This is a genomic window from Bacteroidales bacterium (genome assembly GCA_014860575.1).
Classification (GTDB): domain Bacteria; phylum Bacteroidota; class Bacteroidia; order Bacteroidales; family JAAYJT01; genus JAAYJT01.
In genome coordinates, this window is sequence record JACZJK010000011.1 from 1 (window position 1) to 57,671 (window position 57,671).

At 42.4% G+C, this 57,671-nt stretch carries 46 protein-coding genes (1 of these 46 running past the window's edge); 23 read left to right on the plus strand and 23 right to left on the minus strand.

The features are described 5' to 3' along the window. Window positions 1-62: 62 nt before the first annotated feature. Window positions 63-1,358, minus strand: coding sequence for a T9SS type A sorting domain-containing protein (locus IH597_01935; protein ID MBE0661201.1), 1,296 nt, complete (start codon window positions 1,356-1,358; stop codon window positions 63-65). Between the two features lie 224 nt (window positions 1,359-1,582). Between IH597_01935 and IH597_01940 the strand changes: the two genes are divergently transcribed. The 4 genes from IH597_01940 to IH597_01955 all read left to right on the plus strand — a co-directional run bounded on the left by IH597_01940 (window position 1,583) and on the right by IH597_01955 (window position 8,084). Further along, the gene (locus IH597_01940) at window positions 1,583-2,554 is read left to right on the plus strand and encodes an aspartyl protease family protein (protein ID MBE0661202.1); all 972 of its coding nucleotides are present in this window, start codon (window positions 1,583-1,585) and stop codon (window positions 2,552-2,554) included. Next, a complete protein-coding gene (locus IH597_01945) occupies window positions 2,547-3,986 on the plus strand; it encodes a glycogen-binding domain-containing protein (GenBank protein MBE0661203.1) in 1,440 nt (479 codons plus the stop codon). Before IH597_01940 ends, IH597_01945 begins: the two co-directional genes overlap by 8 nt. 373 nt (window positions 3,987-4,359) lie before the next feature. Further along, window positions 4,360-7,227, plus strand: a complete 2,868-nt coding sequence (gene uvrA / locus IH597_01950) for an excinuclease ABC subunit UvrA (protein MBE0661204.1) — start codon at window positions 4,360-4,362, stop codon at window positions 7,225-7,227. 137 nt (window positions 7,228-7,364) lie between these two features. After that, window positions 7,365-8,084 (plus strand): TIGR00730 family Rossman fold protein, encoded by a 720-nt coding sequence (locus IH597_01955; GenBank protein MBE0661205.1) that lies wholly within the window; start codon window positions 7,365-7,367, stop codon window positions 8,082-8,084. A gap of 3 nt (window positions 8,085-8,087) precedes the next feature. On the opposite strand, the gene IH597_01960 is transcribed toward IH597_01955, so the two are convergent. After that, a complete protein-coding gene (locus IH597_01960) occupies window positions 8,088-10,361 on the minus strand; it encodes a T9SS type A sorting domain-containing protein (protein MBE0661206.1) in 2,274 nt (757 codons plus the stop codon). Window positions 10,362-10,568: 207 nt separating this feature from the next. Between IH597_01960 and secDF the strand changes: the two genes are divergently transcribed. From secDF to IH597_01980, 4 genes are all read left to right on the plus strand, one after another. After that, on the plus strand, window positions 10,569-13,691 hold the full coding sequence (secDF, locus tag IH597_01965; protein MBE0661207.1) for a protein translocase subunit SecDF: 3,123 nt from the start codon (window positions 10,569-10,571) through the stop codon (window positions 13,689-13,691). Window positions 13,692-13,803: 112 nt separating this feature from the next. Continuing rightward, window positions 13,804-14,205, plus strand: coding sequence for a twin-arginine translocase TatA/TatE family subunit (locus IH597_01970; protein MBE0661208.1), 402 nt, complete (start codon window positions 13,804-13,806; stop codon window positions 14,203-14,205). A gap of 57 nt (window positions 14,206-14,262) precedes the next feature. Beyond that, window positions 14,263-16,731 carry an OmpA family protein gene (locus IH597_01975; GenBank protein MBE0661209.1) on the plus strand — a complete coding sequence of 823 codons (2,469 nt, stop codon included), beginning with the start codon at window positions 14,263-14,265 and terminating at the stop codon, window positions 16,729-16,731. 1 nt (window position 16,732) lies between these two features. After that, on the plus strand, window positions 16,733-17,902 hold the full coding sequence (locus tag IH597_01980; GenBank protein MBE0661210.1) for a phosphoribosylformylglycinamidine cyclo-ligase: 1,170 nt from the start codon (window positions 16,733-16,735) through the stop codon (window positions 17,900-17,902). A 60-nt stretch (window positions 17,903-17,962) separates the two neighbouring features. Here IH597_01980 and IH597_01985 read toward each other — a convergent pair whose 3' ends face one another. The 11 genes from IH597_01985 to IH597_02035 all read right to left on the minus strand — a co-directional run bounded on the left by IH597_01985 (window position 17,963) and on the right by IH597_02035 (window position 29,854). Then, complete coding sequence (locus IH597_01985) at window positions 17,963-18,889, minus strand: rhomboid family intramembrane serine protease (GenBank protein ID MBE0661211.1); 927 nt, start codon at window positions 18,887-18,889, stop codon at window positions 17,963-17,965. Window positions 18,890-18,892: 3 nt separating this feature from the next. After that, complete coding sequence (locus IH597_01990; GenBank protein MBE0661212.1) at window positions 18,893-19,729, minus strand: rhomboid family intramembrane serine protease; 837 nt, start codon at window positions 19,727-19,729, stop codon at window positions 18,893-18,895. 108 nt (window positions 19,730-19,837) lie between these two features. Further along, entirely contained in the window at window positions 19,838-21,667 is a 1,830-nt protein-coding gene (gene mutL / locus IH597_01995) for a DNA mismatch repair endonuclease MutL (GenBank protein ID MBE0661213.1), read from the minus strand. A 231-nt stretch (window positions 21,668-21,898) separates the two neighbouring features. After that, on the minus strand, window positions 21,899-22,180 hold the full coding sequence (locus IH597_02000) for a hypothetical protein (protein ID MBE0661214.1): 282 nt from the start codon (window positions 22,178-22,180) through the stop codon (window positions 21,899-21,901). 312 nt (window positions 22,181-22,492) lie between these two features. Then, window positions 22,493-22,942: a hypothetical protein gene (locus IH597_02005; protein MBE0661215.1), complete on the minus strand. Its 450-nt coding sequence runs from the start codon at window positions 22,940-22,942 to the stop codon at window positions 22,493-22,495. Window positions 22,943-23,310: 368 nt separating this feature from the next. Next, the gene (locus IH597_02010) at window positions 23,311-24,294 is read right to left on the minus strand and encodes a hypothetical protein (GenBank protein ID MBE0661216.1); all 984 of its coding nucleotides are present in this window, start codon (window positions 24,292-24,294) and stop codon (window positions 23,311-23,313) included. Between the two features lie 259 nt (window positions 24,295-24,553). Continuing rightward, window positions 24,554-24,772, minus strand: a complete 219-nt coding sequence (locus IH597_02015; GenBank protein ID MBE0661217.1) for a helix-turn-helix transcriptional regulator — start codon at window positions 24,770-24,772, stop codon at window positions 24,554-24,556. Between the two features lie 342 nt (window positions 24,773-25,114). Next, window positions 25,115-26,116: a WG repeat-containing protein gene (locus IH597_02020; GenBank protein MBE0661218.1), complete on the minus strand. Its 1,002-nt coding sequence runs from the start codon at window positions 26,114-26,116 to the stop codon at window positions 25,115-25,117. A gap of 155 nt (window positions 26,117-26,271) precedes the next feature. After that, window positions 26,272-26,895, minus strand: coding sequence for a hypothetical protein (locus tag IH597_02025; GenBank protein MBE0661219.1), 624 nt, complete (start codon window positions 26,893-26,895; stop codon window positions 26,272-26,274). Window positions 26,896-27,338: 443 nt separating this feature from the next. Then, window positions 27,339-28,946, minus strand: a complete 1,608-nt coding sequence (locus IH597_02030) for a T9SS type A sorting domain-containing protein (GenBank protein MBE0661220.1) — start codon at window positions 28,944-28,946, stop codon at window positions 27,339-27,341. 440 nt (window positions 28,947-29,386) lie between these two features. Continuing rightward, on the minus strand, window positions 29,387-29,854 hold the full coding sequence (locus IH597_02035; GenBank protein MBE0661221.1) for a hypothetical protein: 468 nt from the start codon (window positions 29,852-29,854) through the stop codon (window positions 29,387-29,389). Between the two features lie 314 nt (window positions 29,855-30,168). Here IH597_02035 and IH597_02040 point away from each other — a divergent pair, with 314 nt between their 5' ends. The 7 genes from IH597_02040 to msrA all read left to right on the plus strand — a co-directional run bounded on the left by IH597_02040 (window position 30,169) and on the right by msrA (window position 36,403). Continuing rightward, complete coding sequence (locus tag IH597_02040) at window positions 30,169-30,552, plus strand: co-chaperone GroES (GenBank protein ID MBE0661222.1); 384 nt, start codon at window positions 30,169-30,171, stop codon at window positions 30,550-30,552. Window positions 30,553-30,685: 133 nt separating this feature from the next. Further along, window positions 30,686-31,813, plus strand: coding sequence for a DNA replication/repair protein RecF (locus tag IH597_02045; protein MBE0661223.1), 1,128 nt, complete (start codon window positions 30,686-30,688; stop codon window positions 31,811-31,813). After that, window positions 31,806-32,099, plus strand: a complete 294-nt coding sequence (locus IH597_02050) for a DUF721 domain-containing protein (protein ID MBE0661224.1) — start codon at window positions 31,806-31,808, stop codon at window positions 32,097-32,099. Before IH597_02045 ends, IH597_02050 begins: the two co-directional genes overlap by 8 nt. A 195-nt stretch (window positions 32,100-32,294) precedes the next feature. Continuing rightward, entirely contained in the window at window positions 32,295-34,193 is a 1,899-nt protein-coding gene (gene pepF / locus IH597_02055) for an oligoendopeptidase F (GenBank protein MBE0661225.1), read from the plus strand. Between the two features lie 356 nt (window positions 34,194-34,549). Further along, window positions 34,550-35,140, plus strand: a complete 591-nt coding sequence (locus IH597_02060; GenBank protein MBE0661226.1) for a hypothetical protein — start codon at window positions 34,550-34,552, stop codon at window positions 35,138-35,140. Between the two features lie 98 nt (window positions 35,141-35,238). Then, window positions 35,239-35,745: a glutathione peroxidase gene (locus IH597_02065; GenBank protein MBE0661227.1), complete on the plus strand. Its 507-nt coding sequence runs from the start codon at window positions 35,239-35,241 to the stop codon at window positions 35,743-35,745. 106 nt (window positions 35,746-35,851) lie between these two features. After that, window positions 35,852-36,403, plus strand: coding sequence for a peptide-methionine (S)-S-oxide reductase MsrA (gene msrA, locus IH597_02070; protein ID MBE0661228.1), 552 nt, complete (start codon window positions 35,852-35,854; stop codon window positions 36,401-36,403). 37 nt (window positions 36,404-36,440) lie between these two features. Here msrA and IH597_02075 read toward each other — a convergent pair whose 3' ends face one another. After that, window positions 36,441-36,914 carry a nuclear transport factor 2 family protein gene (locus IH597_02075; GenBank protein ID MBE0661229.1) on the minus strand — a complete coding sequence of 158 codons (474 nt, stop codon included), beginning with the start codon at window positions 36,912-36,914 and terminating at the stop codon, window positions 36,441-36,443. A gap of 294 nt (window positions 36,915-37,208) precedes the next feature. After that, window positions 37,209-38,210 (minus strand): YhdH/YhfP family quinone oxidoreductase, encoded by a 1,002-nt coding sequence (locus tag IH597_02080; protein MBE0661230.1) that lies wholly within the window; start codon window positions 38,208-38,210, stop codon window positions 37,209-37,211. Between the two features lie 273 nt (window positions 38,211-38,483). Between IH597_02080 and dnaE the strand changes: the two genes are divergently transcribed. The 6 genes from dnaE (at window position 38,484) to IH597_02110 (ending at window position 47,755) form a co-directional block, all read left to right on the plus strand. After that, complete coding sequence (gene dnaE / locus IH597_02085) at window positions 38,484-41,945, plus strand: DNA polymerase III subunit alpha (GenBank protein MBE0661231.1); 3,462 nt, start codon at window positions 38,484-38,486, stop codon at window positions 41,943-41,945. A gap of 85 nt (window positions 41,946-42,030) precedes the next feature. After that, a complete protein-coding gene (gene trxA / locus IH597_02090) occupies window positions 42,031-42,348 on the plus strand; it encodes a thioredoxin (protein ID MBE0661232.1) in 318 nt (105 codons plus the stop codon). Window positions 42,349-42,425: 77 nt separating this feature from the next. Beyond that, complete coding sequence (locus tag IH597_02095; GenBank protein MBE0661233.1) at window positions 42,426-43,361, plus strand: DUF58 domain-containing protein; 936 nt, start codon at window positions 42,426-42,428, stop codon at window positions 43,359-43,361. Between the two features lie 343 nt (window positions 43,362-43,704). Continuing rightward, window positions 43,705-44,832, plus strand: a complete 1,128-nt coding sequence (locus IH597_02100) for an endonuclease/exonuclease/phosphatase family protein (GenBank protein MBE0661234.1) — start codon at window positions 43,705-43,707, stop codon at window positions 44,830-44,832. Between the two features lie 346 nt (window positions 44,833-45,178). Then, complete coding sequence (uvrB, locus tag IH597_02105; protein ID MBE0661235.1) at window positions 45,179-47,209, plus strand: excinuclease ABC subunit UvrB; 2,031 nt, start codon at window positions 45,179-45,181, stop codon at window positions 47,207-47,209. A 171-nt stretch (window positions 47,210-47,380) separates the two neighbouring features. After that, window positions 47,381-47,755 carry a response regulator gene (locus IH597_02110; GenBank protein ID MBE0661236.1) on the plus strand — a complete coding sequence of 125 codons (375 nt, stop codon included), beginning with the start codon at window positions 47,381-47,383 and terminating at the stop codon, window positions 47,753-47,755. A gap of 67 nt (window positions 47,756-47,822) precedes the next feature. On the opposite strand, the gene IH597_02115 is transcribed toward IH597_02110, so the two are convergent. The 3 genes from IH597_02115 to IH597_02125 are packed head-to-tail and all read right to left on the minus strand — an operon-like array spanning window position 47,823 to window position 50,760. Continuing rightward, entirely contained in the window at window positions 47,823-49,151 is a 1,329-nt protein-coding gene (locus tag IH597_02115) for an FKBP-type peptidyl-prolyl cis-trans isomerase (protein ID MBE0661237.1), read from the minus strand. Between the two features lie 11 nt (window positions 49,152-49,162). Beyond that, window positions 49,163-49,696, minus strand: coding sequence for an FKBP-type peptidyl-prolyl cis-trans isomerase (locus IH597_02120; GenBank protein MBE0661238.1), 534 nt, complete (start codon window positions 49,694-49,696; stop codon window positions 49,163-49,165). 11 nt (window positions 49,697-49,707) lie between these two features. Continuing rightward, window positions 49,708-50,760: a bifunctional oligoribonuclease/PAP phosphatase NrnA gene (locus tag IH597_02125; GenBank protein ID MBE0661239.1), complete on the minus strand. Its 1,053-nt coding sequence runs from the start codon at window positions 50,758-50,760 to the stop codon at window positions 49,708-49,710. A gap of 146 nt (window positions 50,761-50,906) precedes the next feature. Between IH597_02125 and ndk the strand changes: the two genes are divergently transcribed. After that, a complete protein-coding gene (gene ndk / locus IH597_02130) occupies window positions 50,907-51,326 on the plus strand; it encodes a nucleoside-diphosphate kinase (GenBank protein MBE0661240.1) in 420 nt (139 codons plus the stop codon). A gap of 234 nt (window positions 51,327-51,560) precedes the next feature. Here the strand turns inward: ndk and IH597_02135 are convergent, their stop codons facing one another. From IH597_02135 to IH597_02155, 5 genes are all read right to left on the minus strand, one after another. Continuing rightward, window positions 51,561-52,076: a helix-turn-helix transcriptional regulator gene (locus tag IH597_02135; GenBank protein MBE0661241.1), complete on the minus strand. Its 516-nt coding sequence runs from the start codon at window positions 52,074-52,076 to the stop codon at window positions 51,561-51,563. A gap of 583 nt (window positions 52,077-52,659) precedes the next feature. Continuing rightward, a complete protein-coding gene (locus IH597_02140; protein MBE0661242.1) occupies window positions 52,660-53,238 on the minus strand; it encodes an NAD(P)H-dependent oxidoreductase in 579 nt (192 codons plus the stop codon). Window positions 53,239-53,275: 37 nt separating this feature from the next. After that, complete coding sequence (gene lon, locus IH597_02145; protein MBE0661243.1) at window positions 53,276-55,738, minus strand: endopeptidase La; 2,463 nt, start codon at window positions 55,736-55,738, stop codon at window positions 53,276-53,278. Window positions 55,739-55,862: 124 nt separating this feature from the next. Next, window positions 55,863-57,050 carry a GlmU family protein gene (locus tag IH597_02150; protein MBE0661244.1) on the minus strand — a complete coding sequence of 396 codons (1,188 nt, stop codon included), beginning with the start codon at window positions 57,048-57,050 and terminating at the stop codon, window positions 55,863-55,865. A 101-nt stretch (window positions 57,051-57,151) separates the two neighbouring features. Continuing rightward, window positions 57,152-57,427 (minus strand): type B 50S ribosomal protein L31, encoded by a 276-nt coding sequence (locus tag IH597_02155; GenBank protein ID MBE0661245.1) that lies wholly within the window; start codon window positions 57,425-57,427, stop codon window positions 57,152-57,154. 207 nt (window positions 57,428-57,634) lie between these two features. On the opposite strand from IH597_02155, the gene IH597_02160 reads away from it, so the two are divergent. Beyond that, on the plus strand, window positions 57,635-57,671 hold the 5' end (the start) of the coding sequence (locus IH597_02160; protein ID MBE0661246.1) for a DUF4440 domain-containing protein. 464 nt of this gene lie beyond the right edge of the window; the window shows 37 of its 501 coding nt (coding positions 1-37); the start codon lies at window positions 57,635-57,637; its stop codon lies off the right edge, out of view.

Here is a 57,671-nt window from a genome sequence, read left to right on the forward strand (position 1 = left end):
CCTCACCACCGCGGCCAGACACCGGCAACTTATAAGTTACTGTTTAATGGGTTATTGCTCGATTAATCCTTAATACACCTGATAGCCAAACCATGGCTTTTGTTCACGGTGCCTCGTCCCATATTGGCGGCGTTGTGAAACATGTTGCGTAACCAGGCGAAATTGCCGACCTGTTCAGTTTGCGTCCAAAACCAGCAATAAGTGCCCATATCCTGGAAATTGGCATTCCAGCCACGCCAGCCACCTGGCAAAGCTGTAAACCCTTTTTCATTGGTGGCTCCTGTATTCGGGCTATTCCAGTGTGTGAACCCTGTTTCCTTTAATTTACCACCGGCAGTTGTGGTTGAGCCAAGAAAGCTTGTCAGTGCTGTAAAATCTGCGTCGCTTGCAACCCGCCATCCTTCCGGACATAATTCTTTGTTACCGTTGGTAGCGGGATTGGTAGCATACCAATTATACAATCCACCGTAAACTTGTTTGTTGGAAATATTGTTGCCATACCACACATATGCGCCGGTAGTCAGGTTACTCCATGTTGAACCCACCGTGATGTTGGGTATATCGCTTCCATCAGAGTATTTGGTAGTTGCCAGGTTGCGTGCCATCCAAATCTGCGAACCAATAAAAACCACAGGATAGTGATTTCCATCGCCATCTGTGCATGGAACAAACTGGGCAGTGATGGTTTCACTTTTGATTGCCACAAGCGGGATCACAACGGCATAAATATCCGCATAGCAGGTTATCAGCAGCAGATCATCAGTATTGTATTGCATTTCAACCACTCCCCTGCCTGACTTAAATATTGCTTCATGATGCACCGGGTTGTCAGCTATTTTTCTGATCGTCGGATCGTCGTTGGCCGATTCTGTCATTATCAGTTTGCTGCCAAGTTTCATGTTTCCGCTAACAACCTGTAAGTGGTAAAACCCCGTTCTCAATCCTGAAATCTCAAATTCATGAAATCCTTTACCCAACATCACCTTCGAACTGGCAATTGGTTCTCCACTTAGGTTATATACGCTGATTACATGATCTCCAGGTTCAGATACAGGAAATTTGAAATAGGATATATTCCCTGCTGGATTCGGAAAAAGCACAAGTTCGCTTTCCATTGAAGTAACAGGCTCTGTGTTTCCAACAGTTCCAAAAAGGAATAATGTATCCGATCCATTCATCACCAGCGAGGTTTCCTGGGTAATGTTGTGAACCTTCACACTATCTACAAAAAGCGCTGCCCCGTTTCCCTCAAAGTTGATGTAATAAAACTGGGCTGAAGCCCCGGGCATGAACACTAAAACCAGCATAAAAACCAGCAAATGCTTTCTCGGAAAAAAGCTCATCTTCATTGTTTTCATATCAATATGAGTTTGGGTGGTCGTTCCAATTACTTTAAATTGATTGACTTTGAACACTTTTCAAACTTAATGCTAACAAAATTACAAAAAATCTGCTGTGTGCAATAGCGTTGCTGCAGAATAGCGTACTTCAATCAATTCCGCTACCTTTGCTTTCTTGTTTAATCTTCTATTCTAAGGGAATGCTGAAACTTACTTTGCTCTGTTTTTGCTTTTTGCCTGTCATGTCAATCCAATATTTTCCTGAAGTGTTGGCTTTACCGGTCAATAAATCCTGCCAGGAATTCAGGGTTGATTCCTGGCCGGATCATACTATATCAATAATAACCAGCAGCATTACCGATGATTTTGAATCCATCACCATACCACTAAAAAGGGCAGGTAACCTTATACTTCTCGAGGCAATCATTGACAGTGTACCTGGCAATCTGATACTTGATACTGGTTCATCCAGGCTTGTGCTGAACAGTATTTACTTCAGGCACAACCGAAAAACGGGGAGCCTGATGGCTGGCGGAATTACCGGATCAACTGGCACTTTAGCTAGTTCGCGGATTAAAAACCTGCAGATATCGGAAATTAATTTTCAGAACCTTGAAGCAGATATAACAGATCTCGGGCATATTGAAACAGCCAGGAACGTGAAAGTGCTGGGATTTTTTGGCCTTAATCTGATCTCAGATTTTGAAGTTGTAATTGATCTTTATCGCAGTGTTCTGGAATTGCACCGGCTCGATTTTGGCGGTAAAAGGCTTGCAACATCAGGAGGTTTGCTATCAACTGATATCAATCTGCCCATACAGGTTTTTGTGGATGTTATTTTTGTTGATGGCTATATTGCTGACAGAAAGCTCATTTTCTGCATTGATACTGGCGCAGAGAGCAATGTTCTTGGTAGTCACCTGCCAAACAAGGTTCTCAGTACTGTGAGCGTTTCTGGAAGATCGAAGCTTCGCGGTGCGAGAGCCCAGAGCGTTGAAGTACTGTATGGATCAATGAATGATTTCTCTCTGGGTAAATCCCACTTTTCGGAAATGAACACTATTATTACCAATCTGAACTCCATGAGCAATACCTATGGTGTTCGCATTGATGGAATGCTGGGTTGCGATTTCCTTGAAAAAGGAGTGTTTATTATAAACTTCCGGCAAAAAAAACTTGGTATTGTATTTAATAAGAACGATAAAAATGAATAAACTCCTGAAATATTTTGTGTTAATAATTGCCCTTTGCTACACAAACTTGATTTGGGGGCAAACAGAGCCGGAAAAAGCCGGAAAAATGATTGATGGAAGATTTGTCCTTAACATCAATCTTAACTGGAACAATGAGGAAAGAGCACGGTTTGCTGAGTTGTATGATCTCGACAGCCTGATAGTCAGTGCTATTTTTAACGAGCAAATGGATTTTATTAACGACAGTACCGAATGGATCGTCAGGACTGTCAGAAAAGGTCAGTTGGAATTATCAAAAGACTTCGGCAAAGACTCAGACGCACATCTTGAATACATTTTATTCTCAGGGCAACGGGATCATGCTAAGCCTCCGCCACCGGTCAGCATACCAGCGAATTATGGCCGAAACAGTTTTACTTCTGCTGAAGTTTTTAACTATCATGATGGTCTGGCCTGTTTCTTACTTCCTGACCAAAATAAAGCCAGATCAGTTTTTTTATCGGGCTCCTTTAATCAATGGAGCACCATGCAACTTCCTATGCAAAAAACTGAAAAGGGATGGGAAGTCTGCCTGCAGCTTCCGGCTGGCAAGCATTACTATAAATTTATTGTTGACGGAAACTGGATGTACGACCCAAACAACAAGCTGAAAGAAAAAGACGGACACCGCAGCTATAACTCTGTGGTATATTGCTACAACCATGTTTTCACGTTGGCCAATGAAAGCAATGCCCGGAGGGTAACGGTGGCAGGTAGCTTCAATTCCTGGAATCAAAGAGAGCTTGATATGAAAAGGACCCCGGCAGGATGGGAGCTTCCATTATATCTGCGGGAAGGAACACATGCCTATAAATTCATTGTTGATGGCCGGTGGATCAATGATCCCGCTAACCCTTATGTACGGCCTGATGGCTCGGGCAATTACAATTCATTTTTAGGAATAGGCGACACACTTGTTTTTAAACTTAAAAATTATCCTGAGGCCGGGTCAGTTATACTTACCGGCAGTTTTAACGCCTGGAACACAGGCGAATTATTAATGGAAAAGAAAGCTGGTATTTGGCAATTGCCCTACGTGCTTGCAGCGGGCAATTACGAATACAAGCTTATTGTGGATGGCCGTTGGATCGCTGATCCGCTTAATCCTTTTACAACAGGCGAAGGCGACTATGTTAATTCTTTTGTGGCATTCAAGCCAAACCATGTTTTTAAGTTACAGGGTTTCACCGATGCGAACCATGTTATTGTTGCAGGAAGTTTCAATGGCTGGCATACAAAGCAATACCGTATGGTATTCAGGGATGGGGAATGGGTTTTTCCTGTTAATCTGGCTTATGGCAGACACAGCTACAAATTCATCGTGGACGGTGAATGGATACTCGACCCAGCCAACCCACTGTGGGAAGAAAACGAATTTGGTGGCGGCAATTCGGTTCTCTGGATAGAACAATGAACTAGCAACGTTAGCAAGAAGCTAATCCGGCTCATACCTTTCAATGTATTAGAACAATGATTTGCTTGTAGTGGAGAACCATTTCTGCCTATATAAAATCATTACACTATCCTCGCATCCATACAGGTGCAGAGCTCCGTACTATTTGTAGAAATAGCAATTAAAATCTTAATTGAAGGTGCAGCGCACCGAAATATATCTTCGACCAGAGATTAATGTTGCGGTGCGCTGCACCTTTAAAGCCTTACAAACTTCTTCCTCTACAAATATTTCGGTGCGCTGCACCTATAGTTGTCATTCCCGGATACATCCAGCCAAACCAAGCTGCCATTATTTTCAGTAATTTTGCAGACTTTTTAGAGGCGCCATATCCATGAGGGAAGAAATTGTAAAATCTGTAAAGTCAGAAGAAATAAACAAAAGTGAAGAACTCATTGAGGTGCTGGGAGCGCGTGTGCACAATCTCAAAAACATTGATGTTTCTATTCCCCGAAACAAACTGGTTGTGATCACAGGTTTGAGCGGCAGCGGTAAATCTTCTCTTGCATTTGATACCATTTATGCCGAAGGCCAGCGCCGCTATATGGAAACATTTTCCGCTTACGCCAGGCAATTCATCGGTAATCTTGAAAGACCCGATGTGGATAAGATCAGCGGTTTGAGCCCTGTGGTTGCTATTGAGCAAAAATCATCCGGTCGCAATCCACGTTCTACCGTTGGAACTATCACCGAGATTTATGATTTTTTTCGCTTGTTATTTGCCCGTGTTGCCGATGCCTATTCGCATGTTACCGGTGAACCAATGGTTCGCTACACCGAAGAACAGATTATTGGTCTGATCCAAAAAAAGTTTAGTGAGCAAAATATTATGGTGCTGGCGCCACTTGTAAAAGGCCGCAAAGGACATTACCGAGAAATGCTTGACAATATGCGCCGCCAGGGCTTTCTGAAGGTTCGAATTGATGGTGAAGTGAAAGAACTCAGCTTTGGCATGCAACTCGACCGCTACAAAATCCACGATATCGAGTTAATGATTGATCGCCTGAAGATTAATGAGGCTTCCGGCAGGCGGCTCGCACAATCGGTTCAGACAGCCATGAAACATGGCCGAGGCTCGCTCCTGGTGATGAGTGAGACAAATAACGAGGTTCAGTATTTCAGTCGTTCCTTGATGGATCCCACCACAGGAATTAGCTATGATGAACCTGAACCCAATTCATTTTCCTTCAATTCGCCGTATGGGGCCTGTCCTAAATGCAACGGGCTTGGTGTGATCTCGCAGGCCGATATGAGCCGCATCATGCCCGAGCCCAAACGCAGTATCCGCAAAGGCGGACTTGCACCCTTGGGTGAATTCAAACCTACATGGATTTTCAAACAGGTGGAAGGAATTTTGCTGAAACATGGCTATACCATGGACACGCCAGTGGGTGAACTTAGCCAGCAAACCCTGGATACGCTTTTTTACGGTTCGCACGAATTGATTAAAGTAAAAAACGAATACCTCGGAGTTACAAGCACTTACAACCTTAACTTCGATGGCATCATTAACTTTATCATGAGCCAGGATGCCCTGTCAAACTCGGCGGGAATCAGAAAATGGGCTTCCGGATTCATGAACAAAGTAGAATGTCCTGAATGCAATGGCAGCAGGCTCAAAAAGGAATCGCTGCATTTCAGGGTGGCAGGCACATCCATTGGTGAGTTGATTGACCTTGATTTTATTCACCTTGCAGCATGGGTAAATGAAGTGCTTGAAAAAATTGACGAGCGCCGGCAGGTTGTTGCACGCGAAATCCTCCGGGAAATCAATAACCGCATTGAGTTTTTATTGCAAGTCGGATTGGGTTATCTTACCCTGAACCGGCCTGCAGCCAGCCTCAGTGGCGGCGAATCGCAACGGATTCGGCTGGCCACACAGATCGGGTCGCAACTGGTGGGCGTTTTATATATTCTGGACGAACCCAGTATCGGCCTTCACCAACGTGATAATCAACGGCTCATCAAAGCTTTGCAGAATTTAAGGGATATTGGAAATTCAGTGTTAGTGGTTGAGCACGACAAGGATATGATCCTGGCTGCCGATCATGTGGTTGACATCGGCCCTGGCGCCGGGAGGCTTGGCGGCAGGATTGTCGCACAAGGTTCGCCAAAAGAAATGCACGACTGCAATACTATTACCTGCCAGTATCTTAGCGGGAAGAAATCCATAGCAGTACCGGCACATCGCCGGGCGCCCAATGGCCATCATCTTAAACTCAACGGCGCTACCGGGCATAACCTTAAAAATGTGAATCTGAAAATCCCGCTTGGATTGTTTGTTTGCATTACCGGTGTATCGGGCAGCGGCAAGTCATCGCTTATCAACGAAACTTTATTTCCTATTCTCAACCGCCATTTTTACCGCGCCGAGCAAGAGCCCCTGCCGTATAAGAAAATTGAAGGCATAGACAATATTGACAAAGTGATTGAAATTGACCAATCGCCAATTGGAAAATCACCGCGTTCGAACCCAGCCACATATACCGGTGTATTTGATGAAATACGAAAGTTGTACACACAATTGCCTGAAGCTAAGATCCGCGGTTATAAACCCGGCCGTTTCTCATTTAACGTTAAAGGCGGGCGATGCGAAACCTGCAAAGGCGCCGGAGTAAAAGTTATTGAAATGAATTTCCTGCCCGATGTACATGTGCTTTGCGATACCTGCTATGGCAAGCGCTACAACCGCGAAACACTGGAAGTCCGCTACAAAGGCAAATCCATCAGCGATGTGCTGGACATGAGCATTAACCAGGCGGTTGAGTTTTTTGAAAACATCCCTCCTATCGTACACAAGATCAGAACCATCCAGGAAGTTGGCCTGGGATATATAACCCTCGGACAACAAAGCACAACGCTCTCAGGCGGTGAAGCACAACGGGTAAAACTCTCCACCGAACTTTCGCGTAAAGATACAGGCAAAACCCTGTACATCCTCGACGAACCCACTACCGGCCTGCATTTTGAAGATGTAAAAGTATTGCTGGATGTGCTGAACCGCCTCATGGAAAAAGGGAATACGATCATCATGATTGAGCACAACATGGAGGTGATCAAAACCGCTGATTACATCATTGACATGGGACCCGATGGCGGCGATGCCGGCGGAACCATCGTAACGCAAGGCACCCCGGAAGAAATCATCAGGCAAAACAAAGGATATACGGCGGAGTTTTTGAAGGAAGAGCTTAAAGTCTGATTAGATTTCATAGTCTCAAAAAGTATGATACAGACTTATAGATAAATCGCTTTATATCATAAGGTTATTCCATTTGTAAACGATTCGATACAAATTGATTATTTTTGCCAATTAAATAACGCCGAACACTGAACCCCATGAACCACAACGAATTTAATTCCGAAGATCGTATCAGGGCTGCATTTACGCAAAAAGACTGGAACGAGATTAAATCCCACGATTCATGGTCGGTTTTTAAGATCATGGCCGAATTTGTTGATGGCTATGAAACAATGGGTCGCATCGGGCCTTGTGTGTCAATTTTCGGATCGGCCCGAACCAAACCAAGCCATGCATATTACAAACTGGCTGAGCAGATTGCCTACCTGCTTACCAAGAAAGGTTTTGGCATCATCACCGGTGGTGGCCCCGGAATCATGGAAGCTGCGAATAAGGGCGCTCATTATGGCGGAGGCAAATCGGTGGGACTGAACATCGTGCTCCCGCATGAGCAGTATTCTAATCCTTTTATTGATCCAGATAAACTCATCAATTTTGATTATTTCTTTGTCCGCAAAGTCATGTTCATGCGTTACGCCCAAGGCTATATTGTGCTTCCCGGTGGCTTCGGTACACTTGATGAATTGTTTGAAGCAATAACTTTAATACAAACGCATAAACTGGTCAGTTTCCCAATAGTTCTCGTAGTAAAATCCTATTGGGAAGGTTTACTTGCCTGGATCGAGGAACGCTTGCTCGAAGAACAGAAGATCAGCCCGCAGGATATGAACCTGTTTTCGCTGGTTGATACGGCGGAAGAAGCGGTTCAGAAAATTGAAGAGTTCTACGAAAAATACGCGCTGAAGCCGAATTTCTAAGACTTAATCCGAAATCATCACTTTTTTTCTATTAACCCACTCATCTCCTTGCAGGTTTTTGAATTTCACACTGAATAGGTATAACCCACGATTCCAATTTCTTACTTGAATATTTAAAGGGTTTTGCAAGGCCTTTTCTTCAAAAATTAACCTTCCGGTAAGATCAAAAACCTGCAGCTCAGTCGTATAATTCCTACTGTTTTTATGAGTCAATGTAAGGCTTGTTGAAGCCGGATTCGGAAAAACATCAAAGCTAGTTTGTCCTGGAATAACTGGCTTTTTGATACCAAACGGCTTAGGCGTGATTCCACGGTAATAAGAAAGCCCGCCCCGGTAGTTACCGATAATCAAATCAGGAAAATCATTGCCACTCATCCATCCCAGAGCTGGCGCGGTGCGAATGCCTTCATTGATGAGTAGCAATCTTTCTTCAGCAAGTGTGAACCCACTATCAAGATTGTTATCAATATCCTTAAAGTAAAGGATACGTCCCGATTCTGAACCAACGAAAAGCTTTAATTTATTTTCAACATCGCGAAAGAAATGTGGAATGCTGTGGCCTGTATAAGATAACATTGGGTCTGTTACATTTACGCCTCCCAATTCATCGGTGACTTTTATAAATGAGGGATTTGAAAGCGTGCCACTATTTTGGTAGTAGCTTAGCTTTCCGTTTGCCCGACCCAATACCAGGTCTATCAAACCATCATTGTTTAAATCAATTAATTGGGGCGCACTAAAGCCGCAAACAGAAATTTGTTGATAATTATCATCAATCAACTCAAATACTGGTAAGCCATTTTGCCTGGATTGTTCGGTAAACAAAAGCAAGTTGCCAGCCTCATTACCGATGAGCATTTCTAACTTTCCGTTATTGTCAATGTCGGCCAGACTTGGATATATTGCTTTCAGGCCTAATTCAGAAAGGTTCGCAAAATCAGCATTAATTAATGTAAATGCCGGACTGCCCTGAATTCCGGTATTTTTATAGAACGCGATTTGCGAAACATATTTGCATTGCAAATTAAAGAACTGATCGAAAAAACACGTGTCATTATAGCCATAGTTTGAAACCAGCAAATCAAGCAAGCCATCTCCGTCAAGGTCGAACAAAAGAGGTATAGCGCCCGCTCCAACATCTATCATACGGTGTTGTAATAAATCATCGCGTTCGAACTCAAAAACCGGCATTTCGTTGGTGCCGGTATTATTGTAAAGCCAAACAGTATGGTGATGGTTTGATCGCCTTAAGCTTGGATCGAACGTTGAAACAACAAGATCTTTGAGGCCATTGTTATTCATATCCAGATAATTGGCTACGGGAAAAGAAAACAGCGATACCGGCCTTGTATTCGCCGGAAACACGGTATCGTATCCAGCCATATAAGCCGAAACAATTGTTCCTTCGTTCTCTAATAGAAACAGGCCTGGGTAGTCAATATCACCAAGAATAAGATCCTGCAAACCATTGCCGGTCATGTCGAGGGTTAATAATGTTGATCCTGTGTGCCGTTCTTTAGTGTTTGCCATTTGGTTCAAAAAGCCGTTGTTTTTGAAAATGAGACAGGTGTCGAGTGTGATGTCATTTGATTCGTCACTTTCGGCAAACCAACCCCAGCAATAATCAGTTTTGGCATAAACCAGCGAATCGCTGTGTCCGTATAGTTCAAAGGATTGATTGGTATGCATTTCAAGAAAGGTTCCCAGGCCCCAGAAGGTAAGTATGTCAAGATCGCCATCACTATCGAGGTCAACAATTGCAGGATAATCAACATTGGTCACAAGCAGGTTGGTTTGAATGTTTCCATACAATGAGCGCAGGTAAGGAAACGTAACTTGCTCAAATTCGATGTTTGCTTCTGAGATATTCCTGTACACTTTGATCCCGCCTATTGTATAGGTGAAAATGTCCTTTTTGCCATCATTGTTATAATCAATAAACTGAACCCAATGCTCCATTGCCGGGAAGTTATCAATGTATTCGGGTGCAAAACTGAAAGCATATTCGCTGCCGCTGCCATTGTTTATAAAAGTCAGCAAGCGGTTCCCATGTCTATCGAAAACTATCAAATCGTCAATGCCATCGAAATTGAGATCGAAAGAATGGAACTGACAGGCATTCAAGCCTCCGGTCCAGGCAAGGTCAAGATGTTCGCTTTCCGAACCAAAAACCTGAATGTTTATGCTGCGTTCGAAGCCAAAGTCGTGATATTCCTGCGCCATCACACTGGTGCTCAGTATGACGAGAATAAAAAACATGTTCACTGATATTCGCATAAAGCAGTAGGTTGTTAATCATGAAAACCTCTGAAAGTCAGATGTAAAAGTGTGTGAAAATGACATTTTCAATCAATATGCAAGTGATCGGAAAGCCATTTTTTTTTCAGCTTTGAATAAATTGTTAATTTACAGCTATAATTCTATCTTTGCACCCTCAAAAAAAACAAAGGTAGTTATTTCAGATATTCTTAAACCCATTAACAAATGCAAAGTAAAGGAGCCATTAAGTTTTTCGCCATCGCTTTCGCCTTGGTATGTCTTTACCAGTTGTCGTTCACCTTTATATCTACGCGAGTTGAGAGTAAAGCACGAACCTACGCCCATCATGAAGATAACCGCCAGCTTGCTGCAAAGCTCGCCGACAATGACAAGGTACTGGAAGCATATTACTATGATTCGATAGCGAAATCGCGCGAAAGGTATTACCTTGATTCAATGAGCAATCAGGTTGTATATAATATTGGAATAAGGAAATACACTTTCCAGGAAACAAAGGAACGTGAACTCAATCTCGGCCTTGACCTTAAGGGAGGGATGAACGTAACACTCGAAATTTCAGTTGTTGATATTATCAGGTCACTCTCCGGAAACAGCAACAATCCTGTCTTCGTACAGGCAATCGAAATGGCTGTTGAAGAGGAAAAAACTAGTCAGAAAGAACTCATTACCCTTTTTGCTGAATCATTTACGACGATTGATCCCAACGCCAGTCTTGCAGCTATCTTCATCAATGCTCCTGAGTTTAAGGATCGCATCCGTTTCAATTCTACCAATGCTGAGGTTATTTCACTCATAAGCGATGAAATTGACGATGCTATTGACCGTTCTTTCAATATTCTCCGTACACGTATTGACCGTTTTGGAGTCGCACAGCCCAATATTCAATTGTTGCCGGCTTCCGGAAGAATTTTGGTAGAACTCCCTGGTATAAAGGAACCGGAACGTGTGAGGAAACTTTTGCAGGGAACTGCTCAGCTCGAATTCTGGGAAACCTACCAGTTTAATGAAATTGCCAATTATTTTACCGAAGCCAATACCCGTCTGCTTGCAATTCAGGAACGTGAATCTATTCAAAGCGACGACCTTACACAGCCGGAAGAACCCGTTACTCCTGATCAGCCTGTTGTGGAAGAAACTGAAACCACAGAACCAACTGCCGAAGGCGATCAATCACTTGATGATTTGCTGGCAACCGATACAACCTTAACTGATTCGGCAGCGGATCGCAGCCGCGAAGAATGGGCCAGGGAAAATCCATTGTTTAACTACCTTCAGCCTAATTTTTTCCAGGGTAACGACGGCATGGTTTACCCCAGCGAAGGTTCCTCAATCGGATTTGCCGCTATCAAAGATACTGCAAGGGTAAACCGTATGCTCAGGAGCGTGAATGAGGTTTTCCCACGCAACCTGAAAATGGCCTGGAATGTAAAGCCAGCTAAACATACACCCGATGTACTTGAGCTTGTTGCTCTGAAGGTAACATCGCGTGATGGCCTTGCCCCGCTCACCGGAGAAGTAATCATTGACGCCCGCCAGGAATACGGCCAGTTAGGACAGGTTGAAGTAAGCATGACCATGAATGCCGAAGGCGCTCGCACATGGAGAAGATTGACAGGTGATAATATTGGCCGGCAGATTGCTATTGTGCTCGATGGTTATGTTTACTCTGCTCCCCGTGTCAACGATGAAATCCCAACCGGCCGTTCATCAATCTCCGGCGAGTTCGACATCCAGGAAGGCCAGGACCTTGCAAACATTCTTAAATCTGGTAAGATGCCTGCACCGGCACGTATCGTTCAGGAAGAAATTGTTGGTCCATCGCTGGGCCGCGAAGCAATTTCTGCCAGTTTGCTTTCATTCCTCATTGCTTTTATCCTTGTGCTTGCTTATATGATCTTCTATTATAACAAGGCAGGATTAGTTGCCGACCTTGCGCTGCTTGCAAATATATTCTTCATTCTGGGAGTTCTTGCCTCGCTGGGGGCCGTTTTAACACTTCCCGGCATCGCAGGTATTGTGCTCACTATCGGTATGGCTGTTGATGCCAACGTAATTATCTTTGAAAGGGTACGCGAAGAACTAAGAGCCGGTAAAGGCCTAAAGCTTGCCATTACCGACGGGTACAAAAATGCTTATTCCGCCATTATTGACGGTAACGTAACTACCTTGCTAACAGGTATTGTGTTATATATTTTCGGAAGCGGCCCCGTACAAGGTTTTGCAACAACCCTTATTATTGGTATCTGTTCCTCTTTGTTCACTTCAATCTTTCTAACGCGTTTGATATTCAATTGGCAACTTGAAAAAAACCGGAAGATTACTTTTGATAACAATTTTACCCGGGAACTTTTTACCAACACCAAATTCGACTTCTTGCACTTCCGCAAATATTCCTATATTATTTCGGCGAGTGTCATCGTGATCGGACTTGCCTCCCTGACTTTCAAAGGCCTGAATTATGGTGTCGATTTCACTGGCGGGCGTACATACGTTGTTCGTTTCGATCAAAATGTAAGTACCGTTGATGTACGTGCAGCTTTGGCTGGCGAACTTGGCACAGCGCCTGAAGTAAAAACATTCGGCCCTTCAAATCAGGTGAAAATTACAACAAAATACATGATTGACATTGACACACCGGAAGCAGACTCCATTGTTGAGTCTGGTATTTACAAAGGTGTTGCCGGGTTCTACCAGGATCCATTATCTTTTGACGATTTTACTTCCGATGATGATGAGAAAATCCTTGGCCGTTTGAGTTCGCAAAAAATTGGTCCCACCGTAGCCCGTGATATCAAACAAGCAGCTATTATTGCGGTATCTTTTGCCCTGTTAATCATCTTCGCATACATTGCCTTCAGGTTTAAACGCTGGCAATATGGTGTTGGCGCTGTTGCCGGATTGTTCCATGACTCCCTGATCGTGATATCGCTCTACTCTATTTTCTATGGGATATTGCCTTTCAGCCTTGAGGTTGACCAGGCATTTATTGCTGCAATTCTCACCATCATAGGGTACTCGGTGAATAACACCGTTGTTATCTTTGACCGTATTCGTGAAAACGTCTCCCTGCACTTAAAACGTCCATTGCATCAAAACATCAATGATGCAATCAATAGTACCCTCGGAAGAACGGTGAATACCGCAGGAACAACCATTGTTGTACTTATAACGATCTTCATTTTTGGTGGAGAAGTCATCCGTGGCTTCGCATTTGCACTGCTGGCAGGTATAATGGTAGGAACCTATTCTTCATGGTTTACTGCAACGCCAATTGCTTATGATTTGATCACGCGCCGCAAACCAGAGCAAACCATTGCAAAAAAATAATGCCCTGATTTACTTGTTATTGATTGATATGCAAAAAACGCCCTTTAATGGGCGTTTTTGCTAAGTGCCAATAAGCAAATAGTTTTACTTTTGTAAAAATAATAATTCTCAGATGGACTTTGGGTTCGTAACACTATTCTTTAACATAAGCGGTGGCGAAATATTCGTAATCCTGCTGATAGTTTTCATAGTGTTCGGGCCAAGCAAAATACCAGAAGTTGCACGCTCACTGGGTCGTATGATGAATGAAGTGAAAAAGGCTTCAAGCGACATTTCAAGAGAGTTCAGGAATGAAACTTCAGTGATTGAAAGGGATCTGAAAAAAACAACCGATAGTTTAAAAAAGGACTTGGATCCCATTCATGACGATCCTTTAGAACCCCGTCATAGGAAAAATGTGGAAGCTGCATCAACTGAGATTCCGGATGTCTATCTTAAGAATGATACACCTGATGCAGGAGTGATTGAAAAAGGCAATGAGAATGAGGAAAAAACAGAAAAACCCATACAATAATTAATACAGCCACCGTTCTATACATTGAATAAACCAAACGGTTAAAACCCATATTAAATGAAGCTAATCAAAGGTCTGATCTTCCTCCTGATCCTGATTTTTTCCGTTCCTGAACAAGGCATTGCCCAAAGGCGCTATAACCGACGTATGGCAGCTGCTGAAAAAGCATTTGATAACTATCAATTCAACAATGCTCTTAACCGCTACAAAAAGGCTTACTCGCGCACCCGTGATAAGGACAACAGAAACTACATCATCTTCAAGATGGGTGAGGCTTATCGCTTCATGAATGAAACACGGCGTGCTGAAGTCAATTACCGCAGATTGGTCCGCGTCAATTATGAAAAGCGCGAACCCATTGTACTCCTGCGCTATGGCGATGTGTTGCGGATCAACGAAAAATATGACCTTGCCGAAGAAGCCTACCTGGCATATATTGAACTCGAACCAGAAGATCCACGCGGAACGGTAGGTCTTGAATCTGTTCAGCTTGCACGCGACTGGCTCGATAACCCGACCAAGTACGAAATTACCAACGAGCGCCGCATCAACACGAGGGAAGATGATTTTGCCCCCGATTATGCCGACCGTAATTTTAATTCAATCATTTTTGCCTCGAACCGCGACGGTGTTGCCGGCAAAGGCAAGGATGACTGGACTGACATGAATTATTCCGATATGTTCTATGCACGGCGCGATCCCAAAGGTGATTGGGGTACTCCGGTGCTTGTTGATAATAACGAAATGGTTAATACCGGTTCGCACGAAGGCGTTGCTACCTTTACACAACGCTTTACAAACCTATATTTTACACGTTGTTACAGCCAGAAGAGTGAAGAAGAGCGTGGCGCCGGGTGCCAGATATACAGAGCGGCACGCGAAGGAAATTCATTTAGCGAACCCGTAAAACTTGAGCTTGGCGGCGACAGCACCCATGTTGTAGGCCATCCAACCTTTAGTTCCGATGAACTTACCATCATTTTCAGCGCCGACTTTGAAGGAGGCGTTGGCGGCAAGGACCTATGGTTTGCAAAACGTGCTTCAGCAACCGATGAATTTGCTCCTGCGCAAAATCTCGGCGAACTCATCAATACCCTTGGTGACGAAATGTTTCCATTTCTTCGCGATGATACTATCTTGTATTTCAGTTCCACTGGACATCCGGGAATAGGCGGACTCGATATTTTTAAATCTTCGATGGTTGACGGCCAATGGCAGAAACCTGTGAACATGCAGTTTCCTGTCAATTCGCCGGGCGATGATTTTGGAATTACTTTCAAACCCGGCGAAGAAGTTGGATTTTTCAGCTCTAATCGTCGTGGTGGCCGTGGCGGCGACGATATTTATTCATTTATTAAACCGCCGCTCGTATTCACTTTGCAGGGTGTTGTAAAGAATGAAGCAAACCTGCAGTTTGTGCCCGGTGCAACCATCAGTATGGTTGGAACCAATGTAACATCTGTTGAGGGCCGTACCGATGCAAAAGGTTTCTATAGCTTCGCGCCATCGCAGATAAAGCCAAATACAACCTACGAACTCACAGTAGACCATGAAGGCTTCTTTATTAAAAAAGGAGCTTATACTACAGTTGATGTTTTTGCGAACCGTGATTTCGTAGTTGATTTTATGCTCGAACCAATTCCCGATAAAGCCATTCCTTTGCCCGAAATCCGTTATGAACTGGCCAAATGGGACCTACTGCCACAATACCAGGATTCGCTGCAGGGCCTGATCCAGATCCTGGATCAGAACCCAACCATCGTAGTTGAACTTGCCGCGCACACCGATTCGCGCAACACCTTCGAGTACAACGATATTCTTTCACAACGACGTGCAGAATCCGTTGTGAATTATCTTATTGAACGAGGTATTGCCGCCGACAGGATGATGGCCCGTGGTTATGGCAAACGCGTTCCAAGAAACCTTGAAAATGATATAACCCTTGATGGCTTCACCTTCACGGCAGGAACCTTGCTCGATGATCCTTACATTGAATCTCTGCCTACCACTGCTCACCGCGAAGCGGCACACCAGTTGAACCGGAGAACTGAGTTTCGCGTGCTGAGTCGCGATTATGTGCCCAGAACCACACCTAGAAAACCCGGAGAAGTCATCCAGGTAGTTGTGAACCCTGATGAAAACGTGGTGCAATACCGAAGCGGTGAAAATGAAGAGATTTATGTGCCTTGCATCCTCAATGGCTATAACCTAATTTTCACACTTGATACTTATGAACGTAACATGCTGCAGGTATCGCTGGAGCAAGCATTGAAACTGCTTACCGATGGCGCCATCAACCGCAATGATTTTGAAGGTGATGCCCAAAAAATCCTTGGCGCAGGAACCATTGCCAACCAGGCTGTATTTAACATTCGTGAATTGCGTGTGGGTGATAAGATTGTTAACGATTTAAAGGCTACCGTTAGCCACCGCCAAATCGAACCCCTGGCCATAGGCGAAAACGTGCTCAATCAGTTTGGTACATACAGCATCAATAAAGAAAAAAATCAGATTATCTTTAAATAAAATGAGTGGTCAATCGCGTTACCAGCAACGGGGTGTTTCGGCTTCGAAAGAAGATGTGCACAAGGCCATTCAACTTACAGACCGCGGTTTATTTCCAAAGGCATTCTGCAAGATAATCCCTGATTATCTGGGCGGCGATTCTGATTATTGTAATATCATGCATGCCGATGGAGCCGGCACAAAATCCTCGCTTGCCTATCTTTACTGGAAAGAAACCGGGGATCTCAGTGTCTGGAAAGGGATCGCACAGGATGCCATAGTCATGAACCTTGACGATCTGCTTTGCGTGGGAGTTTGTGACAATATGCTGATTTCATCCACTATTGGAAGAAACAAGCACCTGATTCCCGGCGAAGTGATCACTGCCCTCATACAAGGTACGGAAGATTTTCTTGCGCAAATGAGGGAACTGGGCATTGGCATCTGGTCAACAGGTGGAGAAACTGCCGATGTTGGCGACCTGGTTCGCACCATCATTGTTGACTCTACCATCACCGCGCGGGTACGCCGCAGCGAAATTATCTCCAACGACTCTATCCAACCCGGCGATGTAATCATTGGCCTGGCATCTTTTGGCAAGGCCAGTTACGAAACAGAATACAATGGCGGGATTGGCAGCAACGGGCTTACTTCTGCCCGCCATGATCTTCTCAATAACATCTACGCCAGTCTTTATCCTGAGTCATTTGATCCGCAGGTTCCTGCCCAATTGGTTTATTCCGGCAAACTGAAACTTGAAAGCGAAACCGGGATTCCAGACATCAATGCCGGAAAATTGCTACTCTCCCCTACCCGCACCTATGCGCCGGTAATCCGTGAGGTGTTGAAGCAGTTCAGGGCTCAAATCCATGGTATGGTGCATTGCAGTGGCGGAGCACAAACCAAGGTGCTTCATTTTATTGAGAAGCTGCATGTGATCAAAGACAATCTTTTTCCTGTTCCTCCCCTTTTCAGTATGATCCAGGAACAATCGGGCACAAGCTGGCAGGAAATGTACCAGGTTTTCAACATGGGTCACCGCATGGAAATTTACGTCTCACCCGCAATTGCAGATGATCTTGTTGCCATTTCTGAAAATTTTGGCGTTGAAGCCAGGATTATCGGGCGCTGCGAAGCTGCTGAATCAAAAAAGCTTACTATACGATCCCTGGCAGGAACTTTTGTTTATTGATAAAATACTACTGATTTTAAACTACCTGCTTCGGTCTACCTACTTCGGACTTCCATCTTACTACTTCCTGCTGCTGCTAAATAGCAGTTCTTTTTCCTCCTTGGATAAACTATCGTAACCCGAACGTTTGATTTTCTCAAGGATGCTGTCAATCTTTTTCTGGTTCGCAACTTTCTGATAATTATATTCATCGTCAGTAAGAGGCTTGTCGCTGGTATAAACATTCCTGAAAGGTTTTTTCTTTTGGGTATGAAATGAACCGAAAATACCACCAAACTTTTTAATGATGAAAGGTGCTGACAAATCCGTGCCTTTACTCAATAAACTAATATAAAGAAACCCTAATGCAGCACCGCCAAGATGTGCAATATGACCACCGGCATTTCCTGAACGAATCATAAAAAAATCAATGACGATGGTGAATAATGCCACGTACTTAATTTTTACGGGGCCTATCAGCAACAGGTAAATGGTGTAGTTGGGCACATAAAATGCAATAGCAACCACAATGGCCAGCACCGATGCCGAAGCACCCAATGCAAGTGCAGCAGGCAAAGCCGACTCAAATGCCGGGAAAATATTATAAAACAGAATAAACAAAAGAGCGCCTGCAATGCCGCCGGCTATGTATGTGAAAACCAACTGCCGGTTATTAAGGTATTGTAAAAATATCTGCCCGAACCAAAAAAGCCAGAGCATATTGAACAGCAAATGCAAAAAGTCAATGTGAAGGAACATGTATGTAAAAGGTGTCCATGGCTTAAGCAGCAACAAACCCAAATCAGCGGGAACGGCCAGCCATTGGGTCACAAAACTGAAAAGCGCCGCTGATGAATCGGTTCCCGGGCTTGAGAACAGAAAAGCAAATACACCTAAAAATCTGATTAATATCCAGATAATCACATTGATCAGGATCAATTTGGGCAATGCCGAACTGCTTCCAAAAAATGACCTGAGCCGGTCAAGAAATGAGGTTTGCTGGTACATAACTTAGAAAAACTTGGGCTTGTCTTTATAACGCCAATACATGATAAGTAAGTATCCAAAAATCATTCCACCAAGGTGGGCAAAATGCGCCACATTGCTTGAGGTTCGCGAAAAGCCAAGGTAAAGCTCAAGCAATCCATAAAGCAATACAAAATATTTTGCCTTAATAGGTATGGCCAGGTATAGGTAGATGATCACATTGGGGAAAATCATTCCAAACGCGAGTAAGATTCCGAACACAGCGCCGGAAGCGCCCACCACGTTGGGAAGGTTCAGAAAATATGTTTTGTAATCGGCCACAAACTCAATGGAACGCTGCAAGGCAGCATAATTTTCCTGGCTGCTACCAACTTGCTGTACATCGTTCTGGAACGATGAGAATGCCAGCCAGATTTCACCTGAATACTGATTGATGGCAAAGCGGTGGTTGGCAATCAGGTTGTTAAGCGACTGTGTTCCCGGATCGGATAGAAAAGCGTTGATCAACTGCAGGTCGGGTTGCAGGGTGAAATAAATGGTTACATAATGAACCAGGGCGGCGCCAATTCCGGTAATCAGGTAATAGATCAGAAATCTTTTCGGGCCCCAATAGTTTTCGAGCGTATTGCCGAACATCCACAACGCAAACATATTGAACAGGATGTGGGTAAAGCCACCATGCATGAACATGTAAGTGATGAACTGGTAAGGGGCAAACTTTTCGGCTGCAAAATACCGTAGGCCAAAGATATCAATCAGGTCAATGCCAAAAGCCTTTTCCAGGCCAATGGTGGCAAGAAAAAAAAGCCCGTTAATGATTAATAAATTCTTTACTACGGGTGGTAAAACCCTGAAGCCCATGGGGCGGTATTGTCCGTTCATTCAGTTTACGATTTTTGATTTACGAGGTACGATTTACAATTTGGGATTTCTTTGAATTTTGAATTTTGAATTTTGAATTTGATTTATTCATTCCCTGAACAACTTTCCGATTTCGGCAATTGTAAGAATGCGCAGGGTTGGACTGCCATCAGGTGCTGTTTCGGGGGCCTTGCTTGCAAACAATTCATTTACAATATTAAACATTTCTTCGTTTCCAAGGGCTTTCCCGGGTTTGATGGCGAGTTGCCTGGCCATGGAACGGGCAAGACTGGTTTTTTTATCACTTTTCAGATCAACAAGATTTCTCTTATAATTATCAATTATCTTCTCTAAAAGTTCACCCGGATTGTTATTATCCATATCAGCTGGCATGCCGCTGACAACAAAGGTACTGATGCCTAGTGGTTCGATCACAAAACCCAGCATCCGCAACTGTGGATAGATCTCGCGCAGGATGTCTGCATTGGCCGGGATGAAATTAACGGTTTGAGGAAACATATTTTGTTGCGATCCGGGATTATTACCCGAAAGGCTTTCCATCAACTTATCATACAATATCCGTTGGTGCGCGTAATGCTGGTCAATGATCATCAGTCCTGATCTGACCCTTGCCAGGATGTACCTGCCGTTTACCTGCATCAGTTGACTGTTTTCGGGAACGAGGGCGGCCTCTTCCTGCCCGGTTTCAGTAAGATCCTGTTCGGTTCGTAATAATAACGCCGACTGTGATGGCTGCTCGATTTTATACAATTGCTGCCAGTGCTCATCCACCGGTTTCCTGGAAGGTTGCTGCTGAGTAGCGTTGCCCTGCCTGAATGGGCTATAATCGGGATCGAGTTTTATCTGTGGTTGCCTGGGAATATAATCAGGCGGCATTGTCGGGATATTGATGCTTTGTTCCCTGTCGAAATCCAGTGCTGGCGCAAGGCTGAACTTGCCTAGTGCTTTTTTGACCGCTGCCTTCAATGTTGCATAAATCACCTGGTTATGCTGGAAATTAACTTCGGTTTTTGTAGGATGAATGTTAATGTCAATCGTTGTTGGGTCAACCTCGAGATAGATAAAGTAAACCGGGTGCGAATCATCGGGGATTAATTCTTTATAAGCGGTGTCAACGGCATGGTGCAAATAAGGATTGCGGATAAAGCGCTTGTTTACGAAGAAAAACTGCTCGCCCCGGGTTTTGCGCGAAAATTCGGGTTTGCCAAGCAGTCCCCTGATTTCAACCTCCGGTGTGGTTTCGGTAAGCGGGATCAGACGGTTCGAAAAATGATTGCCCATCAACGCCACAATGCGTTGTTTCAGGCTGGCCCGCTGCAGCACGAACATGGGCTTATCACTGTTATACAATGAGAACCCAATTTCATTGTAAACCAATGCCACCCGCTGAAACTCTTCGATGATATGCCGGAATTCGGCGTTATTGGATTTCAGGAAATTGCGGCGGGCGGGCACATTGAAAAACAGGTTTTTTACCGCAATGGAAGTTCCGGTTGGACAAGCTATCGGAGATTGGTTCTTAAAAGCAGCGCCTTCAATTTCCACCAGGGTTCCCAGGTCATCGTCCTGCCTCCGCGATTTAAGCTGAACCTGTGCCACCGAGGCAATGGAGGCAAGCGCTTCGCCACGAAAGCCAAGCGAGCGGATCGCAAAAAGGTCGGCGGCTTCACGAATCTTGGAAGTGGCATGTCGTTCGAACGCCAAACGGGCATCGGTAAGTGACATTCCGCAGCCATTGTCAACAATTTGTATGAGCGCGCGCCCTGAATCCTTTATATACAGCTTGATCTCGGTTGCGCCGGCATCAATGGCGTTTTCCAGCAACTCCTTCACGGCAGAAGCCGGGCGCTGTATAACCTCGCCGGCAGCAATCTGGTTCGCAACTGATTCAGGAAGAAGCTTGATGATGTCGGGCATGGGGAAATTTCAGATTTCAGATTTACGATTTAAGATTTTGTGATGCTGTGATGCTGTGATGCAGTGCGGGGATGGTTGATTGGTTGATTGGTTAAATGGTTAATTTGTGGAGTGGTGGAGTAATGGAGTGATGGAGTAATGGAATTTACGATTTCAGATTTTTGATTTACGAATGACGAATTTAGAATCGGGATCTGCTTTGAACCTTGAAGCTTGAACTTTGAACTTGCTTTAGAATCCTTTGTAGAAAAACATCAAATAGATAAACAGGGCAATGGCTGCGAGGTAAAGAAGTAAACGTACACTGGATACGGGGGCTTTTCGTTGCTGGCGGTCGCGGCGGGTTCGCCAGGAACGCTCAAGGTTTACACGCATACGCTCAACCTGATCGTCACCTTCTTTTGCTTCAACCGATTTCCTTATTTTTTCAAGTTCCTCCTTGCGCTCGTTGTAATACAAGGGGGTGTATTTGAACTCTTTGGGTTTTGCTGTTTTAAAAAATGATATCTTCATTGGTTATTTTTTTGCCACGGATTCACGGATGCTTTTTATTTGCCACGAATGCACGAATAAATTGTAATGCAGTTCCCGAATCGCTGCGCTCTCGGGATTTCGCTGCACTCAAGATGCTGTGAAACCGAGTACCGCTCGCTGATTACTATCTACCTTTTTTTGCCACGGATGCTTAACTCAGTATACACGCGCAAACTCATGGCGCAAAGATAAAGGAAATTTAGGAGTGACTGTGAACTGGAATTTCACAATGAAGGATTGTATGGTTCACCATACTGATTAGCGTTTGACAGTTCTTTGTGCAGCGTCCTATTAATTGGCTGGTGTTAGTTTTTTGCCCAAATAATTTCTTCTAGCCGTAACACCATATTTTTGATAAACAAAAATGCTATCGGTATTGAAGAACCTAGCATAATCAGGTGGCCCATTACAATCAAGACAGGTATAGGTATTGTTCCCCTCAAACGTTGCAATAAAACTGTAAGATCCAATAATAATGTTTAGAGAACTGTCCTGATGTTTCTCGGTTATAATCATTGTGCTATACCCTACGGTATCGGTGATCCAGACTAAGTAAGGAAAATAAGTCGGATCAAGATTAGTAAATGTTTCCATACAAGTATATGTGCCAACAAAGTCATCTCGGAAATCAGGCGGTTTTTCATTGTTCTCTGACTCACAAGAAGTCATAACACTGAGTAAAAAGACCAAAAATTTCAATTTACGAATAGCGCTTATTTTGATATCAGATAAAACGTTCATTATAAGGCGTTTTAAAAATTTGTCCGGTTTATATATTATTAACCTAGTGTGATCAACTTATCCTTTGAAACCTAATTCGAATATAGAAACAAATACTGCAGCGCTCGTAAAAAAGTTTAAGGCCATGATACCGTAGGACTCAGCAAGCCGGGAAAGACCCTGCTGCTTAAATCTTTATTCGTTGTATGTTAAAATGATTATCAAATATTTGGACAACGGCTTTAAACGTCCTTTAATAGATTGCCAAAAGTTAGTTTTAGTTGCATCGTTAAGGAAATGTTGCTGTTATCAGTTTTTCAACAATGTCGGATTTTGACAACATCTTCGACATACTATCATGATAAATCATCTTCACGTCTTATTTCAGCTCAATTGGCAGGCGTGCCATCATTGATCCATAATTGGATCTGGGTAATATTGCAGTCCGAAAGCTTCTGGCCGTTTTGGGGCATAGGCGAAAATCCCTGATCGTGGCGGATGGCGCCCATCAACTGGCCGGAGTTGGCAACTGTTACCAGGTTCGCATGGTTCTCAAGCCTGATGCCACCGGAAGCGGAAGCTCCGTTATGGCAGCCAAAGCAACGGTTTTGAATGACCGGCCAAACGGTTCCAGAAAATGTTACATTCAAGGTGTCGCAATCAATATCATCGCAATAGTTGTTCAAAGCACCCTGCATAATCCAGTTAAAGATAGCTTCTCGCTGTGCCACATTGAGCGGGCTCATGGGTGGGGGCGGCATGCGGTCGCGGGGATCACTTTCGGTGATTGCTTCGTATAAATCGCTGCTGCCTGGCCTGCCTGGCCTCACATCACCGGTTTCCATGATGTTCTCATAATTATTCAGGATCACGCCATTCTGGGCAGTTGCAACATCGTGACAACCGGAAAGGGCGCAGGAAGATTGCAGCAAGGGCAGAATGGTGTTCTGAAAATATACAGTATCCGGATCGCAGGGAATGCCCACAGGCGGTTCAGTAAAAGTTGTGTCGCGAACCCAAATCTCAAATTTCCGGATGTCGCAATCCGATAATTTATCTCCCACAGCCGGCATATTTGTAAAACCCTCTTCATGACGGATCGAACCCAGCAAAGCCCCGTTTTGTGCTACGAACGCTATGGCTGAAAAGTCAGTGAAATCAAGGCCAGCCTCGGGAGTAGCGCCGACATGACAGCTAATGCAATACTGATCAAGCAGCGGCATAATTGTGCCCGCGAAAGTTATATTGGTTGTATCACAGTCATCGGGAGGGTTTACCGGGGGACCCTCAATAGGTTCATGCCGGCAGGCGGCTGTGAACAAAAGCGCTGCAACAATTGCAGCCAGCAAGGAAATAATAAGATGTTTTTTCATCGTGATTGGATTGAAAACCAGCAGAAAAATTCTATTGCAATATTACAAGTAAAAACCGGCCGATGCGCTTAGAATGTTTATTAATTGCGATTATCAAACTTTTGACAATTGCTTTAGACGCCCATTATACGACTGCCAGTAGTTTCGCTTAGCTGAATCGTTAAGGAATGAAGCCGTTATCAGTTGTTCAACAAGGTCGGATTTTGACAACATCTTCGACATCCGGCTTCCTCATCCTTAAAAAGTATTTATGCCTTTCTCATTGATTACGTGAAAGATTTTTCAGTTTCAGGCTAACTTCCAGTCCCAACACATCGGCTATCTTTTGTAAAGTCTGAAGTGTAGGATTCCCTTTCCCGCTTTCAAACTGTTTTAAAGTTCGTAAGCCAACACCTGATAATTGAGCCAGGGTTTCCTGAGTAACTTTCAAGGAAGCCCTGCGCTCTTTAATTTGTTTGATCAATTCCTGAAAGTGCATTATCCGGCTCTTTTATGAGTAAAAATACGATAAAATGGATAAAATATGACAGAAAGAGCAGTAAAGGGCACTTTTGGTTGTGTGGTTTAGATAAAGTTAATTGCTACAAATTGCCTCTTAGCCAGCTTCATCCTCTAGAATTTGTGCACATTCCTTCTTGATACTACTGTTACACTTGATCGCTTAAAGTAAATAGGTTTTAATCCATGCTTGAACTTTACCAGCGTATTGCCTAACATTTTAATGAACCGCTGTATACGAGACCCGTAGGTACAGTGGTGTGAAAGGCTCTCCCCATCAGCTAACGCTGGTGGGGCAGCCTACTCGATTACCTGCAGTTTTTTATTCAAATCTTGTCATCCTGTGTGGTTCATAGATTATTGGAATTATGACTTTCCCATTTTTGTTTATGAAGCCTGCTTTTCCATCTTGTTCTACATAAGCAAATCCATTATTAAATTGACTTGCATAATCAAATTTTGGTTCAATTACGATTTCTCCTTTTTTATTTACAAACCCCCATTTATCATTCAAGCTGAAGTTTGCAACACCTTCATAAAAGTGCCATATTCTGTCAAATTTCGGTTCAATTACAAGGTTGCCCTTTGCATCATAAGCTCCCCATTTTTCATTCTTTGCCTGAATAATGTGCATTCCGTTAGATAAATTCCCTGTGCTCAAATAATTCGGTGGAATTATTGTGTCGCCTTTTTCATTTAATCTACCACGTCCGTTGTCAGTCTTAAATGCTCCTGGATAAGTGTTCAACGACCAAAGTCTTTTATGTCGATAATCTTCTTCTATGTATTCGAAAGTTTGACCATTTTTATTAATTAAAACAAGTTCGTCTTCAAATGTCCAAACGACAGCAAGGTCAGAAAGAAATGGATAACAAGTTTGGTATTTTAAGGGAATTACGACTTGACCTTTTCTATTTATGTAGCCACAACTATCATTAATAGTCACATCTGCAAGTCCTTTTGAAAACCCACCAAATGATTCTTCATACTTAAAGGCGATTATTGTATCCCCTTTTTTATCAATAAAGCCATATTTTTCTTCTTCATTTCCAACACAAGCTAGACCTTCATCCAAGAAGTCGGCATCCCAATACTGCGGTTCAATTATTACCTTTCCTTGTCTGTCAATATATCCCCAAGCACTATCCTTTTCAACAGGAAAAAGTCTTTCGCTTTCTCCAAGAATGTAGTCATACACCGGATTCACAACAATTTTTCCTTTAGAGTCTATAAGCCCATATTTATCTCCTTGCTTAATGACCGCCAATTTCGTTTGGCAGGACAAAAAGGGAAGTGATAATAAGATTATTAAGATGGTTTTCATTTTTCAAATTGCAGGTAACGTTTCGCAAATACACGCAGGTCGGGAGTGAACCGATGACCTTCCTACGAAGATTTGCTTTTCAAATACTAATTTCTTGTCAACGAAGCTGAAACCCCCGACTTGCGGGTATTTTGCTGTTATGCACAGAATTTTTATTAATCTCTTTTCTTTTTATAATCAATATCTGTCAAATTCACTAAAAAACTGAAAATTTTGAAAACATCTACTTTCTCAGGATTCCACATTGTAATAACGTTATATCTACCTGCTTTTAGTCCTTCTAATACCCAAGTTGTCCCATCTGGTGGAGAATCTTCGTCTTTGTCTAACGTGGGTAAGTTCCAAAAATCAATTTCCGCAATGTATTTTTCAATTGTCTTCCAATCCTCAATTGTTAGTCTTACCTTTTTGTCTTTTATCAAGTTTCCAGGTTCGTATCCACCAGAACCGTCACATTCTTTCCAGTAAAGAGTAATCGTGTCATTGTCATTTTCAATCCTCATCGTGAAAGGATTTGCAAAAGTCCTGAGAACGGTCATTCTATAAGCACTTTTGTCTGCAACCTGTCCAGAAAAAAGAATTGGCTCATTAAGCGCAAACAATTGCTCTGAATACCATGTATTAAGGAATTTGTCAAGTTTTACATTGTTGTCTAAATTGCTATTTTTCTCAATTGGAAAATAAAACGGAATCTCATTCTCCCGAGTTTTTGTTTGGGAAAAACAACTTGATGAAATCAGAGTCATTACTATTAAAATTCCAATTCTAAATCTGTCCATTTTTTAGTTTCATTTGTCAGTTTGCAGCGCCAAATAATTTTGTGCATAACTAGTAAATATCATCACAAACTCGTCACTTTTCCCACTTTCCGCCCACCACCTGACACTGGCACGCTCCTATTAGCATAGTTTCTAAACCAAAATGATTCAACAACAGCACCAGGCTCTACCTGCCTAAAACAACTAATATTTGAAGATTTTGTATGATGAATAAAAAAGGAATCAAGGTTAATGATGACTTTGGTCAGACTCAATTTGTTTGCCGGGCTAAGATAGAAAAATCTGATTTACAAAAACAAATCAGGATAATTTATTAGTTCAATCAAGTGCTGGAAGAAGGGAAGATGGGAAGATGAGAATATGAGAAGATGAGAAGATGGGGGTCTCACCTTCTCCGCTTCTCCCCTTCTCAATTTCTCACACTCCCGGTGTCGGGCGCTTGGTTATGGTTTAATAATGATTTTTTGTGTTGCCTTTTCGTAGGGTGTTTCAATTGTCACAATATAGGTTCCGCCTAAATAAAGGTTCTTTATTTTACATTGAAAGGTATTTTCTCCAATAACAACATTGGTTAAAACTCTTTGCTTTATTCTTTTCCCGTCAATTCTGTTAAGTGAGATTTTGGTCTCTGTTATTTTGTTTAATTGAAACTTCACAACGAAGTCCCCATCACTTGGATTTGGGAACACCTGCATTTTCAACGTTCCCAGGCTTTGTTCGTTTAAGTTGTGAATACCTACTGATGAATTTTTAATAACATACACTTTGAATATTTGGCTACTTGCACTACTCTGTGTCCCGGTATTAATGAAAAAAATATTTGCAGCAGTGCTGCTGATACCGCCATAAATGTAGCCAACCAATGTGCTGTCGGATGTAAAGTCATCTAGTTTAAGAACCTCATTATTAAATTGAGGAACGCTTGTAACAGGTATAAATTCAGCACCTGCACCTAGTAAGCCTGGCATTTCAACAGGGAGTTTATACTCCGCCATAATTCCAGCGGAATTTCTTGTCACACGAGCAATAGTTTTCACAAAAGGAACATTGTTGTCTTGTACTAACACACCTAAACTATCATAATATTGGGCAATGCCTCCAAAGAAAACATTGTGCATCTCATTGTTGGATGCTGAGTATAAAGGTAAAACTGCACAATGATAATGGTTGTAATATTGCTGAAATGCGTTGTTCACTTCATAAGCTGTGCTATCAATATTGACACAGTTCAAAAATGGCAAGTCAGCCGTATGTTGAAACACGCCTGAAAATACAGTAATTCCTTCGGCACCGTTTGGCAAGATTTGAGGAACAGCATTGTAATCTCTTCTGTGCAAATTTTCTGCATCCGTAATTGTTGGTAAATGAGAAATGGTAATGCTTGCTCCATCATCTGCTAAATTGAATTTGCGGATTGCATCTGTATAAACCTGCGTAAAAGTTGGGTTGCCCATTGGATTGTAATTGCCGTCAAATTTGTTTCCGGCAATAAGGTAAAAAGTATTGTTTATTTTTTTCAGATGTCCGCCCGTTACTGCAAATTGTGAATCACTGATTTGCCGGAAATGACTTGTGAATGAAGTTCCCGTTATTACTGCATTAATCACAGCGGGAACATCAATAGCAGTTAAGTTGTCAAATGTTTTTCTTGATGCTGTTGCTGTGTTGTATCCATAGCCACCAAGAATATAAAGGTAATTCCCGTTTTGATGAAACTCCATATTGGTAGAGCTTAACTGTTCCTGTAATGCAACAGTCAGCGATGTTAACGGTGCAGTCCATTTTTGTTGCGAAACCGGATCAATAACAATCAATTGGTTGTTGTTTCCTGCTACATCAAAAGCGGCGAAAGGTTGTCTGCGGTGCAGACCGTCAAGACGGCCCCCAACAATCAGCCATTTCCCGTTATGTTGTCCAAAAGCGTATGCTTGCAGTCCGCCCAGACCAGTAATATTCATTGGTTCAATGTAAATATCGAAAGGTGCTGATTGAGTAAAGGCTGAAAGGCTACTTAAAATCAGCCCTACCATTATTGAAATTTTCTTAATCATTGTTTGATTTTTCATTAGTCTCGAAACTATATTTCAGATCATTGTTTTTAGTAAGCTTTTCACGAAAGAAATTGCTTTTCGTCGGGGTTTTTATTTCGCTTGAACCTAACGGGTAAATATCTGTACAAAGTTGCCACTTTTCCCATTATCAAACAACTATCTCAACTTTGTTGCAATGAAAAGGGGAAGATGAGACTTGGAGACTTAGAGACTTAGAGACGGAGAGACGGGGATACTTGAGGACTTAGTGTCTTGTTTAGAAGTAAATAAGGAGAAAATAATAGTAATCAAACTGCTTCCGGGATGGAACGCTAATGACGCGGATTTATCTGATTTCCGCAGATTGAGCCTGCAAACTACTGCCAGCTATTTGCCAACTGCCCTTGCCACTGCCACTGCCGCTGCCTACTGCTGCTGCCTACTGCTGCTGCCACTGCCAACTAAAACCCCCTCAGCAACGGCCTTTCCACTCCAAATGGAGACAACTGCCAGGGAATAGAGATGATGATGATAAACAAGGCAATGGAGAACCAGATGGCCATCGCTTTAAACTTGCCCTGATCCGTAAGTCTCTTTTTTGCAAGAACGCCGCCAACCGTGATTAAAACAACAGCAATCAGCATCATCAAGGTATGCTCCATAGCTGAAAACCGGATATCTGAAATTTTAACGGCCTCGCTGAAATTGCTCATGAAATACCTGGTGATAGGACTGATGAAATAAAGTAGCACGCCAATGATCAATTGAAGGTGTGCGGTGATCACCGTTATCAATCGAGCATTTGTATCGGATTTTGTATAAGCCGCTTTACCGAACCAACCCACATAACCGCGGTAAATTGTATAAAGCATGGCCAGCAGTAATACCCACCTGAGGATGGAGTGTAAAAATAATAGTGTTGTATACATCTTGTTGTTGTTTTTGGTTTATAGTGAATTGAAGTTAACCGGATTCAGTATTAATAGTTTACCGGCAAATCCGGGATTAAATCTTGAGTCTATTTAGAAAGGAGAATGTCCCAAAGTTTCTGAGTTCACTGTCTTTGTCATTCTTCTCCGCCGCGGCGGAGAAGAATCTAATACAGAGATCCTTCATTGCGTTCAGGATAACAAGATTCGGCCTTTTTCTGAGTGGACTCAAATCCTGTAATTTCCGTTCCATTCAGGAAACACTTATATCGTACATTTGTTCCCTGTTTGATTAAATTATCATTTGAACCACCATGAGTAAAGCCGAAGCCAATTCATTGAAAAATATTACCGTTGTCGGCGACAGGGTTTTGATCAAACCCCGCTCCGAATCCGGCAAAACCAAGAGTGGACTGTTCTTGCCACCGGGCTATTCAGAGAAAGAGGAAGTTCAAACCGGATTTATTGTAAAAGCAGGCCCGGGCTATCCGATCCCTGCATACATGGACGATAACGACCAGCCCTGGAAACAAACCGATGAAAAGGTAAAATACGTTCCCTTGCAGGCAAAAGTAGGCGATCTGGCCATTTTCCTTCAAAAAGGCGCTATCGAAATTATCTACAATGATGAGAAGTATTATATCGTTTCGCAGCATTCCATCCTGTTGCTGGAGCGCGACGCCGGACTCTATGAATAGAAGTTCAAAATCCAAAGCTCAAAGCTCAAAATACAAAATTCAAAAAGCAACGAAATAACATTACTTCATCACTCCATTACTCCAACACTCCACTACTGCATCACTGAATCACTGCATCACAAAATAGTAATCCATGTACCTGAAAACCCTGCGCATCACAAATTTCAAGAACTACAGCGATGCAAACCTTGATTTTACCGACAAGATAAATTGTTTCGTTGGAGCCAATGGCGCGGGAAAAACCAATCTGCTCGATGCCATTCATTACCTCTCGTTTTGCAAAAGTTATTTCAATCCCATTGATTCGCAGAATATCAGGCATGACGAAGATTTTTTTGCGATCCACGGTTCGTACGTAAAAAATGGCGACGAATCTACTGGCAAGGTGGCCTGTGTGCAGAAGCGAAACCAGCGCAAGCAATTCTCTATCAACGGCAAGGAATACGACCGGCTTGCCGATCATATCGGGCTCTATCCGCTGGTGATGATCTCGCCCTACGATCGCGACCTGATCAACGATGGCAGCGAGGCCCGCCGCAGGTATATTGATTCGGTGATTTCGCAGTTCGATAAAATTTATCTCGACAACCTCATCAATTACAACAAGGCATTATCGCAGCGCAACAATCAGTTAAAGGATTTTGCTGACCGCCGTTATTTCGACCCAAGTTTGCTTGAAATCTGGGACGATCAGCTTATCCGCTATGGAACTGAGATTCACCTCCGGCGTTCGGACTTCATCAGGGATTTTATTCCGGTCTTCAATGAATATTTTCGCATCATCAGCCTCGGTAAAGAAACTGTGAGCATTGCGTACGAATCGCAGTTAACGGATGAAGCCTTTGGCCGGCTACTTTCGCGGAGCATCGAAAAAGACAGGGCTCTGCGCTATACCAGCGCCGGCGTTCACAAGGACGACCTTATTTTTGAAATCGGCGCTCACCCGGTAAAGAGATTTGGTTCGCAAGGGCAGCAAAAGTCTTTTGTGATCGCAATAAAACTTGCACAATTTGAATACACACAGCGGATTAAGAAGTTCAAACCCATACTGTTGTTTGATGATATCTTCGATAAACTCGACGAAAACCGTGTGACCCAACTGGTGCATCTGGTGAGCCAGGACAGTTTCGGGCAGATATTTATTTCCGATACCCAGCATGACAGGGTTAAAAAACTCACCGCCCTGCTTCCGATCAATTACCAGGTTTGGGAAATTGAAGCAGGCACAGCGGCACATGTAAATACGGAAAGCCATGTTTAAGAAACCCAACGAAATATACCTCGGCGATGCAATCAAAGAAATGGTTGATTTCTACAACCTCAGGGGGAAACTGGGCGAAGCCAATGTGATGAGCGCCTGGGAAAAAATGGTGGGAACCATGATTGCCAAACATACAACCGATATTTACATCAAACGCCGGAAGCTGTATATAGTGCTGGATTCGTCGGTGATCCGAAATGAACTTTCTTACGCCAAATCCAGGCTTATCAAAATGCTGAACGACGAAGCTGGCAATGAAGTGATAGACGAGATCATATTCCTGTAAACACCTTCGGTTCGCAAGAAAAGTAGTGTTCAATTCTAAACACAAGGCTGTTCGCAATCGAACATTCGGTTTGCATCCACCCTTTTCGAATAACACAGTGTTTTATTAGTTAAAATACTATAAATAAGCAGATTAATTGCTGTGGAACAATTTTTGAAATGCATGCATTTATAATACACTTAAATCTTAAACAACATGCTTCGGAAAATTACCCTTTTAATGCTGGCTGGAATTTTTACGCTCTCAAATTCGAGCCTTGTTCTTGCATCGGACAATGCACCAACACGGGAAACCGCTCCCGAAAAATACAAATGGAATACTTCGGCTATTTATCCTGACTGGGATGCATGGCAAAATGATCTGGACAAAGCCAGAGTAATGCTGAGTCATTTGGTTTCGTACCAGGGAAAACTTGGCGAAAAACCCGAAAACCTGCTTGAAGTGCTTAAAACCAATGACGAGGCAAGCAAAATCCTTTACAAACTGTATTGCTATCCGTATTTGCAGCGCTCGGTTGAAACCAGTAATCAGGAAGTGAATTCCCGCTTTCAGGATGTACTCGCATTTTTCTCTGAAATTGGAACCCAAACCTCATGGATAACACCAGAGTTGCTTACAATTCCTGAGCCTACGTTACGATCATGGATCACTGATATCCCTGGTTTCGGGCCTTATCGTTTTGGGATCGAAGATGCATTGCGGATGCAGGAATTTGTATTGGATGAAGACAAAGAAAAGCTGGTCAGCTATTTCAGTTTGTCTACATCAACTCCGGCCCAGGTTTACACTGAATTGGCCACCACTGACATCGAGTTCCCTGAAGTGACACTTTCAACCGGCGAAAGCATTGTAGCGAGCCATGCAGAATACGCCAAAATTCTTAACTACAGTAAAAATCAGCAGGATCGCCAACTGGCCTGGGAAGGGCATATTTCGGCTTTTAATAAAAATGCCAGCACCTATGCATCTTTGCTCAACGCTGTTTATCAGGGCGACTGGGCAAAGGCACGAAGCAAGAATTTCAATTCATTTTTAGAATCGCAATTAATCGGGAACAATATTCCTGTTGAAGTCTATCATAACCTGATCAACACCACAAAAAATAACACCAAACCCTTACAGCATTATCTTGACCTGAGAAGGCGGGCACTTGGGCTTGAAACTTATAATAGCTGGGATGGGCTGATCAGCCTTTCCGAGTATAGCCGCGAATATTCCTGGGAAGAAGCATGTGAACTTGTGTTTGAAGCCTTGAAACCCCTGGGCCCTGATTACCAGCAAAGGGTTACTGAAATGTTCTCAGGTGGCTGGATTGATGTATATGAAAGCCAGAGCAAAGAATCCAATCCATATTCCATGAGCGTTTATGGTGTTCATCCTTACATTTTGATGAACTGGAATGGCACATTGAACGATGTTTTCACGCTTGCCCATGAAATCGGACATGCGCTGCACTCACAGTATTCTGATGAAAACCAACCCTTTTCGACCCACAACTACTCAACTTTTGTTGCTGAAGTAGCATCCATCTTCAATGAAGAATTGCTGTTGGATCATCTGCTTAAAAAATCCAATGACCCAAATGAGAAGATTGTTTTGCTGAACCAGGCAATTACGAACCTCGTAGGCACATTTTACCGTCAAAGTTTGTTTGCTGATTTCGAATTTCAGGTGCGAACCATGGTAGAAAATGGCCAGCCTGTAAACCTATCCTCGCTTCAGTCATTGATGAACCGATTGAACGAGGCTTATTATGGCAGTTCAGTTAAAGACCATCCTTACCGCGATATGACCTGGAGCATGGTTATGCATTTTTACCAACTGAAATACTATGTTTACCAATACGCAACCAGCTACGCAGCTTCCTCCCATCTGTTTCATAATATTACTGCTGCTACAGAAAGCCAGCAGCAGCAATCGCTTGATCGCTATATCCGGATGTTAAAATCCGGAGGAAGTGATTATCCGGTGAAATTACTCCAGGATGCCGGTGTTGACATGACCCAACCAGAAACCCTGGAAGCAGTGGTACAAAGGCTTGATGACCTGGTGAACCAGCTTGAAGTTGAGTTGAAAGCTGTGAATAGGATATAGCTTGTTCTGAAGTACATTAAGCAATTTTTCTTAAACAAAAAAGTCAGATTTGTTAAATAATTATTAGTAAGTCCTGGCAGAATTGACCACTGCCAGGGCTTATTGCTTTTCATTCCCTTATTTCCACGCTATCAAATTCAAGCGTGGCTTATACAAGTAATAGTGTTTACCAGTAATGAGTGGACCGCTGATAAAATTGGGGACTACGAAAACATTGCTCATGGTAATGTTATTGCCCGGTGGAATGACTGACTCCTTCTATTCTTAATGATCTCACGAAGATTTTCTCTAAACATTTCTAATAAGCGGTTTGTTTATTCATTCTGTTTAACAAGAATTTTCAGAACTTTAAACAAATGATCCGTACAGTTTTACTTTTCATACTGCTTATTGGAGTTGGAAATATTTTTGCGCAAAGCACGCATGACTTCTATAGCATAAGCCAGCAAACCAACAAAATTGGGATGTACGTTCTGGGAACTTGGGCATTGACCAATATAGCAACCGGGGCTTACGGATGGAACCGTTATGACGGGTCACAAAAATATTTTTACCAGATGAACCTGATGTGGAACGTTGTGAACCTGGGCATTGCAGGTTACGCAATGTACAGTTTTTCGCAATCCGATCCGTTAACCATGACAGCCTCAGAAATGTTGAGCGATCATTTGAGTAAGGAGAATTTGTTTCTGATCAACGCAGGCCTGGATGTGCTATATATGAGCGGAGGTTTTTATATGCGGCACCTTGCCAGGCAGGGCCATAAACGGGCTGAAATGATCAAAGGCTATGGAAACTCAGTCATCCTTCAGGGTGGCTTCCTGATGGCATTCGACCTGGTAATGTATTTCATTCAACGTCAGCACCGTCTGAGTTATGATCCGGGTATTTTCTCTTTAAACTTAGGACTGACTCCTGATGGAATAGGGATGGTGATTGGGCTGTGAGGAAAGATGGGAAGACGGGGAGACCAAGAGACTAAAAGATCTAAACTTCTAAACTTCTAAACTTTTAGACTACTAAACTTACTAAACTTCTAAAGATAATGACTCAACAAACTATTTATGACTTTAATGCCAGGAAGAACAACGGGGAAGAATTTGATTTGTCAGCATATCAGGAGAAAGTGTTGCTGATAGTAAATACAGCCAGCAAATGTGGGTTCACACTACAGTATGCCGGGTTGGAGAAGTTATATGAGGAATTCCGGGAACAAGGCCTGGAAATACTTGCTTTTCCCAGTAACCAGTTCATGAACCAGGAGCCACTGAGCGATAAAGAAATCGCTGATTTCTGCCAATTGAACTATGGTGTGAGTTTTCCCGTTTTTAAGAAAGTGGATGTGAACGGAAAAGATGCGCATCCCTTATTTAAATACCTGAAAAAAGAAGCTCCTGGCGTATTGGGTTCGCAGAGCATTAAATGGAATTTTACGAAATTCCTTGTCGGGCGCGATGGCAAACCTGTTAAACGTTATGCCCCTGCAACAAAACCTAAGGAAATTAAATCAGACATTGAGAAATATTTATCAACCGATGATGACAAGAAATAATTTTTTAAATCACACATTGATATTGACAGCCGCACTGTTGCTTATGCTATCGCTGTTGCTGCCATTATCATCCTGCGGATCGCAGAAAACCAAAAAGATTGAAAACATGAAAAACAATAATGAAACATACGAGGTGGCGACGCTGGGAGGCGGATGCTTCTGGTGTATAGAAGCCATTTACCTAGAAATGAAAGGCGTAGTTTCTGTAAGCAGCGGGTACAGCGGCGGGAAAATCAAAAATCCAACCTATCGTGAAGTTACTTCTGGTATGACAGGCCATGCCGAAGTGGTACAGATTACCTTTGATCCCGAAGTAATCACCTACCGCGACATTTTAACCATCTTTTTTCATGTGCACGACCCAACTACACTTAACCGTCAGGGTGCCGATGTGGGAACCCAATACCGCTCGGTGATTTTTTATCATGATGAGAATCAAAAATCTGTTGCTGAGGAAGTGATGGATGAGATTCAAAATACAAAAGTCTGGAACGATCCGTTGGTAACCGAATTATCACCGCTGAGTGCATTTTATGTTGCCGAAGATTATCACCAGGACTATTTCTCCAATAACCCCAATGCCCCTTACTGCACTTTTGTGGTCAGCCCCAAAGTGGAAAAGTTCAGAAAGAGCTTTCAGGAATATTTGAAAGACTAACTTCTGCAGGCTGAATTTCAGTTAAAAGTCTTCGTGATCAGTGAGGCAAGGAAAGATGCATCTGCAACATCTTCCATTCTCCGTTTATTTTCTTCAGCACAACTGTGTGACGAACGCCTTCATACTTTCGCTGAACTCCTTCGAGCAGATAGTTATAGTTGAGCATTTGCGAAACCCACGCAAATGCACCAGAGTCGTCAATATGAACACTTCGGTTGCGAGCGGAGATATAGGTATCAGTGAATGTATTAAATTGATGAATAAACACTTTGCGGATTTCTTCCCAGCCTTTTATACGCTCACCGGCAGCAGTACCAAAGGCTTCAATATCTTCATCAATAGCCCAAATCTCTTCAATCAACCTGATATTCTGAGTTTCATTGGCTATGATATATTTATCAAGCACTTCATTGATTTTAGCGCAGTCTTCTTTAAAGAGATCTTTGTCGGTTTGTGGAAATACCAGACCAGCGCTGAAAAGCAGGCAGATTAAAACAAAATACTTTTTCATGATTTCCCGATTTTGTTATTACTATTTTGATAAGATGGTAATTGCAATGCAGAAGAAAATGAACGCATCAGAAGCAAGCCCAAAGGTAGGAAATAATCACGCCTGCTGCAACACAAAAAGTGTTTACAGAAAAATTACGTGATCTCCTGGTCAATTTAATATATGATGTGCCGGAAAAGAACCCACATGTGCTAAAGCACAGTTTTCCAAGTTAAAGTAATCGCTAAAATATCAAAGGAGTACCTGATGATAAAGAATCACAGGGGTGTAGCGCACCGTGATATTGTTCTTTTGTCATTGCGACAAATCTATTAGAATTCTACCCGTCATACCACCTCTCAAAATTTTTGGAATGTATTCCTTCAACGATTCAAGACTTGCAGTTATAGCGATTTGTTCAAGTTTAGCAGGTTTCCATTCGCCTGCAAGCTTTTCCCACAGCAACTTTCTAACTGACATCGGGCAAGTGGCGGAATCTACACCCAAAAGATTTATGCCGTTGAGGATAAAGGGGAATACAGTAGTATGCACTTCTGTTGAAAGTACATTGCCCATAGCAGCAACGTTGCCATGGGCTTTGCAAGCCTTCAAAACGGTACTGAGCAAATTGCCGCCCACTGTATCAATAGCGCCGGCCCATTTCCAGCGCAACAACGGTTTTCCTGAGTTATCATTCACTTCACTCCTATCAATGATTTGCGAGGCGCCAAGATTTTTCAGGTATGAGTGAGCATCAGGTTTTCCTGTGGCGGCAATTACTTCAAAGCCGGCATGCGAAAGGAGTACAACCGCCAGGCTGCCGACTCCACCAGTTGATCCAGTAACCAGCACCGGACCTGAATCAGTAGTTTGGCCGCATTCAATCATTTTATGCAAGGCGTACGCGGCTGTAAAACCGGCTGTGCCGAACATCATGACCTCCTTCAGGTTCAAACCATTAGGAAGGGGAACAACCCAATCGGCCGGAACCGAGATATATTCAGCAAAACCGCCTGATGTGTTCATGCCCAAATCATAGCCCGTAACGATTACCTCATCGCCGGGTTTGAACCTGATGTCAACTGAATCAGCCACAACACCTGAAGCATCAATGCCGGGAGTGTGAGGATATTTTTTTGTGACCCCTTTATGACCCGTGGCTGATAAAGCATCTTTGTAATTCAGCGATGAATATTTAACGTTGATCAAAACCTCATTTTGAGGCAATTCATCAAACCTTCGGGTCGTAATTGATTGCGTATATGAACCGTTCTCTTTTTCTGTTACCAGAAATGCTTTGAAATGATTATTGTACATGGCTAAGATCGCAGATTATTGATTTCATTTGAACGCAATTTCAACATGATTGCATGATCTGAAAAAATTGCATTTCGTCAAAGATAAATAAAGTAACTAATAGTTTTGAGCTTGATCTCACATTATGGCAATGTGCTGATAGCGCTACAGGCAGCCTTGGGTTCGCACGAAAATACGTACATCTCTTTTCAACAATTTATCAACATTCAACTGCGGGTGGTTCAGAAAATGTACTTTTACGAAACACCTGTCACCAAAGTAAATATTATGATAATGCCCGAATTTGCTCATCTTCACGTTCATACACAATACTCTATCCTCGACGGAGCTGCATCTATACCGGCCTTGCTAAAACGCGCATCAGAACTTGGCATGAAAGCCCTCGCTATCACTGATCATGGGAATATGTATGGCACTCTCGAATTCTCAGAAAAAGCTATCAAGCAGGGGATCAAGCCTATTATTGGTTGCGAGATCTATGTTTCGCGAACCAGTCGTTTCGATAAACGTGGCCGCCAGGACCGCAGCGGGCATCACCTGATATTGCTTGCCAAAAACATGGAAGGCTACCGCAACCTTTCAATCCTTTGCTCAAAAGGATTCATTGATGGTTTTTATTATACGCCACGCATTGATAAGGAATTACTTCGGCAGCACAGCAAAGGCCTGATTGCTTCTTCGGCTTGCCTGGGTGGCGAACTTGCACAGGCAATCATGAAAATAGGCGAAGAAAAAGCCCTGAGCCTGATTGAAGAATATAAAGAGATTTTTGGCGATGACTATTATCTTGAACTCATGGATCATGGGCTGGAGGAGCAAAAGAAGGTAAACGAAGTTCTGATCAGGCTTTCAAAACAAACCGGAGTAAAGCTCATTGCAACAAATGATGTACACTTTATCAATGAAAAAGATTTTGAGGCACACAAGATTCTGATAAAGCTCAACACCGGCAAAGATGGCGACGATGACCACGGGCTCCATTATTCCGGACAGGAATTTCTGAAATCACCGGAAGTGATGGCTGAAATATTTTCGGAAATTCCGGAAGCGATCAGCAATACAATGGAGATTGTGGACAAGGTTGAGGACTATGTACTTGAAAGCAAAAAACTGCTTCTCCCCCACTATCCTTTACCGGAAGGCTTTACCGATGAAGACGAATATCTTGCTCACCTTTCATGGGAAGGCGCCAGGAGAATTTATGATGAACTGACCCCGGTAATCAAGGAACGCATTGAATATGAGCTAGCCATGATTAAAACAATGGGGTATAGCGGCTATTTCCTGATTGTACATGATTTCATTGCTAAAGCCCATGAACTGGGTGTACTTGTTGGCCCCGGGCGAGGCTCAGCTGCTGGTTCAATTGTTTCTTATTGCTTAAATATCACAAGGATTGATCCTATCCGTTACAATCTCCTTTTTGAACGTTTCCTGAACCCCGAACGCGTCAGCATGCCTGATATTGATGTTGATTTTGATGATGAAGGCAGGGATAAGGTACTCAAATATGTTGTTGAAAAATACGGAGAGGCCAGGGTTGCTCAAATAATTACGTTTGGCACGATGGCAGCCAGGCTTGCTATCAGAGATGTCGCCCGCATGCTTGAACTGCCGCTTCCGGAAGCCGACAGGATTGCCAAGCTGATTCCTGAAAAGCCGGGAACTACGCTTGCCCAGGCTATCAGCATGGTTCCTGAACTTAAAGAACTGCAGAAAAGCGAAAATATATTGATCAGAAAAACGATTGAAAACGCACTTACACTGGAAGGTTCGAACCGCCATACGGGAACGCATGCCTGTGGTGTGATCATTGGCCCCGACGACCTGATCAATTATGTACCGCTCAGCATCGCTAAGGACAGCACATTGCCTGTAACCCAATACGAGGGCGGAATCATTGAACACATCGGCTTGTTGAAGATGGACTTTTTGGGTCTGAAAACACTTTCTATTATGAAAGATGCCATCAAAAACATCAAAAAGCGGCATGGCGTTCAAATAGATATTGATAGTATTCCGCTTGATGATGAACCCACATTTGAATTATACCGCAAGGGCGATACCGTTGGTACTTTCCAGTTCGAATCGGAAGGCATGCGCATGTATCTGCGCGATCTGAAGCCAACTCATTTTGAGGATCTTATTGCCATGAACGCTCTCTACCGCCCGGGCCCGATGGATTTTATCAATAGCTATATTAAGCGCAAACACGGCAGGGAGCCAGTCAATTATCTGTTGCCGGTGCTGGAAGATATTCTCAGCTATACCTATGGCATCATGGTTTACCAGGAACAAATCATGCAGATTGCCCAAAAAGTTGGAGGCTTTACGTTGGGTCTTGCTGATCACCTTCGCAAGGTGATGGGTAAAAAAATTCATAATGAAGTTCCACAGCTACGCGAAGCTTTTATAAGCGGAGCAGTCGAAAATGGATATGAATCGCAGGAAGCAGAAAAGTTGTTTAACATCATGCAGGATTTTGCCAACTATGGCTTCAACCGTTCACATGCAGCCGCTTACTCGCTTATTGCTTTCCAAACCGCTTACATGAAAGCACACTACCCGGCTGAATATATGGCGGCTGTGCTCACCCATAACCTTTCGGATATAAAGAAAATCACCTTTTTTATTGATGAGTGCCGGAGACAACAGATACAGGTGCTGGGCCCGGACATTAATGAAAGTAATGAGGATTTCACTGTAAATGATAAGGGAGAAATCCGGTTCGGACTAGCAGCCATTAAAGGTGTTGGCGAAAACGCCGTGGTAAGTATTATTGAAGAACGCAATGCCAACGGTGCGTTCAAAGATATTTTTGACATGGCCAAACGTGTGAATCTACGTACTGTGAACCGCCGAAGTTTTGAAGCCCTTGCCCAGGCGGGCGCTTTTGATGCGTTTGAAAATGCACACCGCGCCCAGTATTTTTATCGCGAACCAGGAGAGGACACCATTTTTCTTGAAAAAATTATTCGTTATGCAGGGAACTTTCAAACCCGCAGCAATGCTGCACAACAAAGCCTTTTCGGCGAAGACCAGGCTGTGCTCATGCCCGACATTGAAATACCGGCTTGCGAGCCCTGGACCAAGATTGAACAGTTGAAAAATGAAAAGGATGTCACAGGCTTTTACATGTCGGGGCATCCGCTGGATGATTACCGCATCGAGGTGGAAACCTTTTGCAATGTTACCCTCGGTGAATTGAAAAATTCAGCCAACTACGTTAAGAACAAGGACCTGGCTTTTGCGGGGATCGTAACTTCTGTGGTGAATAAAATAGCAAAGAACGGGAAACCGTTTACAACCTTTGTGCTTGAAGATTTCGAAGATCAATACAGCGTCATGCTTTTCTCAGAAGATTATTTAAAATACAAACACTTTTTAAATGAAGGAACCGCTTTGTTTTTAAAAGGAAAACTTCAAACCCATTACAAGCAGGAAGACAGGCTGGAATTGAAAATCAGTTTTGTTTGCCTGCTGGCAGAAGTACTGGATAAACTCGTGAAAGAAGTAACCCTTGAACTTTCGCTTGATACCATTGATGAGCATAAGGTTGAACGCTTGTATAAACTGATCAAACGTCATAAAGGGAATTGCAAAGTAACCCTGAAAGTTTATGATGCTACTGAAAGGCTCGCAATCAACATGAATGCACCAAAGTTTAAAATAGAATGCGCCGATCTCATTAAAGAAATCGCCGTCAAAGAGGGCATAAAATTTAAACTTAATTGACAGGAAACTGTTATGTTTTCCTGCTCATGCACAATAAAAGCCTAATTTTGCAATTCTTTTAAATTCAAATTAAATATTATCAGCAATGGCATTAGAATTCACTGACGCTAATTTTGAAGAGTTAGCTCTCAAATCAGACAAACCTGTAGTAATTGATCTTTGGGCTGTATGGTGTGGCCCCTGTCGCTTAATCGCCCCGCATATTGAGGACATGGCAGCAGAATACAAAGACAAGGCTGTAATCGGCAAGCTCGATGTTGACAACAACCCACAAACTACTGCACGCTTTGGGGTTCGCAACATACCTACCGTTCTTTTTCTTAAAAACGGCGAAATTGTTGACAAACAAGTTGGTGCGGTTCCAAAATCGGTTCTTGCTGCAAAACTCGAAAAGCTTCTGTAAAAAATTAATTCTCAATGACAGTTGTGCGGGAGATGTTCAAATGAGTAACTCCCGCTCTGTTTATTTACCCAAATCAAGTGGCAAACAATATTGAAACCAGCCGTTTACAGGAGTTTGCACCCCTCGAACTTATTGCTCGTCAGGTGGTGGAAGGTTTTATTATTGGACTTCACAAAAGTCCTTTTCATGGTTTCTCGGTTGAGTTTGCAGAGCATCGCCTCTATAACAGCGGTGAGCCTACACGTCACATTGACTGGAAGTTGTATGGTCGCACCGACCGGCTTTATGTGAAACGATTTGAGGAAGAAACTAACCTGCGATGCCATATCATTATTGATAACTCATCGTCAATGTATTACCCTCTTATTGACGATCCCAGCCCGGAAAGCCCTGATAAGATAACTTTCTCAGTGTATGCTGCTGCAGCATTGCTGTACCTGCTAAAAAAACAGCGCGATGCCTTTGGCTTAAGCATTTTTTCTGATACGCTTGAAACCCATATCACGCCGCGCTCAAGTTCAGTGCATCACAAATTCCTGCTTACATACCTGGCAAATCTTTTAAAGGAGAATGTGCGAAAGGAAAAGCGGTCAACAGACGCTGCCAGGGTGATCCACCAACTTGCCGAGAGCTTGCATAAACGTTCGCTGGTGGTCATTTTCAGCGATATGATGGAAAGCCAGGGCGATCCAGATGTTGTTTTTTCAGCCCTGCAGCACCTGAAGCACAACAAGCATGAAGTAATTCTTTTTCATACATCGGATCGCAGCACTGAAGTTGATTTTGAGTTCAGCAACCGGCCTTATCATTTTGTTGACCTCGAAAGTGGGGATGATATTAAACTGCTGCCCAGCGAGGTTCGAGCAGAATACCTGAAAACCATGAGCCGTTTCAGCCGCGAACTTGAAATGCGCTGCGGCCAATATGGAATTGACTTTGTAGAAGCCGATATCAAAAAAGGTTTCCGACAGATTTTGCTGCCTTATTTGCTGAAGAGAGAGAAGTTGTATTAAAACCAATATTTCTATGTTTAAGAGAAAAGCCCTTCGGGGATGAGCCTGCCTCGCCGAAGGTAGGTAAGCAGTTGGCAATAGGTAGTTGGCAATCAAATACATCACTCTATTAGTCCTTTAAATTCAAATTACAATACAGCATAACAACCGTACCTCGCGGACAGGCGGGTTGGCAAAATAACAATACAACAAACTACAAACAACCAAAACAGTATTACTGCATTACTGCAACACAAATAAAGAATCTATGGGAGTTAGTTTCGAACCCTGGGCGCAATAGTAATTTTGAATTAATATTCTCCCACAACGTTGAGCATAGTATCTTTGTCAAAATACCCTCAGCTTGGCCAATAAGAAAAATATAAAGAAGAAAACCAGTTTCGTTTCCTACATTTTTCTGGTTCTAAATATTGTGGTGGTAATCCTGTTGCTGTCATGCTACGCGGTTCCTTATATCCGGCCTGATAAATTCTGGCCTGTGGTCTTTCTTGGATTTGCCTATCCGGCCATCCTGCTGATAAACATATTGTTTGTTATTTTTTGGCTGTTAAAACTGAAAGTTTGGCTCGTAATTTCATTCATTGCGATCCTGGCCGGCTGGAACCAGGTTCGGGCATATATTAATTATACGAGCGATAAAGAAACAACCGAGCAAACCAACAGCATCAGGGTCATGACGTTCAATGTCAGGTATTTTGATCGTTACAGGTGGGTAAATACTGAGAATGTGCAAACGCGGAATCAAATCTTTGAAATGATTGATAACGAAAGCCCGGATCTCATTTGTTTCCAGGAATTTTATAGCGATCTCACCCCGGACTTCAATACAACTGATTCATTGGCAATTGCACATGACCTTCGTTATTTCCACACGGCCTTTGCATTGGTGAAATCAAAAGGCAGATCGTATGGTATTGCTACTTTCAGCCGTTATCCTATTGTCAATCGAGACAGCCACAATTTCACAAACAACATCTACAATTTTGCTGTGATCACTGACATTGTGGTAGAAGCTGATACTTTCAGGGTTTTCAATATTCACTTTGAGTCCATTCGTCTGAGTGAAGAAGACCGGCTCTTTATCAATGATCTGTCCCGCCAGGTTGACACACAGGAAGAAACTGTTGCAAAATACCGGCAGATTTTCTCAAAAATCAGGTTTGCATCATCACTCAGGGCTACACAGTCAAAAGAGATCAGAACACTTGTGGAGAACTCGCCTTATCCGGTAATCATTTGCACTGATCTGAATGACACTCCTTCCTCTTACGCTTACAATCAACTTACCAGGAACCTGAAAGATGCTTTTGTTGAAAGCGGCAATGGACTTGGAAACACTTATATTGGTTTCCTGCCGGCTTTTCGTATTGATTATATTTTGTACGATCCTTTTTTTAAGAGCCATTCATACCGCAAAATACCAGATAAACTATCGGATCATTATCCGGTAGTAACAAATCTGGCGTATTAGATTACTTGGGGAACCTATTCCATCAGAAAGAAGAAATTGTCAGTTCTGGTATTATCAATTATAGGAGTCAGCAACAATATTTTCAAAACAAGGAATATATCTTTATTTGTGAAACCTCTACGAGGTATTTTTATTGGTTGGGTTACTTCTTTCTACAATAATGTATCGCCAACAGCGAATCCACATAGCAGTCAAATCTCAAAAAGCAAGTATTTAAAACACGAATCTGATAAAGTGTATTTAGTCCGCCTTCTTGACTGCAGTTGATATTTCCATTTCTTCACTGGATTTACAATGCGAATATCCACAGATAACCTTTAATTTTGCTTTCAACCAAAATGCAAACATGGATTTCCAATTAACCGCTGAGTTCAAACCAACGGGCGATCAGCCAGATGCCATCAGGCAGCTTGTTGAAGGCCTTCAACGTGATGATCCGGCCCAGGTGCTGTTAGGCGTTACCGGTTCCGGAAAAACCTTTACCGTGGCGAATGTAATCCAACTGATTAAAAGGCCGACACTTGTACTCAGCCATAACAAAACGCTGGCAGCGCAGCTTTATGGGGAATTCAAACAGTTTTTTCCCGAAAACAAAGTGGAGTATTTTGTTTCTTACTATGATTATTATCAACCAGAGGCTTACTTACCCTCAACCAATACCTATATTGAAAAAGATCTTTCAATCAACGATGAAATTGAAAAGCTGAGGCTTAGCGCCACATCTGCGCTGCTGAGCGGACGCAGGGATGTGATTGTGGTTTCTTCTGTCTCATGTATTTATGGAATAGGCAATCCTGAGGATTTTTATAGTAACGTAATTGAGATCCAGACTGGAGATGTAATTAGCCGCGATATGCTTTTGCACCGGCTGGTGAATAGTTTATACTCACGTTCGGGAACAGAATTCTTAAGGGGCCAGTTCAGGGTAACCGGCGATACGCTGGACATTTATCCCGCTTATGCCGATCATGCCTATCGTTTGTTTTTCTGGGGCGATGAAGTGGAAAGCATCGAAACCTTCCATCCCGAACAAGGCCATAAGCTTGATAAGCCTGATGCAATGGTGCTTTACCCTGCCAATATTTTTGTGACCTCGCATGAAAAGATGAAAGAAGCCTTTTTAGGAATCCAACGCGATTTGAGAAAGCAGATTGATTACTTCAGGGAAAATGGCAGAGGCCTTGAAGCCAAGCGGCTTGAAGACCGTGTAACTTACGATCTTGAAATGATGCGCGAATTGGGTTATTGCCCTGGAATTGAAAACTATTCCCGCTACTTTGATGGCCGTAATCCCGGTTCGCGTCCGTTTTGTCTTCTCGATTATTTTCCGGAAGATTTTCTCACCATTATTGACGAAAGCCACGTAACAATGCCACAGATCAGGGCGATGTATGGTGGCGACCGTTCACGAAAGCAGGTGTTGGTGGATTATGGTTTCCGGTTACCGGCAGCCATGGATAACCGCCCGCTTATGTTTGATGAATTTGAACAGATTACGGGTCAAACCATTTATGTGAGCGCAACACCGGCAGATTTTGAACTGCAGAAAAGCGGAGGCGTTGTTGTTGAACAATTAATCAGACCCACAGGCCTTCTTGATCCGGAAATTGAGGTCAGGCCAAGTTTGAACCAGATTGATGATTTGCTTGAAGAAATCCGCATCCGTGTTGAGAAGAATGAAAGGACGCTGGTCACAACGCTCACAAAACGCATGGCCGAAGAGCTCACAAAATACCTCTCGCGCTTAAAAATTAAGTGCATGTACATTCACAGTGATGTTGATACGCTTGAACGCGTTGAAATTCTGCGTAAGCTGCGAACCGGAGAAATTGATGTGATTGTTGGTGTGAACCTTTTGCGCGAAGGCCTTGACTTACCCGAGGTATCGCTGGTAGCGATTCTTGATGCCGATAAGGAAGGTTTTCTGCGTTCAGAACGATCCCTGACCCAAACGGCTGGACGCGCAGCACGCAACCTTAATAGCCGTGTAATTATGTATGCCGATAAGATGACCGATTCTATGAAGCGCACCATCTCAGAAACAACCCGAAAAAGGGAAAAGCAGCTTGCGTACAACGAAGCAAATAATATTACTCCAACTCAGATCCACAAAAATATTGCTTCAATCATTGGGCAAACAATTGTAGCAGGTTCGCACGATAAAACCAGTGGTAAATTCTATGCTGAAAATGATGGTGTAAGTGTAGCTGCTGATCCGGTGGTTCAATACATGAAAGCCGATGAACTTAAGAAAACCATCGAGCGCACACGCAAAAGCATGGAAAAAGCCGTGAAAGAACTTGATTTTGTTGAAGCCGCCCGCTTACGTGATGAAATGTTTGAATATCAGCGCCTCCTGAATGAGAAAAAGAACTGATGTGACCTGATTCTTTTATTTCTGTAATATTCTCAGATTATCAATTTATATAATTGCGAATACATCCGTAAAGTCTTGTGATTACTGCCCTTTTGCAAGTATCTTATCTGGAAACATTCCTATCACTGATATTATTACTTACATTTGTCGCTTGTTCAAACCCTGAAAATTATGAAGCCGACCATTCTGGTAATGGAGGATGAGAAGATCATCAGGATGTATTTAGAAAAAGCGTTAGCCGGCAGTTTCGTTGTGGTCATGAAAGCAAACGGAGCAGAAGGCCTGGAATGGCTTGAGGAGGGCAACATACCGAGTGCAGTGATTACCGATCTAAACATGCCTGTTATAGATGGTTTCGGGTTCCTGGAAAAAGTGAGGGCAAGCGAGAACTATAAGGATTTACCGGTAGTTGTGCTGTCAGCTATGGAAAGCACTGAAGAAAAAACCAGGTGTTTCAGTCTGGGGGCAACTGAATATCTAAGCAAGCCGTTGAATATTTCAATACTGATTTCCAGCATTGAACGATTAATAGCCTCGAAAATTTAAAGATCACAAAAAAGAGCGGGTTGTTTTCTTCGAAAACAACCCACTCATTCATAATCATAAAACCCAATTATTCGACTCCCAGAAGTTCTACTTCAAATACAAGTGTGCTGTAAGCAGGAATTCCAGCGCCCATAGCGCGACTGCCATAAGCGATCTCAAAAGGAATAATCAGCAAGGCTTTGCTTCCTACATTCATCATGGCGACGCCTTCGTCCCAGCCTTTGATTACCTGTCCCATGCCAAGTTGAAATTCAAACGGTTCGCCACGGTCTACTGAAGAATCAAACTTGCTGCCATCTAAAAGTCTGCCGGTATAATGCACGGTTACTTTTTTCCCGGCTTCAGCTTTTGCGCCTGTGCCTTTTACCTGTTCGATATAATAAAGTCCACTCGCTGTAGGAGTACCTGAAAGATTATTATCCTGCATGTACTTCTGAATGTTGGCTTTTTCGCCTGTACGGCTCGCTTCTTCTTGTTGCTTCATTTCCAATTCTTTTTGTTGCTGTTGTTTTTGATATTGCTCTTGTGTTGTATGTTCAGTGATTTCAACTTCATAAACCATGGTAGTATACGGAGGAACCATTTCACCTCTTCCTTCCCGGCCAAATGCCAGGTTTGAAGGAACAATTACGGTGGCTTTTGTACCTTTTTTCATTGTCTCAATGGCCTCAGTTATTCCATCATTGTCGAAATCTTTTCCGATCTCAACTTCCATTGGTTGGCCCTGGTCATAGGTTGAGTATAATTGTGAACCGTTAACTGTTGAAATGATGAAATGGGCTTTGATTCTATCGCCAATCTTGAAAGAAGCTCCGCTCCCTTTTTCTTTTTCAATAATATATAAACCTGATTCGGTTGGTGCGACAGTAATTTCGTTGGTTGCAAGGTAATCAGCAAGTTCCTGTGGTTCAAGTCCCAGCCTCTCATCCATCAGAAGATTTTTTTCGGTTTCAATTTCAGCCTCAGAGCGTGCGGTGATCAACTTTACATCAAAGTACAATTTGCTTCCCGATGTAATAAATTCGGGTAATTGTGGCATGCCTGCAGTTTTAAGAAAAAAGTTTTCGGCATCAAGAATAAATGTTGCGCTATCCCCCACTTTAAGTGTGGCTAGTGCTTCATAAATGTCACCTTCATACTGCTTTTCCATTAGCGGCAGTGTCATTGGCTGATTGCTCGTTTGTGTGTCGAACAAAACGGAGTCCTCTGTCCTGTAGATCATTTGCATGGAGAGAATGTCGCCGGTCTCAGCCAATTCTCCCTGTTCATTGTCTACATGAATTTTGTAATAAATGCCTGATTCGGTTTTCTTAAATCCGGGGTATTCTCCAGAGCATGATAAAAACATTGCTATCATGCCTGCAGTCAGGCTTGCAAATAAAACTTTACTGTTCATAAAATGTATAATTAATTGATTGCTAAAAATTCGATATCATAGATCAGGGTAGCTTTTGGCTGGATTTTATGATCATCGCCAGCCAATCCAAAACCAAGGTGCGAAGGTAAAATAATTTTGGCCTTGTCTCCAACTTGCATCAATAAAATTGCTTCTTCCAGGCCATTTTCAACATTTCCATTGCCGATTTCAAATTCCAGCGGGACACCAATATCAGAAGTGTAGATAATATCGCCGCTGATTGAACGCAGTGTATAGTTTATTGTTGCGACCCTGCCTTTTTCAGCTTTCCCGCCAATCCCAGGTTCATAAATCATATACCGAAGTCCTGAACCGGTAGTTTGCATCTCCCAGCCATAGCGTTCGATAAAGTCGTTAATTTGTTCTTCCTCAACCTGGGATATAATGATATTGGCTTTTATCAATGATTCCTTTAACTTTTCTGAATCAACTGCTTCTTTGGGTGCATTTCCCTGTTTGCATGATAAAGCAGACACAGCAAAAAAGACGAAAGCAAAAAGTATAATTAACTTAGTCTTATTCATTGAAACAATTATTATTGAGCCTCTTCCATAGAAATGCACTCCTGCAATCTTTCTTTGTAGCCTTGTAATAATCCAACGAAACGGGTAATGGTTTCGTCTAAAGAATGATCAGAATCAGCGCCGGCAGCATTTTTATGACCGCCACCTTTAAAATGGGTTCGCGCAAATTCATTCACTGAAAAATCGCCTTTTGATCTGAAAGACATTCGAACTCCATCTTCCTTTTCGGTAAACAGTACCGCAAAAACAATATTTTTAACTGACAATGCATAATTTACTACACCTTCTGTATCACCCGGCTGAAATCGAAAATTTTCCAATTCATGCCTGGTCAGAGAAATGTAGGCGGTGCCGTAATCTTTCAATATAACCAGTTTTTCACTGAGGCAAAAACCCAATAATCGCATCCGATCCTCCGAATACGTATCATATACAAGTTGGTGAACATGTTCTGCATCAACACCTTTCTGAACCAAAATTGCGGCCAGCTGAAAGGTTGAAGGATAATTGCAAGAAAAGCTAAAGGAACCGGTATCTGTCATAATGCCAACGAACAAGTATTCGGCCAATTCTTTGGTTATGAGTTTTTCGTGACCCAGGCTGGCGATGGTTTCATAAACTAGCTCAGCTGTGGATGAAACATCAATGCGCGAAATCATATGATCGAAACCTTCATCGGGCGACAAATGATGATCAATCAAAACTTTATAGGCTTTTGAATCAACCAGCAGCTTTTCAAAAAATTTAGTTCGGCTGAATGAATTATAATCAAGACTAAAAACCAGGTCAGCTGCTTCAATTATCTTTGAAGCTTTACTGGGATGCTCATCAAAAACGATGATCCGTTCCGCCCCTTTCATCCATGCAAGGAACTCAGGGAAAGCGTTTGGAATAACTATTTTAGATTTTTTGCCAATGGCGGCGAGGTAGTGGTAGAGCCCAAGACAAGATCCAATAGCATCACCATCCGGATTATGATGCGATGTAATTAATATGTTCTGGGCGTTAGCAATCTTTTCGGCAAGTAAGCCGGGCTTTACATCAAATATGTGGTTTTGGGTCATCGGAAATAATAAAATGTTTATGAAAACGGTTCGCAAATAATTACCAGTTTGTTTTCTGCGAGTTTTTTATTAAACTTGCAAAGTTATTTGAAAATAAATCATTTAGCTAATTTTCTCTGCTTTAACACTTATTAAAACCCTGGATTATGGCAGGTAATGTAACTCTTACTATGATTAAACCCCGTGCGGTAGAAACATCCCGGGCTGGAAACATCATTTCAATTATCCTGGATAATGGCTTCAGGATCAGTGCTATGAAACTCATCCACCTTTCCAGGCAAAGGGCATCAGAGTTTTATGCTGAACATGAAGGCAAACCATTTTACGAAGCACTTATTGAATTTATGTCATCGGGCCCTATCATTGTCGCTATTATTGAAAAAGAAAATGCGGTTGAGGAATACCGTAGGTTAATTGGCCCGACTGATCCAAGCAAGGCTCCGGCTGGAACGATCCGCAATCTATATGGCCAATCAGTGAGGGAAAATGCTGTTCATGGCTCTGATAGCGATGAAAGTGCACAAAGGGAATGCAGTTTTTTTTTCTCAAAGATAGAGCGGTTTTAGACTGTTTTTATTCAGAAAATTTCTCGCTGAGATACTAACAAAGTTTAGAAGTTTAGAGGGTTTAGAGTGTTTATAAGTTTAGAGTGTTTAGAGTTTCGGATGAAACGTTTGTTATGGTGATCACATACCAATCTCTTTGCTCTTTAGAATCAAAGCTATGCGCCTATGCATGAAGAATTATTCATGTGGGTTTACGATCTCCAAAAACTGTTATCTATTAACCGGCTAAGGCACTTAGAATTCAGTGAAGGCTTCAAAAGTTTGATCGGTATATAATACAATCACCTTTTGAATTTTCTTCCTATGGATTTCATTAACAGGTGTTTCAGTTTTTAGTGAACCAGGTTTTACCATGTTTTGTAGAACCCGCCTGCCAGCAGAAACCTTAGTGTCATCAACTCTGATATTCTTTTCTTCTTCTTGATCAGAAGTCTTATTTGCCACTGGAATGTCAAACAATGCTCGTTGCTGACTTTGAGTATTTCTGGTCAAAACCTTAGGCATCTCTTCTGATCCTTCACTATTGTCAGCATCACGCCAAATTTCACCTTTGCCGGAAAGGATCCAATCAGGATTGAGATTCGGAAAACGAGACAAAACCTTTTGCACGAAATCAAGACTTGGATTATTCCGGCCAGAGAGGATATGCGAAATTGTTGCCCTCTGCACGCCGATAGCATCTGCAAAAATCGAAGGACTCATTTTGGTCTCAGCTAAAAATGTTTCGATTCTGTTAACAATCATTTCCAAAATTTAAATGTGTTTACAAAGATAACTAACATTCGATAAAGTTCGATAAATAATCAATTGACATTAGTAAACTCATGATAATTGCCATTATTTATTATAGTATAATTATCAATAGTTCGTGTATAATGTTCTTTATCATAAATTTATGTTCATACTTTTAGAATACAAAGGCGCTAGAATGTTGGGAGCTATTCCTAATACTTATACTTCAGGTTATCTATATAAAACACTGGTATATAGCTTATAAGGTAATCAGTAGTTGCTAATCACTCAATTCTGCAATTTTTGGATTACAAATGTAAATAATGAAAACCTCCTATAATACTATATTCTAGCAACTTAGTAAGCATAGATGCAATACTAGAAGTTAAGTGTTAAATAGGTTTACAGATGTAATCCATGATTAACATCCGTAACAAAACTTGTTGCGATACAGTTTTTGTAAGAAGTAGTCTAAATATGACTACCAGCTTGAATATTGCTAGCCGGGCAAATGCTGCAATATCTCATTAGAATAATCTATAAAGGAAAATGAAAGCTTTAATGTTGGCTGTGTGCTCCGGCAAAATTGGTTAAATAATGTCTAAACCAACTTCTCCCCTAGCTTTTGAATCAGGTTGATCCACTTTTGCCTTTGCCTGTTGGTTGAGATTTTAATTGGGCCAATGGTTGTGATCCGTACAGGATTAATTCCACAAAACTGGAGAATGCCTTTTTTCATTGCATGATGCCCGGGTTGTTTGAGAACCCACCTATAGTACCAGGGAGAATTATCCATTGTAACAATTAGTCGTGCAGACTTGCCCGTTAATAATTTCTGTGGCTTATTTCTGCCATTGATATACCTGAAAGCAAAACCGGGAAGAAACGTACGATCAATGAAGCCTTTTAGCAGGGCTGGAAAAGTTGACCACCAGTTTGGGTAGAAAAACACCATGTGTTCTGACCAATTTATAAGCGACTGTGCCGTAACAAGATCCGGCTCAAGCTCCTGGTTCCCACGGTAACCGCTGCTAAAATTGGGGTCGAAGCGAAGCTGGTTCAGTTTTAAGTATTTGATATCTGCTCCTGATTGTTCTGCTCCTTTAATATAAGCTTGCGTAAGCTTATCGCTAAAAGTGTCTTTAACCGGATGACCAAGTATTATCAGTATTTTTTTCATTTAGTTTCATGTCTACTCATAAATAGATCGTGAAATTTTATTCCTGAGAAAGATCAAGCGGCTTACTCACTTTGCTTTTAAGCAGTGCATGTTCGATGACATCAATCATGCTGTCCACATAATGAAAGTTCACACCCTCAATATAACGTGCGGGTATCTCGGCAATATCTTTTCGGTTCTCACCTGAGAGTACTATATCGGTAATACTGGCTCTTTTTGCTGCAAGAATTTTTTCTTTGATCCCTCCTACCGGTAAAACTTTTCCTCGCAGGGTAATTTCACCGGTTAATGCTGTTTTGCTTTTTATTTTTCGCTGCGTAAAGGCCGAAGCCAAAGAAGTGAACAATGTAATCCCGGCGGAAGGGCCGTCTTTGGGAGTTGCGCCTTCTGGGATGTGAATATGCACATTCCATTTCTCAAAAATCCGGTTATCGAGGTCCAGATCGCGGGAATGCGATTTTAAATATTCATATGCTATTGTAGCAGACTCTTTCATAATATCGCCAAGACTGCCGGTGAGTGTAAGGTTGCCTTTGCCTCTGCTGAGGCTAACTTCAACAAAAAGAATCTGGCCCCCAACTGAAGTCCATGCCAGACCTGTTGCGACACCTGCGATATTATTCGGCAGATCCTTTTCTATGTGGTATTGTTCGGGTCCCAATATTGCGCTGATATCATCGGTTGTAAGCCGGACGTTGTATGCATCATCTGATATGATGAACCTTGCACGGTTGCGAATAACTTTGGCAATGAGTCTTTCAAGGTTTCTGACCCCGGATTCCCTTGTATAATCTTCAATTATTTTACTAAGAATTGGTTTAGAGAACTTTAGCTTCTTCATATCTAAACCATGCTCCCTGAATTGCTTTGGGATAAGATGCCTGATTGCGATCTCAATTTTTTCCTCCAGCAAATACCCGCTGATTTCTATGACTTCCATCCTATCGCGCAGCGCAGGATGAATTGTACTCAAGGTGTTTGCCGTGGCAAGAAACATGACCCTTGACAGATCATAATCAATGTCGAGATAGTTATCGTGAAAAGCTTGATTCTGCTCAGGATCAAGAACCTCAAGCAAGGCGGCAGCCGGATCACCGTTAATGTTGAGGCCAATTACTTTATCTACTTCATCAAGGACAAAAACAGGGTTGGAAGATTTCACTTTTTTCAGGCTTTGGATAACCCTGCCTGGCATAGCACCAATGTAGGTTTTCCGGTGGCCTCTAATTTCAGCTTCATCTCTTAATCCACCCAGCGACATGCGCACATATTTTCTTCCAATAGCCCTGGCAATTGATTTTCCGAGTGAGGTTTTTCCGACGCCTGGAGGACCAACAAGACAAAGGATTGGCGATTTCATATCACCTTTTAGTTTCAGAACAGCGAGATATTCAATGATGCGTTCCTTTACCTTTTCCAAACCGTAGTGATCTTCATCAAGTACTTTTTGGGCACGTTTGAGATCGAAAAAATCCTTGGTGCATTCATCCCAGGGCAGGTCAACCAACACCTCAAGATAATTCATTTGCATTGAATATTCCATGGCTGCAGGGTTCATACGCTGCAACTTGGCCATTTCTTTATCAAATATATCAGCAACATTTTTCGACCACAATTTATCTAATGCCTTTACCTTGAGATCATTTAGTTCTTGCTGATTGGGCGAACCACCTAATTCTTCCTGAATTGTTTTTAACTGCTGGTGCAGCAGGTAGTCTCTTTGTTGCTTGTCAATTTCGGTTTTAACGCGGCTCTGAATTTGATTTTTAAGTTCAATTTCCTGAAGCTCTTTCGATAGCATTGCCAACACCTTGTTGGCGCGATCATTTAGGTCAAGTGATTCAAGTAACTTTTGCTTCTCGAGCACTTCGGAATTGAGGTTCGAAGAAATGAAATTGACAAGAAAACTTGGGCTTTCAATATTTTTTATTGCAAAAGCGGCGTCGGATGGAATATTGGGCGATTGTTGAATAATCTGGATTGAAAGATCTTTGAGGGAACTGATCAGTGCATTGAATTGTCTGTTTCCTTTGAACATCTTTTGTGGTTCGTGTGGGTAAACCCTTGCTTTTATGTAAGGTTCATCCTGAAGTTGCACATCCATCCTGAAACATTTTTTGCCCTGAATGATAGCTGTAGTGTTACCATCAGGCATTTGAAGCAGTTTTATGATGTATGCAACGGTTCCCACCTTAAATAGGTCAGAGAACCCGGGATCCTCAATGGCTGCATTCTTTTGGGCCACGGCGCCAATAACTCGGCTGCCCCTGTAAAAATCTTTAATCAGTTGAATGGATTTATCGCGACCGACTGTGAGTGGTATAACAACTCCCGGAAACAATACCGTATTCCTCAAAGGTAATATCGGTAGTATTTCAGGAATTTCTTCGGCACGCATTTGCTCTTCATCCTCAGCAGAAAGCAAAGGAATTAAATCGGTTCCTTCATCAATCAAATCGGAGATAGCAGAAATTTTTGGGATTATCAGTGATTCAAACATAGAATGTCATGTTAGCAAAAATTTGGCCATGATATTAAAATGGTCAAAAGGGCAGATAGGCTGACCCTTTGGCGCAGGATATTTAAAAAGCAGCATCGGGCAGGATAGGATTGGGTTAAACCACTCAAATTTTACGGTACTTAAAAGTGATGTTAAAAACGTGTTTAAGAAGTTCTTTGTCAATGTCAGAGAGTTCCATATTTCTTCGGCGGTAAACTGCTTCTGCAACTTTGATCGCCTTGTTTACATCGAAGGTAGTAAAGCCGGAATATCCTCCCCAGGCGAAGGAGGATATAAAGTTTCGCTGGAAATTGCCTCCAAAAATGTTTGAGCTAACTCCAACAACAGTGCCTGTATTAAACATTGTATTAATTCCTGATTTTGAGTGGTCGCCCATGATCAGACCACAAAATTGTAAACTTGTATCAACAAATGTTTGCTCGGCATAACTCCACAATCTTATTGTATCGTAGGTGTTTTTTAGGTTCGAAGTATTGGTATCTGCCCCAAGATTGCACCACTCACCCAGAACGGAATGCCCTAAAAAGCCATCATGTGCTTTATTAGAATATCCGAAAATGACCGAGTTATTAACTTCGCCACCAACCTTAGAATGAGGTCCAATTGTGGTCGGGCCATAAATCTTGGCGCCAATCTTAACTACTGAGTTGTCGCACAGTGCAAAAGGCCCACGGATAAAGCTGCCTTCCATAACTTCAGTATTCTCACCGATGTATACTGGTCCTTTGCTGGCGTTAAGTACCGCAAAGCCAATATTGGCACCTTTTTCAACAAAAATATTCTCAGGATTCACAACGTGTGCAGCTGATCCAAGCTTTTGTGATTTGCGGCCTTTTGTTATCAATTCAAAATCAGCCTGAATGGCAATGCCATTTTTTGAAAAAATATCCCAAATGTTTAAAAGTTCTGTAAAGTTGACCTCTGTTGGAAATTCTGTAACATTGCTTGTTTCATTCGTTCCGGATTTTTCGAGCTCTTGCTCAGTGAGGCGCATGGCAATAACTATATCATTTTTTATCAGCGCCTGGTTGGGTTGCAATTTGTTGATTTCAGCTATTAACTCTGTATTTGGACATATTGCGCCATTGATCAGTATATTATCAGGTTCCTTAACGACAGGGAATTTTTTTCGGAGGTAATTCTCTGTAAGGGAAGATGTTTTCACGCCAAGGAATTTCTCCCATTTCTCCCTGATAGTAAGAATTCCAAAGCGGATATCGGCAAGTGGGCGGGTAAACGTTAAGGGCAGAAAGTTACTTCGGCGGGCATCGTCAAACAAGATATAGTTCATTTCAGCATCAATTTTTGGTTCGTCAAAGTTATGACAGATAAAATTAAAAAAGCCCTCTTAGAAAAGGGCTTATTTATAAAAAAGTTATGAACACCTGAATCTTAATTGTTCTGCTTGTTTCGGTTTTGCATGTGTTTTTCATACCTGGCCCTGAATTTATCCACGCGACCGGCTGTATCAATAAGTTTCATTTTTCCGGTATAAAACGGATGCGATGTATGGGATATCTCTAATTTGACCAGTGGATATTCTTTTCCATCTTCCCAAACAATGCTTTCCCTGGTTTGAACTGTTGAACGGCTCATAAAAGCATACTCATTAGAGATGTCTTTAAATACTACAAGCCTATAATCCTTTGGGTGAATGTCTTTTTTCATATTATTAGTCCTATCTGAATTTGAGGGCGCAAAATTAAGTCTTTTGTTTTAAACAAACAAACAAAGCGTGCAATTAATTCTTTCAAATAAAACTCAGCCAGATTCGTTGAAATTGTTAGGGAAACAAGGTGATTGCAGAATTAAACATGTTAAAGCTTTCGTTGTTTTAAAATCTGAAAATATTACTGTATAACTAAAAAAAGACAAATGAGAACTATACACCTAATCAGAACCTTACTATTAT

What these genes read in the sequence shown, in the direction of transcription:
- IH597_01935 (MBE0661201.1), bottom strand. Translation starts at nt 1,358, where the DNA reads ATGAAAACAATGAAGATGAGCTTTTTTCCGAGAAAGCATTTGCTGGTT.
- IH597_01940 (MBE0661202.1), top strand. Translation starts at nt 1,583, where the DNA reads ATGTCAATCCAATATTTTCCTGAAGTGTTGGCTTTACCGGTCAATAAA.
- IH597_01945 (MBE0661203.1), top strand. Translation starts at nt 2,547, where the DNA reads ATGAATAAACTCCTGAAATATTTTGTGTTAATAATTGCCCTTTGCTAC.
- uvrA (MBE0661204.1), top strand. Translation starts at nt 4,360, where the DNA reads ATGAGGGAAGAAATTGTAAAATCTGTAAAGTCAGAAGAAATAAACAAA.
- IH597_01955 (MBE0661205.1), top strand. Translation starts at nt 7,365, where the DNA reads ATGAACCACAACGAATTTAATTCCGAAGATCGTATCAGGGCTGCATTT.
- IH597_01960 (MBE0661206.1), bottom strand. Translation starts at nt 10,361, where the DNA reads ATGCGAATATCAGTGAACATGTTTTTTATTCTCGTCATACTGAGCACC.
- secDF (MBE0661207.1), top strand. Translation starts at nt 10,569, where the DNA reads ATGCAAAGTAAAGGAGCCATTAAGTTTTTCGCCATCGCTTTCGCCTTG.
- IH597_01970 (MBE0661208.1), top strand. Translation starts at nt 13,804, where the DNA reads ATGGACTTTGGGTTCGTAACACTATTCTTTAACATAAGCGGTGGCGAA.
- IH597_01975 (MBE0661209.1), top strand. Translation starts at nt 14,263, where the DNA reads ATGAAGCTAATCAAAGGTCTGATCTTCCTCCTGATCCTGATTTTTTCC.
- IH597_01980 (MBE0661210.1), top strand. Translation starts at nt 16,733, where the DNA reads ATGAGTGGTCAATCGCGTTACCAGCAACGGGGTGTTTCGGCTTCGAAA.
- IH597_01985 (MBE0661211.1), bottom strand. Translation starts at nt 18,889, where the DNA reads ATGTACCAGCAAACCTCATTTCTTGACCGGCTCAGGTCATTTTTTGGA.
- IH597_01990 (MBE0661212.1), bottom strand. Translation starts at nt 19,729, where the DNA reads ATGGGCTTCAGGGTTTTACCACCCGTAGTAAAGAATTTATTAATCATT.
- mutL (MBE0661213.1), bottom strand. Translation starts at nt 21,667, where the DNA reads ATGCCCGACATCATCAAGCTTCTTCCTGAATCAGTTGCGAACCAGATT.
- IH597_02000 (MBE0661214.1), bottom strand. Translation starts at nt 22,180, where the DNA reads ATGAAGATATCATTTTTTAAAACAGCAAAACCCAAAGAGTTCAAATAC.
- IH597_02005 (MBE0661215.1), bottom strand. Translation starts at nt 22,942, where the DNA reads ATGAACGTTTTATCTGATATCAAAATAAGCGCTATTCGTAAATTGAAA.
- IH597_02010 (MBE0661216.1), bottom strand. Translation starts at nt 24,294, where the DNA reads ATGAAAAAACATCTTATTATTTCCTTGCTGGCTGCAATTGTTGCAGCG.
- IH597_02015 (MBE0661217.1), bottom strand. Translation starts at nt 24,772, where the DNA reads ATGCACTTTCAGGAATTGATCAAACAAATTAAAGAGCGCAGGGCTTCC.
- IH597_02020 (MBE0661218.1), bottom strand. Translation starts at nt 26,116, where the DNA reads ATGAAAACCATCTTAATAATCTTATTATCACTTCCCTTTTTGTCCTGC.
- IH597_02025 (MBE0661219.1), bottom strand. Translation starts at nt 26,895, where the DNA reads ATGGACAGATTTAGAATTGGAATTTTAATAGTAATGACTCTGATTTCA.
- IH597_02030 (MBE0661220.1), bottom strand. Translation starts at nt 28,946, where the DNA reads ATGATTAAGAAAATTTCAATAATGGTAGGGCTGATTTTAAGTAGCCTT.
- IH597_02035 (MBE0661221.1), bottom strand. Translation starts at nt 29,854, where the DNA reads ATGTATACAACACTATTATTTTTACACTCCATCCTCAGGTGGGTATTA.
- IH597_02040 (MBE0661222.1), top strand. Translation starts at nt 30,169, where the DNA reads ATGAGTAAAGCCGAAGCCAATTCATTGAAAAATATTACCGTTGTCGGC.
- IH597_02045 (MBE0661223.1), top strand. Translation starts at nt 30,686, where the DNA reads ATGTACCTGAAAACCCTGCGCATCACAAATTTCAAGAACTACAGCGAT.
- IH597_02050 (MBE0661224.1), top strand. Translation starts at nt 31,806, where the DNA reads ATGTTTAAGAAACCCAACGAAATATACCTCGGCGATGCAATCAAAGAA.
- pepF (MBE0661225.1), top strand. Translation starts at nt 32,295, where the DNA reads ATGCTTCGGAAAATTACCCTTTTAATGCTGGCTGGAATTTTTACGCTC.
- IH597_02060 (MBE0661226.1), top strand. Translation starts at nt 34,550, where the DNA reads ATGATCCGTACAGTTTTACTTTTCATACTGCTTATTGGAGTTGGAAAT.
- IH597_02065 (MBE0661227.1), top strand. Translation starts at nt 35,239, where the DNA reads ATGACTCAACAAACTATTTATGACTTTAATGCCAGGAAGAACAACGGG.
- msrA (MBE0661228.1), top strand. Translation starts at nt 35,852, where the DNA reads ATGAAAAACAATAATGAAACATACGAGGTGGCGACGCTGGGAGGCGGA.
- IH597_02075 (MBE0661229.1), bottom strand. Translation starts at nt 36,914, where the DNA reads ATGAAAAAGTATTTTGTTTTAATCTGCCTGCTTTTCAGCGCTGGTCTG.
- IH597_02080 (MBE0661230.1), bottom strand. Translation starts at nt 38,210, where the DNA reads ATGTACAATAATCATTTCAAAGCATTTCTGGTAACAGAAAAAGAGAAC.
- dnaE (MBE0661231.1), top strand. Translation starts at nt 38,484, where the DNA reads ATGCCCGAATTTGCTCATCTTCACGTTCATACACAATACTCTATCCTC.
- trxA (MBE0661232.1), top strand. Translation starts at nt 42,031, where the DNA reads ATGGCATTAGAATTCACTGACGCTAATTTTGAAGAGTTAGCTCTCAAA.
- uvrB (MBE0661235.1), top strand. Translation starts at nt 45,179, where the DNA reads ATGGATTTCCAATTAACCGCTGAGTTCAAACCAACGGGCGATCAGCCA.
- IH597_02110 (MBE0661236.1), top strand. Translation starts at nt 47,381, where the DNA reads ATGAAGCCGACCATTCTGGTAATGGAGGATGAGAAGATCATCAGGATG.
- IH597_02115 (MBE0661237.1), bottom strand. Translation starts at nt 49,151, where the DNA reads ATGAACAGTAAAGTTTTATTTGCAAGCCTGACTGCAGGCATGATAGCA.
- IH597_02120 (MBE0661238.1), bottom strand. Translation starts at nt 49,696, where the DNA reads ATGAATAAGACTAAGTTAATTATACTTTTTGCTTTCGTCTTTTTTGCT.
- IH597_02125 (MBE0661239.1), bottom strand. Translation starts at nt 50,760, where the DNA reads ATGACCCAAAACCACATATTTGATGTAAAGCCCGGCTTACTTGCCGAA.
- ndk (MBE0661240.1), top strand. Translation starts at nt 50,907, where the DNA reads ATGGCAGGTAATGTAACTCTTACTATGATTAAACCCCGTGCGGTAGAA.
- IH597_02140 (MBE0661242.1), bottom strand. Translation starts at nt 53,238, where the DNA reads ATGAAAAAAATACTGATAATACTTGGTCATCCGGTTAAAGACACTTTT.
- lon (MBE0661243.1), bottom strand. Translation starts at nt 55,738, where the DNA reads ATGTTTGAATCACTGATAATCCCAAAAATTTCTGCTATCTCCGATTTG.
- IH597_02150 (MBE0661244.1), bottom strand. Translation starts at nt 57,050, where the DNA reads ATGAACTATATCTTGTTTGACGATGCCCGCCGAAGTAACTTTCTGCCC.
- IH597_02155 (MBE0661245.1), bottom strand. Translation starts at nt 57,427, where the DNA reads ATGAAAAAAGACATTCACCCAAAGGATTATAGGCTTGTAGTATTTAAA.